This window comes from Pseudomonas sp. NBRC 111131 (assembly GCF_001320525.1).
GTDB lineage: Bacteria > Pseudomonadota > Gammaproteobacteria > Pseudomonadales > Pseudomonadaceae > Aquipseudomonas > Aquipseudomonas ceruminis.
In genome coordinates, this window is sequence record NZ_BCBH01000021.1 from 56,027 (window position 1) to 99,951 (window position 43,925).

Here is a 43,925-nt window from a genome sequence, read left to right on the forward strand (position 1 = left end):
GGCCTTCAGATCGGCGAAGGGCGTGGTGCTGTAGGCCCAGACGTAGGCACGGTGGGTCTTCTTCTCGCCGGGCGCGAGCATCGAAACCGGGGTTTCGTCGGCATGGATCACGCGCTGGGCAAGCACCGCTTCGCGCAGCGCATTGAAATTCGCCTACGGTCTGTCTGACTTTGCCGTGTAAGGTTTACGATATCGGCTCCAATCTGCCGGGAGCCCCGATTTCCATGCGTGGCGCCGATATCACTCAGGAATCCTTGTTCACTGTCGCCAAGCTCGATGACTTCGTGCCAGCGACTCACCCCCTGCGCGCCATCCGCAAGCTGGCAGACACCGCTCTGCAGCGGATGAGCGCCCTGTTCGACACATTGTATGCCGACACCGGCCGCGCCTCGATCGCCCCCGAGAAGCTGATGCGGGCGCAGTTGCTGCAGTTGTTCTACTCGCTGCGCAGCGAGCGGATGCTGATGGAACAGCTGGGCTACAACCTGCGGTTCCGCTGGTTCGTCGGCCTGGCCATTGATGATCCGGTGTGGGATCACTCGGTCTTCTCGAAGAATCGTGACCGCCTCAATGCCCAGGCAGTGGCCGCCGAGTTTCTGAGCGAGGTGGTACGCCTGGCGGAGAAGCAGGGGCTGATCTCGGATGAGCACTTCTCGGTCGACGGCACATTGCTGCAAGCCTGGGCCTCTCAGAAGAGTTTCCGTCCCAAGGACGATACGCCAGACGACCCGGGCCCCGGCCCGCGCAATGCCCAGCCGGACTTCAAGGGGCACAAGCGCAGCAACGACACCCACGCCTCGACCAGCGATCCGGATGCCCGGCTGTACCGCAAGAGCCACAACACCGGCGCGCAGCTGAGTTACATGGGGCATGTGCTGATGGAACACCGCAGTGGCCTGGTGCGCAGTGCTCATGTGACTCTGGCCGGTGGTCGTGGCGAACGCGAAGCCGCGCTGGCGATGCTGAGCAAGCTGGGTGGTCGCCGTCGACGCACCTTGGCTGCGGACAAGGCTTACGACACGGCAGACTTCGTGGCCGCCTGTCGTGCCCTCGGCGTGACACCCCATGTTGCGCAGAACACCAATGGTCGTCGCAGCGCCATCGATGGCCGTACCACGCGCCACGCCGGCTATGGTCTGAGCCTGAAGATTCGCGCCTGGATCGAAACCCACTTCGGCTGGCTCAAGGCGGCGGCAGGCCTGCGCCAGGTGAAGCAACGCGGACTTGAGCGTGTCGACGCGCTGTTCCAGCTGGCCATGGCGGCAAGCAACCTGGTGCGTCTGCCGAAGTTGCTGGCTACAGGCTCAATGGCATGAGCGCGTTGACGGGGAAGGTGCGCCTGGAGCACACCAAATCGGGCTATTTCCATCGATTGGCGCCCTAAACGGGAAGTAAACGAGCGCGACCGCTGCTGCCAGAAGCAGTGGACGTAATCATCGCGGCGAATTTCAACAGGCTGCTAGGGTCTGTTGCCGTTTCGCGCCAACAAATGGTGGTTTCGTCGGGGATGCGCTCCAGGTTCAGCCCGGCAAACTGGCGCAGGATCGTGGTTTCGTACAGCGCTTCCTCCATCGCTGGATCGCTGTAGCCGAACCAGTTCTGCAGCAGATGCACACGCAGCATCGCCATCAACGGGTAGGCCGGACGGCCACCTTCACCCTTCGGATAATGTGGCTCGATCAAAGCAATCAAGCCCTTCCACGGCACCACCCGATCCATCTCGATCAGGAACAACTCCTTGCGGGTTTGCTTGCGCTTGCCAGCGTACTCGGCGTCGGCGAAGGTCATCTGCTTCATCGGGAAACTCGGTGGGTGGGGTCGCGGTATTTTGCCAAATCAGAAAGTCTTTTTCAGAGTTTCCCTAGGCTGACAAGCCAAGCGCTGGATCGCAACCATCCATCACCTTATCCAGCTAGATCTGCCTCCTCCAATAAGTGCCGCACAAATCCCGGCGGGTGCAGATTTCCGGGAGGTTTGCGCCAGATCAGTTGGAGACGCTTTTCAAGCCCCGGGATGGGAAGAGCTACCAGCGCGCCACTGCGAACTTCGTCTTGTACTGCGGAAGCCATCACCAACGACACGCCGAGTCCCGCCCTCACTGCTTGTTTGACTGCCTCGGTGCTGCCTAGCTGCATACCGCTGCGAGGCACGCCCAGTTCGCCAAAGTATTCGGTCAGAAGCCGTCCGGTACCGCTACCCGGTTCACCTCCCAGCATCGGCAGGTCCACCAGACGATCACGTTCTATGCACCCTGCTTCAGCCAGCGCATGGTCGGGGCTGACGATAAGCACCAGCGGCTCGACCCGCCAGAGGCGGTGTTCGAAGTCGGGGTGAGGTAGCCACCATTCCATGATCGCGGCGTCGAGCTGGCCCGCCAGTAGCTGGTCGGCCACATCCGGGTTGGCGGCGATGCGCAGATCCACCTCGCCCCTCTCATTTGCGGTCGTCAGATAGTTGCGCACGAATGGCTGGAGAAGGTAGGTGCCGATGTTGGAGCTGGCCCCGACGCGCTCACGATTGCCATGCAGGGCTTCTAGCGCCCGGGCGTGCATGTCGAGCAAGGCGGTCGCATGCGGCATGAAGGCCAGCGCCCGTGTGGTAGGCTGGCAGCCGCTACGACTGCGCTGCACCAGCGTTACGCCGACCTGCTCTTCAAGCTTCTGCAAGTGCTGCGACACCGTCGGCTGGGCCAGCCCCAACGCCCTCGCCGCGCTCTGAAAACTGCCTGTTTGAACGATCGCTACCAGGCTCTTCAGCCAGACCGGATTCAACATGCGGCAGGCTCGGCCTTGGGCAGACGGTTCGCAGCGTTGATTGGGCGCGCACCTGCCAATACCTGGATGATGTTCTGCGCTGCACAACGTTCAATCTCCAGGCGCACCGCGCGCACTGCCGACCCTATGTGCGGAGTGAACAGCGTATTCGGATGCGCGAGCAGCGCAGGATCGATCAGCCGCGGCCGGTCCGCGCGAGCCCAGTCTTCCATTTCGAATACATCCGCCGCATACCCTCCGAGCTGGCCTCGCTCAAGCGCCGCGAGCACGGCGGCTTCATCCACTACCGAACCACGACAGGGGTTTACAAGCAGAGCGCCCGGCCGTACGAGGGCAAGCAGCTCGGCGTTGACCAGATGCTGGGTATCGGCATTCAAGGGAAGCGCCAGCAGGATGAAGTCCGAGCTGGCGAAGAGTTCGCTGCACGCCACCTGGCGCAGGCCGAGCCGTTGCTCGGTTTGTGTATCCAGAGCCTTCGCCTCGTGGTACTGCAGGGTCGCGCCCCATCCCTGCAAGCGATCAGCCATGGCCAGTCCGATGGCGCCCATGCCAAGGATGCCGACCGTAGCGTTATCCAGCCCCGTGCCGTAGAACTGTGGTTGCCAGCCCTGGAACTCGCCAGAGCGGACGAACGCATCTGCTGCCCGCAGATGCCGCCCCAGCCCCACCGCCAGTCCGATCGCCAGCTCGGCAGTCGGGACCGTCAACAGATCAGGCACGAAGGTCAGCCAGACCCCGCGGGCAGTACAGGCGTCCACATCGAAATTGTCGAAGCCCTTGAGCGCGCAGCCGACTACACGCAGCTCAGGGCAGGCTTGAAGAAAGTCTGCATCGACCCGATCGGGCATGAACGCCATCATCGCCTGAGCATCGCGGCAGCGGCGCAGAATTTCCTCGCGCGTCAGCGTGCTGTCGGTCTGGTTGGTCATCAGCTCGCAATGTGGCGCCAGCAGTTGCAGGATCTCATCGTGTACTCGGTGAGTTATAACGAGTTTCGGCAGCATGGTTTGTCCTATTTGAAACGTTTGCGCAGCACGCCACTGAAGGCGTCTACTAGCGTGACCATGGCCAGGATGACCAGCAGGATTGCTGCAACCTCCTGGTACTGCATGATGCGCAGCGAGCCCATGAGTTCGAAGCCGATACCGCCAGCGCCAACCATGCCCATCACGGTGGAGGCGCGAAAGTTGTATTCCCAGCGGTAGATCGCCACGTCGGCGAACTGCGGCGTCACCTGTGGCAAAACCGCGTGCAGCAGCACTTGCATCGGCGTAGCCCCCGCCGCCCGAGCGGCTTCCACCGGCGCTTCGTCGACGTGCTCGATGGCCTCGGCGAAGAACTTGCCGACCATGCCGACCGAATGCAGACCCAGGGCAAGCACGCCCGGCAAGGCGCCGAACCCTACGGCTGCAACGAAGATGATGCCCATGATCAGCTCCGGCACCGACCGCAGGGCATTGAGCAGCACCCGGGCAACACCGAACACAAGGGGGTGCGGCGCCGTATTGCGCGCTGCAACGAAGGCCACCACCAGCGAGAACACCACTGCGATGGCCGTACCGGCGATGCTCATCGCCAAGGTGTCGATCAAGGGGCGAATCCAGCTTCGATAGCCCGAAAAGTCTGGCGGCATGGCCTCGCCTGCCAGGGTCGCGATGGAGGGCAGCCCGTTCAGCAGCGTGGTGGCATCGAGCAGCCCCACGTACCAGCAGGCCAACAGCACCACTCCGAATACAATCGCCACCTGCCCCAGCTGGCGCCACCAACCGAGGCCGAAGCCTCGAAGGATGTGCTCGCGTTGCTCTGCAGGCAGCGCCTGCACGTCGTAATGAGTAGACATATCGGTGCTCACATCGTGGCGAAGTCGAGGCCGAGCAGCGATCCCATGTTGCGGATCACATCGTAGTCGGCGTCGGTGATTGGCGCGAAGGCCTCGGCCTTGAAGTTGCGCAGCACTTCGGGATCGTCGATACCGACGAATACATCCCGCACCTTGGTTTTCAGCTCGGGGCTCAGGTTCGAGCGCATCGCCCAGGGGTACTGGGGGTATTCGCCGCTGTAACCAAGTACTTTCACCTTGCTCGGATCGATTAGGCCACTTTCGGCTACGTGATTGAAAATTACCTCCGACAGCCCACCCGCATCGGCGTTGCCGTTCGCCACGTTGACGGCAACGGCGTCATGCGTGCCCACAAAATGTTGTTCGTAGTCCTGCCCACCCGTCAAATCGGCCGTCTCAAGAAGCACGGTTTTGGGAATCAAATGGCTGGACGTCGATGCCCGGTCACCATAGGCCATCTTCTTGCCCTTAAGGTCGGCATACTCATTCACGCCTGACGCCACATTGGCGATAATCACCGAGCGATAGGTCGGCTTGCCGTCGATGACCATGGCAGCGAAGGGCTCGATGTCGCTTTTGCTTTTGGCCATGACGTAGGACAGCGGACCGAAATACGCCAGGTCGATACGGCCAAAGCGCATCGCCTCAATCATCGAGGAATAGTCGGTGGTTACGATCAGCTGCACCTTCTTGTCCAGATGCTCTTCCAGATAATCCTTCAGCGGCTGGTTACGCTTGATCAGCTCGGAGGCGTTTTCGTCCGGAAGCAGGGCAACCTTTAGCACATCCGGATCGGCATCGGCCGCTAGGGCGGACAAACTTGAAACAGCGGACAGCAAGCAAGTCAATAAGAGCGCGGATAAGCGTTTCATCGGGACATCTCCAGTGAAGATTCGAGCATGACAGGTGGTTCAGCCGGAGCATTCGCTGGCTGAGTCGTAGAGCGGCCTGCATAGATGCGCTCAAGCTGCGCATCGGTGAGTTCCGAGGGCGCGGCATCGAAAACGATCTGAGAATCGGCCAGCCCGACGACGCGATCGGCGAAGCGGCGGGCATATTCGAGTTGATGCAGCGAAACGATGGCGGTGATGCCGTCTTCCTTGCAGATGTCGCGCAGCAATCCGAGAACACGGACCGAAGTGGCCGGGTCGAGACTGGCTACCGGCTCATCGGCCAGAATGATCGCCGGCTGTTGCGCTAGCGCACGCGCGATGCCTACCCGCTGCTGCTGGCCACCGGACAGTTTGTCCACCCGGCTTAGCGCCTTGTCTGCCAGACCGACCCGAGCGAGGCAACTGAGCGCAATCTCCTGATCGGCACGCGGCAGAGGAAACAGCGAGCGGAGCGTGTTGTGAAAGGCCAGCCGACCGGTAAGCACATTAGCCAGTGCGCTTTGACGTTCGATTAGCTGGTGGTGCTGAAAGATCATGGCGGTACGCCGACGATGCTGACGCAAGGCCGAGCCGCTGCCGAGCTCACCGAGTTCGCTGGTGACACTGCCGCCAGTGGGCGTGACGAGTCGATTGAGACTACGGAGCAAGGTCGACTTGCCTGCGCCCGAGAGACCAAGCAGCACGGTGAACTCACCACGCCGAAATGCAATCGAGGTATCGCGTAGGGCTGTCACGCCGCCTGGATAGACGACGCTCAACCGGTCGACCCGCAGCACGGCGTCCTGTATCGGATGGGGCGTCATTTGATCACCTTTCGCAATATTGCTGGCCGCACAATTGCGGTTCGCGATGCAAAGGGTAGAAATTCCTTGTTAACGCACTGCTTCTAAAGGATGACATTTCGATGAATACTTCGAATCTGCCGTAGCGGGGCGGCAAGCGAAGCCGTGGAAGAACGGGCGCAACGTAGCGTCTTTCTTCACGCGGGATACAGGAGGCTTTGATTGATACTGCTGCGGATTCGCTACAGTAACGTTGGGCCAGAACGTAATGCCATCCAAGCAAGAGAGCGCACACTAGCGGACTATAGGAGACATTCTATTCTTGCCCGTCGATTGACCTAGGCCGTTATGTGGCTGGTCGAAACCTTCAGGTGCCGCCCAACTAGACGTCTGTTGTCGCGCCCAGCTTAATGCTAGGGAAACTCTGAAGAAGACTTCCAGATTTTGGCAAAAGACCCGGATTCCACCCGCTGAGTTTCCCCATGAAGCAGATGACCTTCGCTGACGCCGAGTACGCCGGTAAGCGCAAACAAACCCGCAAAGAGTTGTTCCTGATCGAGATGGATCGGGTGGTGCCGTGGAAGGGTTTGATTGCCTTGATCGAGCCGCATTATCCCAAGGGTGAAGGCGGTCGTCCGGCCTATCCGCTGATGGCGATGCTGCGCGTGCACCTGATGCAAAACTGGTTCGGTTACAGCGATCCAGCGATGGAAGAGGCGCTGTACGAGACCACCATCCTGCGCCAGTTCGCGGGGCTGAGCTTGGAGCGTATCCCCGATGAAACCACCATCCTCAACTTCCGTCGTTTGCTGGAGAAGCACGAACTAGCCGCCGGCATCTTGGCTGTCATCAATGGCTATCTGGGCGACCGAGGGCTGTCGCTGCGCCAAGGCACGATCGTCGATGCCACGCTGATCAATGCCCACGACGGATTGTTACGCTTGCGGCCACCGCGTGGATTGGTGGCACAGACCGAGCAGGGTGTCCTGGATCTATGGAAGCTTGCCCGTTTTCTTGGTGAAGCACCGATCCCGGAGCGGGCCTTCCTGGATGGCCTCACCTTGGAAGGTCCCTTGCGAGCGGTCTTGCTGGTGGAAAACTCTGGCGCTTGGCGTGACCTGCCGATGCTGGACGGATGGCTTTTGGCTCATGTCCCTGGCTGGGACAACGAGTTGTTCTACCTCGGCGACGATCTCTGCTGCGGTGCAGCCCAGGGGGTTAGCTAGCTTGATCAGGGTGGTGATCGTTGGCTGGTTGATGCCCCGTTCCATCAGGCTGACGTAGTTACGCTGCAATTCCGCCTCATGGGCCAATTGCTCCTGGGTTAATCCTGCTTCGACACGCCGTCTGCGCAGGACCTTTCCGAACGCCAATCCGACTTCCACAGATGACTCCCCAAAAGGGAGGACTATCTGGGCGGCGCCATCTCTGGTCTTCACAGTATATTGTGAATTTGGTAAAACGTGACCTCATGGCATGACGTCACCCCAGCGAACTGCAGGGCTGCCTTCCTACATGCCGTCTTCGTAATCGGCTGTAATTCAGTGCAAACAATTAATTTTCGATAAATAAGCAGTTAAATAGAAGGATGTTAAAAGTATATGAGGATTATTGGCATAGCTGCTTATGTGTCATTTGCATTTTTTTTGCAATCAGGAGCCTTCGCTGGCGAAACTGGGGTTCAGCAACTTGTTAAAAGATGCGAGGCTGCTTCCAAGGCTCGCGGGTCCTCACCTGCGCTCTGTTCGTGCACGTTGGAAAGAATGCAGGAGTATGGGTTCACTGATTCGGAGATTGTTAATTTTTCTCGACGAGACTTTAAGCCAAAGGATCTACATGAAACTGAACGCCATATGGACTACAGCATTAAGGTTCGATTAATAGCAGGGCAATGTGGCTGATTAGCTTTCCCACAGTCGTCAGTCTAGGCGTACGTAATTGATTATGTGATTTACCGTAAAGGATTTTATGCGGAACTTTCCTAGGTTTGTTTCATTAGCTCTTGCTGGCTCTATTCTTGCTGGTTGCGGCAGTGAGGATTTCACAGGTGCGTATCGTTATAAGATACCCGGTAGCGAGAGGGTAATGGTTCTCAACGTTCACGGTGATGAGGCCGAGATATTTGGAGAGGATGTGAACGACGGTCGCATCAAGCCGCTGGTTAAAATGAATATTTCAGTAAAAAATAAAAAGTTACTCCTTGATGATGTTAATAGTTCCGAGCGCTTGGCCCTCACGCGAAATGTAGATGAGCAGAGTGTCGATTGTCTCAACTGCAAGGTGCTTGGCATCAATGACGCATCGGTTTGGAAGTATGACCCTCAAGGGCCCTATGACGTAGAGCAGATGCTGAAAGACCAAGCACTCAAGGATGAAGAAGCATTAAATGCCGAACTGCTCAAGATGCAGGAGCAAATTTATGAGCAGGCCAAGCGAGACGAAGAAGCCGCCAAACTAGGTCCCTATGAAGGGGATTGGGTTTATCAGAGGACAACGAAACAAGACCCCTTGATCATCATGACTATCTGGCGCAAAAGTCAGATTAAACGCTGGTCGTTCCGATTTGAATCCATGGATCGCATAGGACAGGAAGTACCAGGGTTCGAGGTCTCAGATGTTGGATTGAAGGTCAAAGTTGGCTCTGAGAGCCGCCTATACAACCTCAGCCCTGATAAGCAGATATTGACCTGCGCTAACTGCAATAGGCCTGAGCGCTGGGTCAAGGCTGACCACAAGAAAGACCTAAGCGATCGCCATTACGCTCGACAGATGGCTGGTAATCCGTAAATCGTAAGAGACCCTGTCCAAATTTGCATTGAACAGGGGCTTATTTCGCTACTGTGCGTATCGGAGTTCTGAAATTTGGGCAATTGCCTCCGATACTTATACCAGTTGAGCCGCTTTCAAGAGGAAGAGAGGAATATCTGAGTGTTTTCCTCCCCAGCCGCCGAAACTTTACACCTGATGCGCTCCATGATTTCTTCTCCAAGCTCGCGTGATGTAAAGTCGAACCTGAGCTGGTAAGACTTTTCGCTGCGCTCGGCTTCCCAATACGAAAGCCCCTGATCAAACTGGATGGTCAGTTGATTACCGGAGCGCAGCTTAAGCTGTAGCCGGCGGTAGTGCGGCAAGGTAGGCAGGCTTAGCACCTCTCCCTCGCGGCCGCAGTACGCCAGAGCCTGGCGGAGGGCCTCATCGCGCTCGCGAGCTGAGTGCCAGTCATGCCGGCACTGCCAAGGCGAGCGATTGTCTTCCCGCTGATATTGTCGGCCTAGGATTCGGATAGAGAAATCTGCATCACTCAGCCGTCCGAGCTCGTGGATCACGCTGACCAGCAGATTCACAACTAGCGGGCTGCATACGTAACGGTCGCTGTAAACCAGTTCTGTAATTGGATCCTTGCCTGTGAGGGCATCATTAATCAGGCCATTGGCCTCAGTACCTAGGTGCTCCCAGAACCGACGAGCAAAGTTGTCGAGCGAGCCATCCAGCTGATTGCCGATCTCGATCTTGATCAAGCCAGGGGGTGGGGCCGGCATGAGATCGGCAGCATTCAAGATGCGCTCTGCCTTGAGGTCGGAGGGGGTGCCTCGGATGATCCGTGCACCGGCCTCCGCTAGATCCCATGTGTGGCCAGGTGCGGCCAGGTTCGTATTGTCGCTAGCCCAGGCAATGCAGCCTTGTGGGCCTTGCAGTGAGACATTGAGTGCCAGCGCCCCGAGATCCGGTATGGAATTGTGTAGGCATATCTGTACTCCGTTGAAGGCTAGCTTTGCCAACCATTCCTTTTGGTCTCTTGGCAGGCTGGAAACGGTACTTTCCAGTAAATGTAATTGCACTAGGTGTCCGACGCTTTCCCAACTATGCAGTTGATGCCTCAGGCGGCGTGCGACAGCAAGATCCCACTCTTCGGCGGGTGCAGTGAAGTAAATGGCTACGGTCTTCGCGTTGTCGTCCCTAGTAATCGCTCTTTCGACCGCTTCCTGTAGAGTGGCGATTTCTGCCTGGCTTTTCGGACCAAAGACAGCGAGCTCGGCGGGCAGCGCCAGGCCGGCAAGCCAAGTCTGATTGATCCACTCCAGCGCGACATGACGATTGAGGCGCTCGGCCTCGAAGCGGGTATCGAAGCTGAGCAGGCAGTTCTGGCAGGCATGCGAGCAGTTGCAGCTGTCCAGACGGGCGATGACCTTTCGCCACAGGCTGGCTTCATTCAGCCGCTCCGCGGCCTGGGTGGTGTAGCCACCGCTGCGCAGGTCGAACACCCGGATGGCGCGGGTTGGCTGGCCATCGACCTTGATCGGGTGGCTGTCGCAGCCCAGCTCCTCGCTCTGTATGCCCAGATCGGCGGCAATCGCTTCGCGCAGCGCCACGGCAATCGAATAGGCGGTGACGTCGTCGTTGAGCAGTTCGCCGCTGGAAGGGTTGCGCAGCACCAGTTCCAGCGCATCGGTCAGGCTGTCATGGCCCAAGTGGACGTTCTGCTTGATCTTCCAGCTGTTGTGGCTGCCGGGGCAGATGTTGTCCCTGTCGTCGCTCCTGCCGCCACGCAGGCGGCGGTGCTGCGCCTTCTGGCGGAAGGCAGCCGGCAGATATTGTTCATTCGCTGGCGCAGAGCCGTCAGGGTGGCTGAGCATCGGCTCGGCCTTGCCGCACTCCAGGCAGATGGCAAAGCCCTTCTGGTTGGCGCCCGATGTGTAGTTGAACAGCTGCGCCTGCTGGCTGGCGCGGAACTGGCCGAGTGCCGGGTTGGCCAGGCAGACCCAGCTGGCCGGTACGTTCAGCCAGGGCGCATTGACCGGCACATACTGCAGGCGGCTGATGTCGTTGTGCGGCTCGTCGAAGAAGTCCACGGCAAAGCCGGAGGGCACCAGATATTCGCGAATATTTTCATCTTTGATCGGCTCACCGCACGCCTGGCAGTTGATCTCCCGTCCGGGGTTGATGGCCGTGTTGCTGGCACCGCACTTATTGCAGTGCCAAGCTTTCTTGAACAGCTGCAGCTCCTTGACGTTTTCGGCAGAGGCGGGAGCGTGCCAGTTCAGGGTGATGCCGGAGGACTTGTAGACCAGCCCATCCATGACCAGTTCGGCGCCCGGCGCATATTCGCGCAGGCCGGTGATACGGTCGCGGGAAGCCAGCGAGCGGTAGCGTGCACGGTTGTCCTCGCGCTTGTCGCCTTCCTCCTGCTTCAGGGTCTGCATGCAGCGGTTGTCGAAGCTGACGATATCGGTCGGGAAGCCGTAGCCAGGCAGGAAGCGCCGGTCGGCCAGCTCGCTCAGCAGGTACTCCTTCTCGATGCGGCTGAGCTGTGCCTCCATGGCTCGGTAGGCAGCGGCCTTCTTGTCGGCAATCTGCTGCAGTTGGGCTTCGCTGGCCGAGTATTCCTGCTGCCATGCCTGCATGATCTCTTTCATGCGGCGGCTGGCGTGCTTGAACAGCTCGGGCTGCGGGGTGGTATCGAGGAAGCTGCGGCGGGTGATGTCCTTGAGGGCCTGTCCCACCAGCGTTTCGGTATCGACCGCCTGGTTGTCGCACCACAGGCAGAATCGCGCGGCCAGCGACATAGGCAGTTCGCCGTCGAGGAAGAAGGCACCGGCGGTCATCGACTTGATTTCCTGGGCGGCGACCACGTGCTTGAGCCAGTGCGACAGCAGCCAGGCATTGACGTGGCGCTGTACCAGATCGGGGCTCTGCAGGGACACCTTGGGCATGCGCATGGGCGTGTTGAACGGCCAGAGCGGGTTGTTGAACACGCTCTGGTCGTGCGGGGTGTTCTTGCAGACGGCCAGGGCCAGCGAGCGTCCCTCGCGGCGGCGCCCGGCACGGCCGGCACGCTGCAGATAGTTGGCCGGGTGCGGGGGCACGTTGTTCATCGCCACCACGCTGATGCCGCCGATGTCCACGCCCATTTCCATGGTGGTCGAGCAGCTCAGCAGGTTCAGCCTGCCGGTCTTGAACAGGCCTTCGTAGCTGTCCAGCTTGCTCTTCGGCTGCTGTGCCGAGTGCTCGGCGGCACGGAAGTAGTGGCCCCCCTCGATGATCCGGTCCATGACGTCCGACCAGAGCGCGTCCTTGCGCAGCTGCTGGATCTGCGGCTCGCTGTTCAGCCAAGCGCGGATCGCCAGCAGGCCCTCATCACCCGGCACATGCAGGAGCGCCTCGGGCGGACGCGGCAGGGTGTAGGGCGTCACCTTGACGACCATCTCGCGGTCGGTACGTGGCGTATAGGGACTGAGCTGCTCGAACGGGGTGTTGATGAAGCGCCGCGATACCGGGCACAGGTAGACCGTTTCGGGCAGCCGGAAGCTCAGGTCCTTGAGGTCGAGCTGATAGCCGTCGCCTGACGAAATCAGCAGCTTTGCCTGCTGGGTCAGTACCCGCCAGGCTTCGCTCAGGATCGAGTCGATCTGGTCCTGATGGGCCGCGGTTGACCAGTTGAATGCCTTGCAGAGCAGCAGGATGGCCCGTGACTGGAGGCTGCTGACGGTATTGACGGATGGCCAGCGGGCAAAGCGACTTTGCAGCTTTTCAGGCTTTTCCCCCAGGACCGGCGCCACGACCCATTTGGGGCTGATGCGTGCGCCGATCAGCGACTGCCAGCGTTTGTCGATGTTCAGGAGGGTGTTTTCGCGGACGAAGAAGTCCAGCAGCACCTTCAGGTAGGTGCGCCAAGTGTCGACATCCAGATGTTTGGGCCAGGCCATGGGCTTGCTGGTGATGCTGTCCAGCTTGGGATAGCAGACCTGTACCAGGCCGAGGGTTTCCAGGCTGTTGGCACGCTTCGGGCGGCGATAGAACTCGCGGGCCAGCAGCATGTTGGCCAGGGCGACACTACCCTGCGGGCCGAAGGTGTTCGGTGCGAGGTTGTTGTAGTAGTCGAGCATACCCATCTGCAGCTCCGGCGTGCCGCCCAGATGGTTGGCCATGTCGGTCCAGCTGATTTCCGCGCCTTTGGCCGCTTCAGCTTGCATGTCCAGCAAGGATTGCAAGTGCTTTTGCTCGATACGACTCAATCGCTCTGCTGTTTGAAGGTCTTGCAGGTCCTGCAAGTCCTCTGCGGACAGTCCATTGACGGGTTGTGCCTGCAGCAGGCGCTGATAGATCAGCCCGCGAATCCGGTTGCGCTCGGAGTCCTGCTGCAGCTTGACGGCAATCCGTGCGGTGCCCTGGCGGCTGTCGGTGAAGGAGATCAGCTTGCGGCCCTGGAACGGCTTGCCGGTCGGCATCGGATCCGGCGGGCAGAACTCCAGCAGGGTGCCGATCACCGTGCTGAGGGTGAAGGGCGTACCGATGCGCGCGGGGCGCAGCAGGCTGCGGCCCTGGATATTGGCGCCACAGCAGGGGCATTCGTTCTTGGCAGTGCGGAAGAGCTGCAGCTCGATGCCACCATCCGCCGGACGATTGGGCGTCAGTCGGTGAGTGGCGCGATCGAGGAAGTCGGCACTGCCTTTCTTGACGGCGCGATTGGTGATCAGGATCTGGATGGATGACACAGTATCCTTATCCTTGGTCTGATCATCGGCCTCCGTGGCTTCATCTTCGAGAGCGAACTCGTCGTCCTGTTGCTGTGTCGGATCGACCAGAGCACTGCTACTGCTTTTGGTGGCCGCCTGCAGGAAGCTCTCGTTGCACTCCTCGCAGGACACCAGTGGCATCAGCGGCGCGCCGCAGCGGCAGTGAGTCCGCTCCTCCAGATAGACCATGCCGAACGGCCAGTCGGCATGTGCCAGCGCGGTGCCGGCCTTGTGGCTGCAGTTGCGGTCCACGCAGGCGCGGATTGCCGGAATCACGTTATGGAACAGGTGTGCGCGCAGCGGCAGGAAGGACAGCCCTTCGGCACTCTTGGTGCCGGACAGCAGATCCAGCCAGGCGAGCACCTGCGCCGAGGGTAGACCGGACTCACGGATCAGCCCTTGCAGGCTTTGTGGTTTCACCTGGCCATTAGGCATGAACAGGGCGCGCAGCCGCCGAGCGGTGGGGCTGGCCTCCAGACGCTGGTAGCGCAGCGCCGACTGTTCCTGGTCCGCCTCGATGGCGCCGATGGCTTCAGGGGTGTCCTGCTCGGCAACCAGGGTGGCGTTCAGCAGCGCCGGGATATCCCGATGTCCCTGCACGACATGCACCTGCTGCGGATCCACTCCGCCGATATCGGCGAGGAAGGTGCGCAGGCTCTCGATGGTCTGGGTATCCGAGCCGAAGGTGGCCGAGGTTGCCACGAAGCGCACATCCTGCGGCTTGACCTGGAAGGCCAGCATCACCCGGCGCAGCAGCAGCGCCATCTCCGCGGCCTGGGAGCCGATGTGGGTGTGCGCCTCGTCCAGACTGATCCAGCGCAGCTTGCCGGCCGACTTCTGCAGGATCGGCTCGTCATCCTTGCGGATGAGCATGTACTCCAGCATGGTCGCGTTGGTCACCAGCAGTTGCGGCGGGCTGGCGCGCAGGCTCTTGCGGTCGATCACCTGGCCATCGTACTGCTGGTCTCTATTCCTGCGTTCGTTCTCCAGGGCACCGGTGTATAGACAATGGCGAATCTGTCCGCCGAATCCGTGGGTCCAGGCATCCAGGCGGTTCTGTTGCGAGTTGATCAGGGCGTTTAAAGGGTAGATGAACAGGGCGCGGACACCCTCCGGGTCTTCGCCAGCGTCGATTTCCTTGGCCAGCTGGCTGAGGACCGGTACCAGGAAACACTCGGTTTTGCCCGAGCCGGTGCCGCTGGTCACCACCAGTGATTGCGGCTCGGGACGGTTGAGAATCTCCCAGGCCGCCAACTGGTGGGTGAAAGGATGGCGATTGCTGGGGAAGGCATATTCCTCTGCAAGATCATGGGGCTCCTTGGGCGGGGCCGCCATGGCTTCGGCAAGGCGTCGGTGTAGTAGGTTACCGCCGGCCAGCGAACTCATGGTTTCAGAGCTTTCCTGCCAGCCGAAGGTCGGCTCGAAGACTGGGTCGGCCAGCCAGGCGCCCGGAGTGCCGGGGGCAGCGGTCAGCTGATCATGCAGGAACTGCCGCAGCTGCGGATTGCCGAGGCTGAGCAGGCCCTGGGCGGCCCGCTCGCTGCGGGTGCTCAGGTTGCCGGTGAGGGCGGAGAAATAGTTCTTCTGATAGAGCATGGGATTCACTTCTGCATCGAGGCGGCTTGCGCCATGGCCAGGCCGAGTTGATAGGCCGAGTCAAACCAGACGCTATCGAACTGGCGAGCATTTCTGAGGCTGAACAGGCGTGCCGGGTCGGCTTGCCATTGCTGCCCGCGGCCAGCGTAGGTATCGAAGGCGGCCATGAAGGGCAGCATGACCGTGGCCAACTTGAAGTCGTTGGCAGGGAGCTTGCTGCAGCGGAGGAGCATTTGCCCGTGGGGCGTTTTCAGGAAGGCTCCTATATCCGTATTGCCGCTGCCGGGGTATTGATGGGTTTCGGCAGGGTTCCGCCGGAACATCTGCTGCATGGCCGAGTGCTCGCCATCAAACAGGTGCGACTGCCAGGAGGCGGTGAGCATCGCCGGGTTTTTCAGGAAGAACCCCACATCCGGGCTTTGCAGATCGAAGGAGTGGTGCAGGCCCTGATCGAAGATAAAGCGCAGCGCGGGCTGCCAGCGAGACAGGAACTGGCTCTTACTCTGGATGTCGGTGCGGATCAGCGACAGTAGCCGGGGATTGTCGACGGCCAGCTGTTGGCGCAATGTCGCAAAGGTGTCGAACCAGTGCTCCGGGGCAATCAGCAGCCACTCGAAGGGCAGCTCGCAGGGCAGGCGCTCGGCCAGGCGGCTGGAGAAATCGTCCAGCCGCAGGGTGGCCATGGCCAGCGCTTGCGGCTCGCGGATCAGTGCCTGGCAGATATCCAGGCTGGCCAGCGGCAGATGGTGCAGCCGGTCCAGCAGCAGCTCCAGCGTCTGCCAGTCCTCGGCTTCCGGATCCGCGGCCATGGCGCGCAGCGCGGCTCGGAGCAGGCGCATGCGCTCTTCACCATCGGCTTCGCAGAGCGCGTCGCGCAGCGGGGTCAGGGGCTTCGACAGTTGTCTCACGGTCGGCGGCACGACGGTCGGACGGCTGTGCAGTTTGGAGTCGTCGGGGGTGTACAGCAGCCAGGGACCAACCGCATCGGTCGGCAGGCTGACCAGCCAGTTGCCGGTGAACACCTGCTCGGAGAAATGCAGCGGCAGGCTGACTGGGTCATGTTCCGGCTCGGCCAGAGGCAGGGCCAGTATCAGGCCCTCGGCCTGGGACTGCTCGGGCAGGAGATCACGAGCGCCATCGCTCAGGGAGGCCATTTCTTTTTGGCTGTGCAGGCGGATGCGCGTCGAGTAGCGGCCCACCTGCAGGCGGGCGTGGGTCTGGTGGGCGTGGATCAGCTCCAGCTGCACGGTATGATCGAGTCCGGGGTGGCAGGACATCATCTGCTGGATTGCCGGAATCAGCTCGAACAGACGGATTTCGCGGATCCCGGTGTAGCGAATTTCCTGCGACAGGGTGGAGCGTGAGTCGGTGCCGCCGGAGGTCAGGCGAATCTGCCAGTTCTCGGCGCCCTGTGTCGACATCAATACCGCACGGCATCCGATCAGCTCTTCGATGGTCAGGGCCTGATTCAGCTTGAGAGGAGTGTCGTTGCGCAGCAGCGTGACGCCATAGCCGGGGAAGGGCAGAGTGAGCTTCTGCTCGCCGTCGGGCCACTGCAGGCACAGCGGAACCGTGGTGGCCGGCCGGCTGCCGGTGCTCTTCAGCCGCAGGGCCAGGCCTGTTCCATCATGGCGGCGCTCCAGCGCGATCTGTTCGCTCTCGCAGCGCACGGGCACATCAGGCCAGTGGTGAAGGCGAATGCTGCCCTCGAGGGTAGTGGCGCCCGGCGCGTAGGTGATGGAGGCTTCGTCCGGGAGAAGCACGGCGCGGGTGTTCAGCAGGCGCTGGCCATCCTTGCGCCAGATCAGCCGGCACAGCCCCGGCGCCCGGGCTTGGGCGAGCGGCAGCTCCTTGCCCTGCGTGCGGACAAACAGCTCATGGGCGGGCGCATAGCTGGAAAAGCCCGTTCCCTGCTCAATGCGTAGGCGCGGCGTGCCACGGAACAGCAGCCCCGGCACGGAGAGCGCCTCCAGACTGTTGCCATGCCAGTAGGCTTCCGGGTGGCGGGTAGCGCTGGCGCTGATGGTGACAACGAAGGGCTGTTGTTTGTACGTGAGCCGGGTGGTACCGGCGGGAAGTTCCATCAGCATTTGCCCGTCGGCCAGGCAGTCATGCAGCTCGCGAGCCTCGCCTTCTTCGGCATACACGATGGTTCTTGCCGGCATGGCCGCCAGTGCCGACTCGCCCTTGACCAGCGCATCGCCCTGGGCGAGCAGGCGGGCAAAGGGGTAGGTATTCTCGAAGATCAGCGGCTCGTCATGGCTCAAGGCTTCGCCGCCCGGTAGGTTGGCAATGTGCAGGGTGGCGCCCCAGCGGCTGACGATCAGCTGCGCGGCATTGTGCAGGCTGTGGATGGCCGGCAGCGGCCTGGCGATCAGCTGGTATTCCTCGTCTCTAAGCAGGGCTTCGCCGACCAGGTATTCCCGCTCGCCGATGCGCAGCAGGAGCTGGAAGTGTGGCGGCAGCGCATCCACGGCCATCCCCAGCGCCTCGGCAACCTGATCGCGCCTGGCCTGAGCCTGCATCACGAAGGACTGCTCGTAGACGGGTATGGAGCCATCGGAACTGAAGCGCAGGCCGCGCTGGATCTGGAAAGGAGGCCGCCGCGACTGGGGCGTGATGCTGACTGTATCCCGGACCAGACCCTTGATCAGGCTGGCGGCGGCCTGGGAATCGAGGGCGATGGGGAAGAGCTCTTCCCAGTGAGGGCACTCTTCCTGCAGCCGGGCGATTGGGTCTTGGGCGCCCTGCAGGGCATAGGCCTTGCGGATGTGCAGCACCGCCTTGACCAAGCTGTCGAGCAGTTCGTAGACCGGCGCCTGCTGGTAGCAGGCGGGCAAAAGCTCGGCCTGGGCCTCGATGGCCTGGCGCAGATGCTCATCCTGCAGGCGGTATTCCAGTGCCTGCTCAGTGACCATGCGTAGCAGGCGGGATAACCCGCCCTGTGCCGACTCGACAAGGCGCATGGGCAGGCCGCCATTCACCGCGACCAGGCCGATGAAACGTTTGCCTTCACTTTTTATAGTGGTTTGCAGACGCCACTGACGACGCCCATCAATTACCAGGCTGCGGGTCTTCTCATGAGCTACCTTTCTCTGGCCGGCTGCCTCGCACAGTGGTCCCCAGCGCCATGCTCCCCCTGGATATTCGCGCTTCCACCATTCGGCCGCAAAAAGTAGCCAGGCCTGAGCATATTCGGGGTGCGCGTGTTGCCCTAGGTTGAGCCCATGCAAGAGCTGGCGCAGTGTCTCGAATTCTTCTGATGAGGTCTTATAGGCGAATAGGGGACGACCATCCGGCTCTTGCAGTCCACGCCTAGATAAAAAATCTGAAATCCATTGGACAAGCGGCACACATAATTCCTTTTTTGTGAACGAGTGAGCTGCCTCAAAGGCTGTCCTTGGATCGTGTCCTTTTTTCAGTCTTAAAACAAGGCGACGGATTCATCCGGCTTGTGGGGGCTGGAGATGAAGTGCATTGATGGATGCACGTGAATCAAGAGATGCTCAGCCTCCGTTCAGCAAGGCAGCCGCCATACCGTCCAGTCGTTTTTTTGTCTTTTCCCATTGCGGCATGACCTGCTGCATAAGGCGGTAGAACCGCTCACTGTGGTTGTGTTCGGCGATGTGGCAAAGCTCATGCAAGATCACATAGTCGATGCACTCGCGGGATGCTTTAACCAAGTGGGGATTGAGCGTGATACGGCCCGCAGGTGAACAACTGCCCCACTGTGTCTGCATGCTTAGGATGCGCAGTGGCGGCTTGGCTGCAACCCAAAGGGCTTGTTGCAAGACAGCGTCTAGACGTCGATCAAACACCTCACGGGCGCGAGCTTTGTACCAGGCGTAAAGGAGTGCGCGGATCTTGTCTGCCGACTTGACCCGAACAGAAACCTCCAGCTTGCCCCGCAACAAACGCACCTGCTGTAGCTCATCAGGCGCCTCAATCACCTTGAGCACATACTGCTTGCCTAAGTAGTAGTGGCTTTCCCCGCTGACGTACTGCCGCGGGCGAACGTGGGTTAGCTGAGCACGGAACTCACGAAGCTGCTCATAGATCCAGCGACCGCGTCGTTTCAGCGCGGCCAATACCTGTTCATCGCTGGCCCCATCCGGCGCACTGACGCGCACGCGGCAGTCCGGATCGACTTTGATCAGAATGCGTGAAACATCGCGAGCCCTTCGCGTCCTTTCAACCTGTATCAACTCATCGGCATAGTGGAAGCTCAGCCAGCTCGACACTGCGGAGGCAGGTGGAGCGCTCATGACGATGGGTACACTCATAAGCCGGACAAGCCTACTCGCGTGATTTGCACCACCCACTCAACCATGGCCTTCGCCTGATCCATGCCAGCGCCCACCGCTTTGCACTCCTTGAAGAGCAGCGGCAGTAGCTTCTTGCGAATATCGCTCTCAATATTTTGTGGGTTGATTGAATGCTCAGCCACTGAGGTCGTGACCATTTCATCCAGGCTGAAAGCTAGTTTTACCCAGTGCTCCTGTGCCTGTTCATCAGCTGAAACCAAGGCCTCAGGAAGGCTCTTCTTGAAAATGCCGAAGTACGCCTGGGCATGCCGGTTACCCGCAAACACATCGGGCAGCTCATCGAGCTTGCGGGCCTGCACCTTCTGCTCAAATTCGTGGAATAGCAGGTATTGCTTAAGCGGGTGGTCAAATAGCTTTGCTGCCTCTTCGATGGCCTGGCGCAGCAGTTTGGAGAACGCTTCTTGGGCGTAGGGGTCATCACGCAACTCCTGCTCAATCATCTTGCTGACGCGGGTCTTGATGATGTCTGTTTCGTTGCGTGTCTTTTCCTCGCTCCACTGTTCAGGCTTTTGCTGCCCCATCTTGCCGACTTCATAAACTCCGCCGGGGTCTTTCACCTCGACGCCTACCACATGCTTATCCAGCAGCTTACGTACCTGCTCGGCATACTGGTCGTAGTTCACCGTTTCACCGGCATCTTGTTTGGCGAGTTGGCGCAGACTGGAGAACTGTTTAAGGGTTTCCTTGTAATGAGCGCGGTCGGCATTGCTGAAGCTGGTGTCCTCGAAGAAGGATGCTGACTGCAAAGCGACCTTTAGGCAGGTAGCGAACTCGGTCAGCGCTTCGTAGAAGTCGTCGCGTACCTTGAGATTCACATCAACCAGCTCCCCATCGCGCTCTTGAATCCTGGGCACCAGCACTTGGCGTAGCTGTTCGATATCACCTTTGTTTTTCACATCGGAGAAGATCGCCCAGAGGTTCTTATGCAGCTGGGGTAGCCGTTTGTACTCGCTGCTCATCTGGTTGTAGAGGCCAGCGATGTCATTGATGTCATAGCCGCCCTGAGTGCGGGAGGCCAGATCCTGATACTTTTGGATCGTGGTATCCAGCTCGGAAAGGATGCCCCTGTAGTCGATCAGCAGGCCGAACTTCTTCAGTGGGTGCAGGCGGTTTACCCGAGCAATCGCCTGGATCAGGTTGTGCTCCTTAAGTGGCTTGTCGATGTAGAGCACGGTATTTTTCGGCTCATCGAATCCCGTCAGCAGCTTGTCCACCACTATCAGGAGCTTGAGAGAGTCATCCTTGTCGAATCGCTCGATCAATTGCTTGGTGTAGATCTGCTCATCCGTACTGCCGACGTTTTTCTTCCACCACTGGGTTACCTCGGGTGAGGCCGATTCATCCACATCGGTGTTGCCCTCACGGCTATCCGGCGGGCTCATCACAACGGCGCTCTCGAACAAGCCTGCCTCATCCAGATACTGCTTGTATTTGATTGCCGAGGCCTTGCTGTCGCAGGCCAATTGACCCTTCAGCCCCTCGTCGATGTTCTTCACGAAGTGGTTAGCAATATCTAGAGCTATCAGGCGAATACGGTCATCCGCGCTATAGATTTGCCCCTTCTTGGCGAACTTGCGCTTGAGGTCGGCTTTCTGCTGCTCGTTTAGCCCTTCAGTGATTCGCTCAAACCAACTGTCGATGGCGCGCGCATTTACATCCAGATCAGGTATGCGCTCTTCATAGAGCAACGGTGTCACAGCCTGATCCTCCACTGCGCGCTGCATGGTGTAGGCATGCACGATGGGGCCAAACTTGTTCGTCGTCTTATCGTCCTTGAGCAGCGGTGTGCCGGTAAACGCGACAAAGGCCGCATTGGGCAGTGCCTGCTTCATGCGGATATGGTTTTCACCACCTTGGCTACGGTGACCCTCATCGATAAGCACGATGATGTTGGCACTGGTGTTCACGCACTGTGGCAGCTTGGTAGCGCTGTTGAACTTCTGGATCAGCGAGAAAATGATGCGCTCGTTGCCCTTACCGATTTGCTCAGCCAAGCGCGTGCCGGAAGTGGCCATGGCAGCCTCGCGATCCTTCTTGCCAGCCAGTTCGCCGCCCGAGGCAAACGTTTTGCTCAGCTGGCTTTCCAGGTCAACCCGGTCGGTGACCATCACAATGCGGCACTGCTTGAGAGAGTCATGCAGGATCAGCGCCTTGCTCAGAAAAACCATGGTGAATGATTTGCCCGAGCCGGTTGTATGCCAGATGACACCACCTTCACGACCGCCGTCTTTGCGTTTCTGATTGATCCGTTCAATCAGCCGTTTGATGCCGAAAACCTGTTGGTAACGCGCGACGATCTTGCCGGCCTTCTTGTCGAACAAGGTGAAGAAACGAGTCATCTCCAGCAGCCTGGCTGGGGACAATAGGCTAATGAGCAACTGATCTTGGCCTGTCAGTGCGAGCTCGCCGCCAGCGATCAGGTTTTCGTACCAGTGCAGATCAGCCGCTGGGCGATGGCTGAAAATTGCCGCCTTCTGCACACCAGTCAGTTGGCGATTCTTTAGCGTGTACAACTCAGAGGTAGAGATATCCTCTTCGCGCCAGGCCGCCCAGAACTTAGCTGGCGTGCCGCAGGTGGCATAGCGCCCATCGCTGCCATTGATCGACAGCAGTAGCTGGCTATAGGCGAACAGTTTGGGAATTTCGTCATGGCGCTGGTTGCGCAGGCTTTGCGAAACGCCTTCGTCGATTGTCGGGCCTTTTTGTGCATTGCCATCCGGGCGCTTGGCCTCGATTACGACCAGAGGAATGCCATTGACGAAGCAAACGATATCCGGCCTGCGCGCTTCCACACCGCCGCTGCGGAGCACGCGAAATTCTTCAGTGAAGATAAAACTGTTGTTGGCTGGATTGTGCCAGTCGATCAGCGCCACGGTTGGGCTGGCCTTTTTACCATCCACGAACTCCGTCACCGAGATGCCATACAGCAGATGGTTATAGAGCCGTTCGTTTGCAGCCATCAATCCTTCATTGAGTGCAGGGCTGCACACTTCACTGATCAGGTTGTCGATAGCTTTTGCGGAAAGCGGGTACTCACCGCCTCCAAACAGGAAGCGCCGCTTACTCAGCTGCTCACGCAGCACATCACGCAGCACCACGTCATCGCTCTTACCGGCCCGCGCAGCCAGAGCGTGCTCGGGTGACATGAATTCCCAGCCGAGGTTGCAGAGCAGCGCCAGAGCAGGAAGCTTTGCGCTGTACTCCTCCTGAAATTTCGGTGTTGGTGTCATGCGCTGTGATTCTCCGGGCGGCCATCCAGTTTTCGCTGAAAACCAATCAGCTCATGAATCTGGCTGCTGTGTGGGTCATAGACCCATTCATGATCAAAAAGGCTGGTTAAACGCTGAGTCATAAAGCAATCGCCTACGACCAGGGAATAGAAGCGGTTGCCATGAGTACGCTGCTGCTCAATTTGCTGGCGTAAATGCTCTGGCAAGCTAGCCATGATGAAGTCTGAAATCATCAACAGGTCTGCTCGTTCATAGGCTTCGCTTTTCATCACACCCAACGCATGATCCAATGCCGGGATCGCATCCGTACCGCCGTGAAAGGACATGCCCAGAAACTTGATCAATGCCTCCATACCAAAGTCGTCGCCAAGATCAAGCGTCTCGATGCCGGTGGAAAAATTAATCAAATAGCATGCTCGCTTTTGCTGCCTGGCCTTGCCTGCAATGAAGAGCGCCACGGCTTTGGCAACCGTCTCAGGCATACCGCTCATAGAGCCGCTGGTGTCGACACAGATCACCATTGGCCCTTGTTTAGCTGCCTCTTCAACGCTACGCAGCTCTTCTTTTTGGTGATGTTGCTGCACGCGCTGAATGCCCTGCATGTCAAAACACATCAGGCGTGACTCGACATACTTGAGGTCGAAAAGAATGGACGTTTCGGGGTCAGCCAGAAGTGCCAACTCGCTGGGCAGCACATGCTCGATGTCACGCCCTAGGCGAATGCCGATGATCTCTTCTCGCGAATTGATATCCGGTAACTCAATGTCTTGCGTATAGCGCACCTGGGCTCGCTCGATACGCTCGGATAACTCCAGCTGGCGTAGCTTGCCCAGCAAATCACATAGCGACCGAACACCCGGATCATTGGCCAAGTAGTTAGCCCACCGCTTAAAGCGCTCGATCTCTTGTGCAGAGAAATTGCCTTTGGACAGGTCAAGGAATATACCCGGGTCCAACCCCAGCATTTCCAACTGCTGTTGAAGCTGTTGCAGTAACTGCAGAAATACCTCGAGCTCCTCCATGAACTGCCGGCGCAGCATGGATATGCGCTCAAGCTCCCACTCGGCCCGCGCTTTATCTAGCGCCTTTTGCCATTCATCTCGCAAAAGGCGGGCACTTACGGTGCTATCGGCCTGACGTTTTTTGGTAACTGTTTGAGAGGCCGTCACCGCTGCTAGCTCACGCTGCCAAAAAGATTGATTGTCCGGCAGTTTGGCTACACGACAGAGCGCAACATACTCCGCAACAGCTGCTGCCAGTTCTGCACTCGAAACAGGGGAAGACTGGTTCCGGGTTTTCCAGTTCGATAGCTGCTGCTCATATAGCGCAAAGGGGAACTCAGCTTTCAGCTCTTCAGCCGAGGCCAGCTGCCACAGCCGAATCCTCTCTGCTACGTGACCTGCAATCGAATCAGAGTCTCTTAATAGCGACGCGAAGATACGCTGAGCATTATCGCTAACATCCTTGGCAGCACTAGCCAGTAGATCTAGCGGCATAATTCTTCCAGCCGTTCGCAGTCTTTGATACGAAGTTGCAAACCTTCGATTTGTAGTGCTATTCCCGAAATTGCTAGAGAAATCTTATCTGCCGGCACAAAAGGCGAGCTCAGCTTAGTCTCGTAGGCTTTAAATTTTTTCTCTACTTTTTTCAGAGTGAAAGAGAGCTTCTCGCGAATTTCACTCACCGAAGAGGAAAGGGAGGTGATTAATCGTATATTAATATCCTCCTTTCTGTCGCCTTTGTGAAAAAGAACTTCAGGCGTGAACTTAATGCTCAGGTAATCCACGTGGCCGTTAGATAAGGTGATCTGACAGGTTCCTTGTCCGTCAAATTTGCACTTAACACTTTTCTGTTCATTACCTTTACTGTCTAGCGGGTGGAACTCGTCTTTTGTCTTGAGTCTATCTTTTGCGATGAATATCTCAAATGCTTTTTCGTAGTTGCTGTAGTAGCTGTTTTTGGGCTTGAAGGTGCCTTTGCATTGAAAGAAATCCTTGTTGGAGAGCTTTACCGTTTTGTAAATATCAGCAGAATGGAAAAGCTCCTTCTTTATCTCCTTGTCTAGTGCGTCTTTCTCTTTATCCAGTGCAGCCAAATCTATACCACTATCAAACCCACAGGCCTTTACCGCCTCCGCAACGATATCCCAGACAGCCTGACGATTTTCTTCATGAGTCCACAGGCAGTGCTGCAGCAGCAAGGCGTCACTATGGTTGGTTTCCTTGCGATCATTAAAAAAGGCTGCTGCCTTCATAAGCATCGCTGCGCGCTGCCAGCGGCGGTCGGAGACATAAACCTTGAGCGTTTCGTATTGCTGCTCCAGCTGTTCGCGGATCAAGTGAATGATGGTTAGCGTCTCAGCAGACAGCTTGACCTGATGCAATTGCGCCATCCACTCAGCCCATTCGCTGGACTTCACCTGTTGAGCCGAGGGGATATCGATTTTGGCTTCGGTCGGTTTGCTATTAAGTAGCTGATCGAAGTGCTGGGCTTCACGAATGGGCCCCACCATCAGCCTCACAATAAAGCGGTCATACAAGGCTTCTAGGCCTTGATTGGCATCTGGCGTTTCGTTGGATGCAGCAATCAGGGCCTTGAGTGGGGCTTTCTCAATGGCTTCACCATTACGGAACACATGCTCGTTAATCAACGTCAGCAGGGTATTCAAAATAGCTGGGCTGGACTTCCAGATTTCATCAAGGAAGGCGAAATCGGCCTTGGGCAGATAACTATCTGTTTTGCGAATGTAGCGATCTTCTTTCAGCGCTTTTATGGACACAGGGCCAAACACCTCTTCAGGTGTGCTGAAGCGGTTCATCAGGTATTCGAAATAGGTTGGCTGCTCAAAGGCGCAGGCTATACGGCGAGAAATCAGACTCTTGGCCGTGCCGGGTGGCCCGTATAAAAATGTATTCTGCCCGCAGAGTGCTCCCAGCAGGGATACCGCGATGATCTCTTCACGCTCAAACATGCCCGCGCTTACGCTGGCGACCAAATCCCCGATACGCTTTTGCAAACCCACATCCAACTCCTTGCAATCACTCGGCAGCCCTCATGGCTACCACATGGTCAAAAGCCGCCAGGTAATCTGACAGACAATGTAACTAAGCCTCAGTGTGCTGACCGACTTGCGCACGTATTCCGTTTTCGAAAGTCATCAGCAGCTTCATTTTCTCAACGATCAGGCCAAGCACTTCCTCTTCATCAAAGTGATCCAGCACCCAGCTAAAACCCAGGATGCTGTTGTTCTTCCCCTCACTCCATACCTTGGTTTCGTTTCCCGTGAAGAGCTTTCGGCCCTGCTCTTGCAGCGTCTCATCAACATCACACAGGTATACCCGTACCGATGGCTTCATCGTGCTGTTGGCACCGCTCAGGTAGAGCACAACGTCAGACCACGTTTTCCAGTTGTCGGAGGCATAACGCAGTGCGGGGCCATTCTTCCAATTGTGCCGCCGGGTATAACGCGCATAGCCGGGCACCTCGGCATCGAGCTTGTCGAGCACCTTAGCGTCGAGGGCATCAATGACCTGGTCCTTGAGGCGCGTCAGCTTGTTGATTTGATGCAGGTGCTCGATAACAAAGTTGACGGCTTTGGCGTCCATGGCCTTCTCCACAGTGATGTTTTCCAGATGCAGCAGGAAGTCGCGGGCAAACACCTGCCACTTATCTACAGGATGAGTCAGCATGCGCTGAGCCAGTTGCTGACGTGCAGCGTCAATAAATTTCGCATAACTCAGGCCATGCCATGCGGCCCGCACGCTTTTGCCTGATGGTGAGAGCACGGCATAAAACAGCGGGCGCTCACCATCGTTGAGTTTGCGCTGAGCGAAGGCTTCATAGTCGGCAAAGGGGTTCACTTGTCCGTGGAAAATCTTGTTTTCCAAGAGCAGATCCCATCCATCACCGGGGAGCACTAGGTCGATTCGGTTGCTGTTGTGGGTGACCACCTCGCGCTGGGGTGCCGCTCGCAAACTAGGCGTCAGCGTTGAGGTATTGGGCAGGCAATTCAGCAGCGCAGTGAGGAAGCACTCCTCCAATCCATGCACCTGCGCTGGGTTGAGGAAGAACGCCAGCAAATCCGTGGTGGGGTTTTCGTAATAGCCGCGCCCACCCAAGGCAAAAATGCTCGGCTCTCGCTCAGGCTGATAAAAGCGCTCGGCCTTCGCCAGCAGTGCGCGCAGTTGTTCCAAATCCATGGTGTAACTCCCTGATCGAGTGAGCGGGCAATTCGGTCACTTGGATTTCTTCTTTGCACTCAGGCGCTTTTCCAGACGTTCAAGCTCTGCCAGCTCTTGAGCATCGGCGGCCAAAGCCTCGGCGCTGCGGCGGTGTTGGTCAAACGTCTCATAACGCTCATGTGCCACCTGCTTCATCTGCTCGTGGCTGATGCTGCCGGCAGTGCGTAGCAGCGGTTGCTCGTTGAAGGCCATAAAGCTGTCGATGTATTGCCGCCAATCGGCGAGCATCAAGTGCTTACGCTGCTCGGCGCGTAGCTCAGCGAAGTCGAGGAACATGCCGACCAGGCGATTGAGCTGGTCTAGTTCCTCGGCATTCAGGTAGTTCTTGGCCACCACAACATCGGCTTTGCGCACCCGGTCGCCCTTGAAACTAAGCAGGTTCATATTGGGTGCGCTGGCATCGGCGCGCTGCACTATCAGCTCGGCGGCGGTGTGGCCGGTAACGGCGAAGAACAGCTTGTTCTGCACTTCGGCAAACAAGCGGGCGGTGTCCTGCTCATTGGCGCGGTAATCCTCGGCCAGAGTGAAGAGATCACGTACCTTTTGGTAGAAGCGCTTCTCCGAGGCCCGTATGTCACGGATGCGCTTGAGCAGCTCATCGAAGTAGTCCCAGCGGGGCTCCTTCAAGCGGGCGTCGTCCATCACGAAGCCCTTCTGCAGGTACTCACCCAAGGTGCGGGTGGCCCACTGACGAAACTGGGTGCCACGAGTTGAGCGCACCCGGTAGCCCACGGCGATGATCATCGGCAGAGCGTAGTACGCTAGGTTGCGCCTGACTTGGCGCGAGCCCTCGGCTTGAACTGTCAAGTTTTCCTTGACGGTTGCCTCCTCTGTCAACTCGCCCTCAGCGAGGACGTTCTGCACATGCAAGCTGATGTTCTGTTTGCTGGTTTGGTACAGCTCGGCCATTTCTAGTTGCGTCAGCCATACTTGGCCATCCAGTACGCGGAGCACTAGTTGAGCTTCGCCGTCGTCACTGGTGTAAAGGATCAGGTCATTAGCATCCATGTTATTGGCCTCTACCTCTTAGCGTTGAGCGCAGCATCTCTGATGCTCCGGGCATGGTCGGTCCATGCTCCTGCGCCAGTAAGCCGGTTTCGCTGCGGCTGAATAGGGCCTGCAAGACAATATCTCTCGATTCCTTGTCGATCTCTGCTTCGTTAGTGAGTGACAAATATAGGTAGGTTAGCTGCTCACGCTCTTCGGCATCGCGCATAAGGTGGAACGAACTAAACGCCAGCCTCGACAATACCCTCAGCAAGAACGCATACACACCCGCAAGGGAACCGAAAAGGATAACCCCTTGTATCGTGTTGAGCTGAACGGGAGTCTCGCGGCCTTGCAGCCACGTGACAAAGATTTCTTGAAAATTTATCGCTGCGACGATAACCAAAGCAACAATAGCTAGCGTCCAAAGCCCGCCTTGTATTCCATACTTACGCGCCGATTTTGCCCAATATTCGGCAGGTTTTTTCAGTTTCAGCTTTTCTTCATAAGTGCTTTCAAGGGTCGTGACTTTCTCAGTCCATTCGGCTAATTGTCGTTCAAATGCATTGGATTGCGACTTTATCTTTCGGCGGCCTAATGCTTTTTGTACTTTAGCAAGTTTGCTGCTAGAAGCCCTATTCTGTGTATCCCAATCTGTAATTTCAGATTTCAGCTCGCCAAACTCAGTGAATAGTTTGTCTTGGGCGTCGGCGAACTGCGTGCGCAGATGCCCAAGAGACAATTTCTCACCATGGCGGCGCTTTACTATTTGAGAGTCCTGATTGGCAAATTCATAAGCATACATGTAGCCTTTGAAATGCTCGATATTGCTAATATTCTGTACGGATTTTCGAATCGAAAAGTCCAAGAATGCATTAGCTGTATTATCGCCATGTTCTTTGAGGCACTGGACGAATGGTTCAACAAAAGGATGACCACGCCAAAGCCAGTCTCGCTGTAATCGCTGAAAATAGCTTTGCTGAAGCTGCTGTAGCTGACGGCTTAGATCATCGTCGCTCCAGACCTCTATGTTGTCCTTCCAACCCTGAATCGTATCTGCCGCTCGGGTGAATACATCGCCTGCATTCAGATGTGTATGGTTAGCGCTATTTCTATCGGTCTGGACTATCTGTTTACGCTCCTTCCAAAAGCTTGCTTCTGCCTCACAGAACGTCAGAAAGGAACGCAAGCTTAGAAAATTCGTTACATGCCCAGCGCAATCGGTCAGCCGAAAATTAATAGTGCGATCCTTCACATAGCCCCCTTGGCATCAACAGTGACTCTACGCTTGCCGGTAAGTAGCTGCTGCATCAGGGCTTTTTTCTCCTGCTTTAGGCAAGCGAGCTTCTGCTCTAGCGCAATAACCTGCTTGCTGGCGACATGCAGGATATCTGCAATCCGCTCTTGTTCCTCCAGAGAAGGCACCGGAACCTTAGTGTTCATGAACTCACTAGGCTTGATGTTGAGCAGGCCATTGTTGCGAACACCAGTATTGACCAGCTGGCCAAGCTGAGGCTTCAGGTAGTCAGCCTCAAATAGATACTTGAAATAGCGGTGACTAAGACCCGGCTTTAGCTTAAAGCAGACATAAACATGAGGCACTAGGCCGGCGTCAAAAGAATCTAGATCAAATATGCAGCCAAATTCATAGGTCTTGGAGTTTCCTTTGTTGTAAGCAAACTCGCCACGCTTGAGCAGGATATAGCTCTCGACGCTCTTGCCAGCCATAAAGCGATTATATTTTTCATCCTGCCGAACAAATCCGCTGAGGGATGATATGGTAAGCACTGGGTGATCGCCGCCATCAGACTTTCTTTGAATGCGCTCTGCAATTTCGGATATACGCTTGAAGTCCTGCTCCCCATCTTCCTCAGCGCTTTCATGACTGCCAAGCAGCTGCTGCATCAAAGCCTTTTTCTGCTGCAGGCTGTTTTCCAGAAGTTGCTCGGCAGTAGCGATGGCCTGATCCCAAGTGGAGAGAATCTTGGCGATTTTTTCTTGCTCGTGATGGGGTGGTACGGCAATTTTTAGTTTTTTGAAATATGGCAGGCCAATGGTTTTTATGGTTGAGCCCACCGCCTGACGCTCAAACTCTGGTTTCATCATTTGTAGCCAGTTATATAGAAACCAGCTATTCATTTTTTGGCTATTGTCACAGCGCCATGCGATAAAATGCTGGCTGACTGCCATAGGGCTAGCCAGAATGGCACTTTTTCCAACACCCGCATCACGGGACAAAATTACGGTTCCTGCTGGGTGCAGAACAGCAGATGAGTTCTGGATGCCTTCTTCTGAGATCTCCTTATCAGTATTAAAAATGAGTCCTTTGTCTAAATTAAAAGAGTCGGCAAGCGAAACCCATTTTATGCCCCCGTTCCAATAATTGGATTTCTCTTTGTTAGGCGTATGGCCACTGCCGCGAACAGTAAAATTATCGAGGAGGTCATACTTCCAGTCAGTAGGTATGTTGCTTTCTTGAGCGCTACGCACCATAGCCTAGCTCCTTTAAGTACACATCCATCTGCACTTCCAGCTCAGCCAGCTTCGCCTTCAGCTTCTCCCGCTCTTTGCGCACAAGCAGCAAGTCGACTGTTTCCTCTTCTTCAAAGGTATCCACATAGCGAGGGATATTTAGATTGTAATCGTTGTCGCGAATTTCCTGCAGGCTGGCACGGTGGCTGTACTTATCCGAGTTAATGCGGTGGCGATAAGTTACTAGGATGTTTTTGATCTGCTCATCCCCCAGCACGTTCTGGTTTTTACCTGACTTGAAGTCTCGGCTCGCGTCGATAAACAGTACGGTTTCATCGGTCTTGGCTTTGCTGAAGACCAAGATTGCAGCGGGGATGCCGGTGCCGTAGAAAAGCTTCTCCGGTAGGCCGATCACGGCATCCAGAAGGTTTTCCTCGATCAACTGCTGGCGAATCTTGCCTTCGCTGGAGCCGCGGAACAGCACACCGTGAGGCACGATCACCGCCATGCGCCCGGTCTTGGCTTTCAGGGTTTCGACCATGTGCAGGATAAAGGCGAAGTCACCTTTGGTTTTCGGCGGAATACCGCGTTTGAAGCGCCCAAACTGATCGTGCTCGGCTTCGTCATGGCCCCACTTGTCCAGCGAGAACGGCGGGTTAGCGGTGACGATATCGAACTTCAGCAATTGCCCATTGGTATCGAGCAGCTTGGGGTTGCGCAGGGTGTCGCCCCACTCAATCTTGTGGTTGTCCTCGCCATGGAGAAACATGTTCATCTTGGCCAGCGACCAGGTGGAGCCGATCGCTTCCTGGCCATAGAGGGCGTATTGCTTGCTGTTGTGGTGCTCGCGCACCTTGCGCCCGCACTTCATCAGCAGCGAGGCCGAGCCGCAGGCCGGGTCGCAGATGCTGTCGCCCGGTTGCGGGTCGAGCAGTTCGGCGATCAGCTCGGAAACTTCCGGTGGGGTGTAGAACTCACCAGCTTTCTGCCCGCCGCTGGCGGCGAAGTTTTTGATCAGGTACTCGTAGGCGTTGCCAATCACGTCCAGGCTGCCGACGCGGGATGGTTTGAGGTCGAGCTCTTCACGGGCGAAGTCTTCGAGCAGGTGGCGCAGGATGGTGTTCTTCTGCTTCTCCTCGCCCAGCTTGTCGGTGTTGAAGGAGATGTCCTGGAACACGCTCTTGCCGGCATCCTTGAGCTTGGTGCCATTAGCTTCCTCGATGGCATGCAGTGCCTGATCGATGCGCTCGCCATTGCCCGGCTCATAACGTCGATCGTAAAGGGCATAGAAGTTGGCATTGCGCGGTAACACGAAACGCTCGTTCTTGAGCATCTCCTCGATCAGTTCCGGCTCATCGCCGTATTCCATCCTGTAGCTGTCGTAGTGGTCCTGCCAGACATCGCTGATGTACTTGAGGAACAGCATGGTGAGGATGAAATCTTTATAGGTGTCCGCACTGATGGTGCCGCGGAAGGTATCGCAGGCAGCCCACAGCGCCTTGTTGATGTCGTCCTGGTTTACTTTGTCGCTCATGGTTCAATCCTTAATAAGGTGCTGGTAAATGCCTTGCAGCATTTGCTCTCTGTTGGTTTGCAGGCGTGCGATCAGCTCATCCTCTTCGTCCCATAGCGCTTGCAGAGCAATCAGCTTCTGCTGAGTGGCGAGTGGCGGAAGGGGAATCCTCATATCCAGCAAGGACGCTTTGCTGATGGCCTGAATCGCACTGCCGCTGCGCTCAAGGCTTCGCTGGCTTTGAGGCAGATTGATGAGCCAGCACAGGTATTCGGGTAAGACATCCTGTTTTTTTGTGCTGACAATAAAGAACTGGCTGGTGGCAACAACCGGTTGCTGCCCCGTGAAGAGAGCAGCCTTGTTGTTGTCGCCACGGGCGATCACCGCGATGTCGCCTGATTGGAGCAGCGGCGGTGAGGTGCGCGCATCCCAGCTGATGGCCGTTAGCGTGTCCGGCTCAATGGCCGAGCTTTGACGCAGATCCTTGATCTGTAGAACACGGATATCACCAGCAGGGTCATGCTCCAACGCGCCGCGGAAGGTGTATCCAGAACGGACATCGGCCACATCGCTCAATTTGAATGACGGGTTTGGCATAAGTAACTCTGGGTAGAAGCGCCATCCTTGGCGCAGGCGTTCATCAGGCTTCGCAACGCTGATACTGATTTTGTAACCACTGAGTTTTTTCGGCGTCCAGCCCAAACCAGGCGGCGTCTCCCTGCAGCCGGGTTACCAGTAAGCCGTCATCAGCATCCATTGCTGCTTTGAGGTTATCCCTTACCTGAGTGGCGCTCTGGCTCGTGGCAACAATCCAAGTGGACTCCAGCGGCCGACACCAGGTGCCATAGGCTTTGATGCGGTCATACAGGGCTTGGTAGTTACGCTGCTTACGCAGGTCATAGGCGATTTGGTACAGTTTCATAGCTTTAGCTCTCCTAACGGGTCAGTTATTGCAATCGCGGCAGGCTGCCACCTGCCGCACCTCATTTTTATCTCCGTACAGCTCGTACTGAGGTGAGGCGAGATCAATATCGCCTAGCTTGCTGCTGCCGTCAATATTTTTATGCAGTAGGATCTCTATGGAGTTCTTGCTTGGGGTCAGCGGTGCGTCCTCTTCTTTCCGCTTTTGCCGTCGCCTCGTCTGACCTAGCCGTTAGCGTGCGGCCCGATCCCCCTCACCCACAGCGAGCTGACTCGGGGCACGCAAAGCAGCGCCATACTCGCAAGCGTGCCGTCCTCATTTCCCAGTCTGGGATCTGACGAAATTTGCAGCATCTGCGTTAGCGCAGCGAAACATCGAGTTAACGTGTGCCTCGTAAGTAATTGGGAGCGCACGCTGATGAGATGGTTTTTCGTGGTGATGCTTTGCGGTGGTGCAGGTCTCTTGCTAAGCGCCCAATATCAAGTACCGCAATGGTTGCTTTGGCTGCTGCTGGCGCTGGGAACCACGATATGGGGCCTGGCCAAGTGGATGGAACGGCAGGAGGCCAAGACGGAGCGCAGCCATGATCGTGCACACTGACCCGGATTGGTCTGCATGGGATCTCCCAAGACTGCAGGCTTTGCAGCTTCCTGCTCGGCAAACACTGGTTGGCATTGCACCCTAACTGCGCGCTAGGTGGCGGGCGCTGGCGAGCCAGCGGCCCGGGACTTTACGTTTATGGCCAGGAGATAGCGAGATTGACCCTTCCTTATGAAAGAACCCGCGCCATTGTCAAAACCGAGGAATTCCTGCGTGAGCTATCCCGTCATACGGGATTACCGCAGGATATCCGCAGCTATGCGAAAAGCCTGCTCAGGCACTATCCCTCTGCGGCCCAGGTTTTCTCGCTGGGACGCCTTGAGGAATGCCTGGTGAATGAAGCGCTTGAAGTCGAATACCGACAACGAGTGATCGCCTTCCACCAGCCATTGCTCTGCTCTTCGCTGGATTCGACACAATAGCGATGCCCCGCTCCCATTCTGAACAGTCGGTATCTCACCTCGTCACGCAGCGTGTTAAGCGTCTGCGCAGGGGGAGGCCTTTCAGCATCAGGTGTCTTGCTGAGCTTGGTTCGAGCTCGGCCATCTCCAAGGCAGTCGCCCAGCTAGTTCGTGGCGGTGAGCTTGTGCGTGTGTACCGTGGCATCTACATGCGGCCGAAAACCAGCCAATACACCGGCCGGGTTCGTCGTCCTGGGCCTTGGGACTTGCTGAGTCTGATTGCCAGGCAGAGTCGCTGGAAGCTGCAGATTCACGGTGCTGATGCAGTGAGGCAATTCGGGCTGAGCACACAGGTGCCCGTCATACCTATCTATTACACCAGCGGCCCCAGTCGATCTCTGTTTATAGAGAAGGCCGAGATCAGGCTCGTGCATGCTGCTCCGATGGTTATGCAGTGCTCCGGAACAAGGGTCGGGATGGCTATCAGTGCTCTTTATTATCTCGGAAAAGATGGCGCTACTCAGGAGTGCATCGATGCGATTAAAGCAGCACTCCACCCCGGAGAGCTGGCCACCTTGTTGTACTGCAATATGCCCAAATGGATGCGCGTGGCGCTAGCTGAATGAGCCCTGCGCATCAGGTGGTGAGGCCGTCCGTACTCGGTTTAAAGTCTAACTTCGTGGTTAGTTGGCAGTCAGCCATCTGATCTGACTGCCCGTGTTATCTGCTTTGAAGCGAGTCTGCGTTTTATTGCTGGCTCGCCTTGATCCGCGCTTTGCGGATGTAATTCACTGATACACCCAGCTGGCGTGCAAGCTCGGCGTCGGAAACGACACCAAACGCAGATGCAATTTCAGGTGTTATTTTTGGTAACGGACGTTTGTATGCCTGTATTCCAAGCTCGTGACGTTTCTTTTTGACTGGAAAGTTGCTGATATCCAGACGATCAGCGACCTCGGTATCCGGCATCTTCCCGAGCATGGCAATGGCTTCATTGGTCCAGATGTCCTCAAGGGGTTTGAAGCGTTCGCGGGCAGTCTTGGGCTCCTGGATTCTCAGCTCACCTCGCTTTCGCTTGATGCGCTTGATGGAAACTCCGAATTCTTGTGCCAGTTGATAGTTCGTTCTTGTAGCGAGTTGCTCAATCAGCTCAGTCGGCAGCTCAATGTCTTCTGGGTGAAACTCAGGAATGCCAATTGAGTGGCGGTAACGCCGGACAGTGCTCGCTCCAAGGCCAAAGCGCCGCGCTACTTCGCGGTCGCTCATCTTTCCGATGCATGCCTTCCAATCACCCATATGCGTGCTCCTAAAACGAGATGTAGCCAGACAGTTTTGCCTGACCTCGTATTCAGAGTGCGGTCGGGCTACCCCTGATTTTCAGGTTGATGCAGTCGGGATTTGATATCGCTCCATTTCTTCGGCGTGTACGGCGCCCTTCTGATTACGGGCTCAGCGAAGCCCATTTGCTAGTTAAACCCGCGCATGCGCGGAAATTTCAGTGCTTTCTTTGATGGCATCGTTGCAGTGTGTTCGGCGATTTTCCGCGCATGCGCGGAATTAGCAAAAGCGGCCGTTGGCAAAGAGGTCAGTCACCACGTCAATTAGCGAACAAAAAATTTCGTCACAGTCCAATTCACTCCCCTTAATCGGGGGCTCGCGCCTCGCATTGTCTAGTAGTCATATCACTAGAGAGAGGCGTCATGTTGACGATCAAATTACGCGACATCCAAGGAGTGCATCCCGAATTTTCTCGTATTGAGCGAGATCTGGATCTAGCTCCTGTAGGGGTTCCAGATCAGGCTCTGATCCCCAGGGCTATGGCCTTGCGCATCAATATGCTCTACCCGTTGGTCATCAGTAGGCCGGATGCGCTCTGTATCGGCCAAACGACGCTGTATCGATGGCTAAAAACATATATGGATCCAGAAACGCCGGTGCTGTGCATTGAATGGACGGGGGGGCGAATCAAGGATTGTGCCTACCAGCTTGTTCTGATTGAGCGCCTAGTTGCGCCTGCCCTAGCTCAAATTACGCCACAACAGGTACGTGATTTATTTACGCATATAGGATATGCCGCAGAGCAGTGGCCTCACGAGTATCGCAGTCACGCCCACCTATCTCGGCTGGTTGGGGTAAAAACGCTCAAGGGGCGGGAGGGCGAAAAATGAGTAAGCACTCGGCTCTGTTGCTCCTCGCCTCGGAGCAGAGGCAGTCACCACGAATTATTGGCGAAATCCTCAATCTGCTAGGCGCTCATCCTGGGCTCATTGACCTGCCACGCGCCATTGATCAGCTTCTACGAGTGCTCCGCGCATGCAATGTTGGCATGCCGATTGGTTTCGAGAATTCTGATGTGGTCGTGTGGCGTGAGGCGTGCGGATGGATCGTTTCCCTGGCCCGTCAACCAAATATCCGAGAGCGTCTAGGTGAGCAATTTTGGCTAGGAGATAAAGGGTCGGCGAACAATCCTGTTTTACATAAAGGCGTAAAAATATTCGGATTTCCATACGCCACGTTCCTGCACATATTCAGAGACCACGGAAATAAACAGAACTATGAGCGACTGCTCGCACAGTTGCTTGTTGCATCTCAGAAAACCGCTACTAATCGCTTGCTAGACCAGCGTTATGATGTTTACAAGGCCATCGGCCATCTATGCAAGCTGCAAACCGTCTCAATCGCTTCCGAACTAAATATTTGGGGGAGTACTGAGGAGTTCGTGGCGAGTTGCAGAGGTTTTTTACATAGTAAGTCAAGATCAGAGAATGCCGATAGTTTTGCTGCTATCGCCAGATTTGTTCGTTACTGCAACGGCGAGTTGCCACGCGTGGGTGGCGGCGGAGGCGGTCATAGAGGTAAGCGTAAAAGGCAGAGTTTGCCTGAGCTGAACCACTATATCAGTGAGGATGTTCGAGGGTTTGTGCTGGGGGATCCCGATGATCCTGATCAGCTGCCAGGTCATTACGACGTCATCGTTGGACATACCGATACTGCTGGGGGTGATCTGGCCCCCGGAGAAATGAGTCCAGCAACCGAAATTTGGGTACTGGACGATGAGGGCTGTGAGCGGCCATATGTTGCTGATCTGCTAGGCCAACAAAATGTCGAGGCGCATATTGTCCGTAGCCGACAGTTCCTGCCATTTTCATATAACCAGCTCACGCTAATGGAGTTGCGGAATTTATTGTTTGGTGCCAGCGACCTATTCCACTCGTATCTGCAAGAGCTTTCCTACACAAAAGACCCAACTCCGATCCAGCTCCGAATGGAGGCGATTGTTGCTCTGCATATCAGTCTGTGGTTGGGGCAGTCGACGACGCAGATTATCCAGTTATCCATCGTTGATGACGAGACAGATGACGCCGATGGTCTGGCATTGATCCTAGGGGATTCGGCGCAGTTCAGTATGGTAGTTAAGCGCCCAGATTTGGCTGGCGACGATCGTTGGCAGGCCTCTTCTGGTGTCCGACTATCGTTGCTGCGAATTCTATTGCCCGATCTAGCCGGTAGTGCCCAGTTGGTAAAGCAACTGATCAGGACATTTCCTCACTCAGCCAACCAGGTGTTCACTTATCAAACTGAGCAGCTGGACGCCGAGATCAGGGCACTGCTGCTGGAATTGGGTGGGGGGGATCGCCGCTATACGCGAACCAAATTGCGCAGTTATTTGTTCCACCAGATAGTCGCTGATACTCAGGATGTAGCAGCAGCATCCATGCTGTCTGGCGTTGAAATCCCCTCGGCGCAAACCCCGCGCTACTACTTGCAGCTCGATGCCTGTCACCTTCGCAAAATTTACACCACCTCACTGGTGAGAGTGCTGACGCAGGTTTATGCCTGTGCTGGTCTCGCATATGAATATGTCGACCTAAATCCGGACCAACAGGGTGGGGTGGGTGCAACTCATTGCCTGCTGCCTGCAACCATTGCGAGCAATATCAGTGCAATGGCCAGGGTCTTGAGGAGGAAAGCGAACGGGCGTCTCAGCGAGATGGTCGCTTGGCACAACTGTTTCACCCTCTGGACAGTGCAGATGTTTATGTTGGTCACGTCCTGTAGGGCGGTCCGCAACCCTCTGATGCTCATCGACGAATTTGATTCTGTGTTGGGCATGGGCGCGCTGTCAGACAAGGATTCTGACGATCGTCATATGAGTCGGCTGATTTGCATGCCGCCGATGTTGAGGCGGCAAATAACAAGCTACTTCGCGCATTGCGCGTCTATCAGCCGACAATTGATTGGTTATCTGCCACAGGATGAGGAGGATCATCAGTGGTCGCGAGGGTTTTTCCTACAGATTAACCAGGCTGGAATACGCCGCGTTGAGATTGCCCCGAGCAATATCTACGACCAGATGGAGCTGGTCTCTGGTTACACCACGCATCGAGTCAATGCCCACCGGAAATTCACCCGCACGGAACTCACGGAGCGGGGCTGTCCTTCAGAAGCGCTGGCTGCGTTCATGGGGCACTGGCTCAGGGGTGAGGAGCCTCAGGACGCCTATTCGACGTTCTGCCCTGCGGTATACGCCAAGGTTCTAGATGAGTGGATTACCCCACTACTCAGGGAGCTTGGCTGGTCGGCTCTGAGCAGCCAGTGGGTGACAGAATGAACCTGCCCCGTCTAAACAATCAACAGGGCAGTGTTATCTGGTCGGCTCGGCCTCATGAGCCGGAATGGATGCCCGAGATGCGAGCGCTTCTGAAGTCGATTGCCGAGAAGTCCGGTACGGCGTTCGGCAAATGGCTGTTGGGTGAATGTGCCATATACGGGATCTCGACGACACACGTCCGCGAACTGGAGGCACAGCTCGGCAAAAATCACACGTTGCGCAACGTACTGCGCAGCATCACTCAGCGAGTTCGGGACCAAATCCCGGGATTTCCGCTGGCACGAATAGCCATTGCCGTCAGGCGTGCAGCAAACCCGATCAATCCTGACGTCTACACGGCTGAGCGAATTCAACGCAGCAGCCAACTGATTCACGCCCTGCAGCAGGGTCTGAAACTGGATATCGATGCGCTCAGCACGGATGAGCGCATTGGTCTGCTACTAATGAGTGCGGCCTACAACGGCGGATTGCTCGATGTGGCTCAGCTGAATGCCATGCTCAGTACGACGCCAGACAGCATCGAGTGGGTAGCGGGAATTCCCGAGATACGTCTGCCGCTATCGATCCGCGGCAATGCCGTCGCTGAATTTCGGCAGTGGTTCCCTGATCCGGCAACGCTGGCTCTGTTGATACGCTGCGTGGATGATGTTCAAAAAAGCACCGGCAAACTAAAGCGTAGAAATTGGCACATGCGCTGTGTCTGTGCATTCCTGAAGAAGGTTGAGGTACCTGAACAGTATCATCCAGAGAATCCCAGCGACCTGTTTGATTTTCTAAGGATGCAAATGCAGTTGCGGCTGCCGCAGGTGCTGGTGAATTTTGCATGCCGCAAGGGTTTTGTCTCGCAGTCACTGCGCCCCTCATCTTGGGGCAATATTCTCGGCCTAGATGATCTCGAGGACCCTGCGGGGACTTATGACGATGAATCTGTTTCGGATGTAACTGAGGATAACCCTGACCCACCCGCATGGCTGGAGGAACTGCGCGATCGGATCCGGGACAACCTGCCCATAGAGAGCCCTTTGCAAGCGGAGTCTCATGGAGAACTTCCCGGCCTAATCCAGAGTTGGCTTGCCTACATGCTGGGTGGCGCCTCCGCATACGGCCACAGTATTGGGCGAAGCACGATAAAGCGATATACCCAAGTACTAGGCGCAGCACTTTCCTCTCGGTTAGATGGCATAAGCATCTTCGAGCTCGAAATTGACGCGCTCGAACTTGTGTATGAATCCGCACTGGATGCTCAGGCCACAGATAGCAAACGGCGCACCCTGGCCAAGGCAGTCCAGGAGTTTCACACGTTTCTGCAGCGTCGTTACAACTACCCGACAATCAGCCCCTACTCAATCCTAGGCATCGGCAAAGGTGTGACCAGGGTAGATGCTCGCATTATCAGCGAGGAGCAGTACCAATTGGTTATGCAGGCGCTCGGCACATGCGGGCTTGAGCTGCGAACGCCACGTCTGGTGACGGCTGCGAGGCTTTTGTTGATCTTGGGGTTCCGGTTGGGATTGCGGCGTAACGAGGCTCTAAAGCTTCGCCTACGTGATTTGCATCTGCCCGAATTTTCAGCAGCGGAGTGCGCGCATATTCAAGCTCGGCAATCGCATATGCGCAGGCTATCTAAAGATGAACAGGCCAGAATAGAGCTGCCCGTTGACCTGCTCATTCGCCCCCATGCACAGCGTGGGTTGAAAACCCAGAATGCGGTTCGGAGTTTGCCGCTGCGTGAGCTGCTTGAGCCCGATGAGCTCACATTGCTGATCGACTGGTATCGAGAGCGGCAGCAGGAAGAAAGCCAAAATTCAACGTCGGAATTCCTGTTCTGCATCCCACAGCTGAGAACTCAGTGGGTCAGCGAGAGCTGCCTGTTCCCAGCTCTACATGACTGCATGCGAGCAGTCACGGGTTCCGAGTTCCTGCATTACCATCACCTGCGCCATTCCTGCGCCACGTGGTTTTTGCTCAAGTTGATGGGTGCGCAGAATGCGCTATCACCAGAGCTGGTTTTCAAAGATCTGCCCCTTACCACTCGCTGGCTCAGAGATGACCTCAGGTTGCGTAAGGCGATGTTGCCTGTAGAGGGCCCCACCCGGCGAATCGTCCATATTGTCAGTGCCATCCTCGGGCATGGCAGCCCAAAAACCACACTGTTGCACTACGTCCATAGCCTGCCTCAGATCATGGCAATGATGTGGCAATGGAATCCCCAGAACTGGATATTCAACGCCGCAAACGTCGCCAAGATAGCCGAGGTAAGCCAACCCACCATGAGCACTGAGCCCCGTGGAGGCATTTCAGCTGAGTGCGGCGTGCTACTCGACATCATCGGTCGCATTAGACCCCTGAAGGAGCGTAAGCGTGCTCGGAAGAAGGCGAGTCGAGGCCAGGCTGAACAGGTGGAGCAGAACTGGGCGATTGGGCGAATTCTGGCTATCGAGTCGATGCTGGCGTATGCCTCATATGCCGAGCAGACAGGTCGAGCGGTCAATCTCGACTGGGTCGAGTTTTCTGCCGAGGCGCGTGAAATGATGCTTGAGCGGGCACGCTGTATCCGCGATATGCAACAGCGACCGGGAGCAAGCAGCTCAAGCCCTAAACACAGGCTGCAACCTGCTCTGTATGCAGAAGGTTCGTCGTATCTGTCGCTGTTGCCCTCGCCTCCAAAGCATGGTGGGCGTGAGGCTGTGGCCGAGTATGCGCAGCGCCTCTACGACCTGCTCGAAGGCCCCGACAGCGAACGCGCCCAGCGCGTGATTGATGATTTTGTTGAGCGCTGTTGGATGACTGAAACCACGCTGCGATTCCAGCGTAACCGTGACGAGGACCATGCACAGGACTATCTGTGGCTGCTGAGTGCTATAGGTATTCCGGCTCGATCTATCGAGCTGATCGTCTACGACGCTAACAAGCCGAAGACGACCAAGTCCTACTGGCGTCAGCAGCTCGGGAGCACTCGCCGGTCGTTCAGTCAGCACGCGCCGGAGAGTAACGATGTAGCGAATCTACATTTGGGTATAAGGGCGAAGCTTGAGCTGAAGGGTGAGGCAAGGCAGAACCATCACTCCGGCGCCGCCCTGCGCTACCTGATGCTGATGGCTTCCATCGACTGGCATTTCCGTGCCTGACCAAGTCCGGAGGGCATTCAGCCCTCCGGATCATCCTGCAGTTCCAGCAACTCACCCACCTCACAGTTCAGGTACTGGCAGATCGTCTCCAGGTCCTTGAGCTCCACCCGTTGCGCGGTCTCGTGATAGAGCCGCGTGAGGGTTCCGCGGTTGATCCCCGTGTCCCTAACCACGTCACTTATCTTCAATTTCCGCTCACCGAGTAGGCGAGATAAATGGCACTTGACCATCTCAATCTCCAAAAAATGATCTTCTAGAGATCATTTTGTACTTGCAAAGCCCAAAATGAGCGTTATATTGATCTTCAGGAGATCATTATGAGCTATCAGGAGCTCATAAGAATCCGCTGTCGTTCAATTTAGCAGAGAGGGCATTGCTATGTCTCACACCTATCTGACCACCGAGGAGCTGGCCACTCGTATGAAGTACGACGTGCGCACCATCCGTAACCGCCTGAAGGACTCGGTACTGCTCGAAGGCATCCATTACTTCCGCCCGTTTGGTGGTCGAAAGATCCTGTTCATTTGGGAGGCCATCGAAAAGGACATGCAGAAGCATTCCCGCACCTCCAGTTTGATACCTATGGCCGGCGGAGGCATTTGCCATGGGTAAGATTCGTGCCCGTGCCGACAACGAGAAGTTGTTCTTCGACTTCACTTATCTGGACAAACGCTGCCGTGAGCAAACCACGTTGCCTGATACGCCGGCCAATCGAAAAAAGCTGGAGAAAATCCTTGAGCGTATTGAGGCAGAAATCACGCTGGGAAGCTTCGACTATGCCACTTACTTTCCGCAAAGCAGCAAGGTTCAGGAGTTCGCAAGACTGCGGGCTGGCTGCGCGATATTGAAGACTCCACCATTTAGGGACTTCGCCGAACGCTGGTTCGACGAAAAGCGTGTGGAGTGGCGCGACACACATACAACGACGGTACGTCAGACCCTTGATAAATACCTGCTACCAACATTCGGCAGACAAGAAGTCAGCGCCATCACCAAGGCAGAAATCCTGTCCTTCCGCTCGGCACTCGGCAAAGTTCCCGGGCTGAAGGGGCAGGCTCTGTCAGCGACGCGAATCAACCACATCATGACGCCATTGCGCATGATCCTTAGTGAGGCGGCTGACCGGTTTGAGTTTACTTCACCGTACCTCAACATCAAATCGCTGAAGGTTCCCAAGACCGATGTGGAGCCGTTCACTCTGGATGAAGTGCTGCAGATTCTCGGTGCCGTGCGCGAGGACTTCCGCAACTACTACACGGTGCGCTTCTTCACCGGGATGCGCACGGGAGAAGTCGACGGCCTGCAGTGGAAATTCGTCGACTTTCAGAGGCGGCAAATCCTTATCCGCGAAACTTGGGTCGGTGGCCGGCTCGACTACACGAAGAATGACGGCTCGCAACGCGAAATCGACATGTCTGGCCCGGTGTACAAGGCCCTGCTCGATCAGCAGAAGAAGACGGGGAGTGGTCAGTTCGTCTTCTGTTCTCGGGAAGGTACGCCTTTTTCGTACCGCAACATCAACAACAGGGTTTGGTTTCCGCTGCTGCGTCATCTGGGGCTGCGCCAGCGACGCCCTTACCAGACCCGCCATACGGCTGCGACCCTTTGGCTGGCTGCAGGCGAAAACCCGGAGTGGATTGCCCGGCAGATGGGCCACACAACTACAGAGATGCTGTTCCGCGTCTACTCGCGCTACGTGCCTAACTTGACCCGACGTGACGGAAGCGCCTTCGACAATCTGATCCAAGCCAATTTGAAGGACTGAGGAGTACTCACATGAAATTGATCAACCGCAGCAACGTCACGTACCTGCATCCGGCGATGGAGGCTCGTGAACACCAGTACTTGAAGCATTTGGCTTCTGCCATGAGCCACTACCTCGAGAGCCCCAACGGCAATGAACTGGTCTGCATCCTTGGCTCCGGCTACGAGAAGAACAACCGCCAGGCGCTCGATACCTGGGTCGCCTATCACCGTAATGAGGTCTTCGAGAAACGGTTGGAGGGGCGCAGCCCGCTGGACTTCCTGATCGAAAAGCTGGAGAGCATGCTCAACAACTAAAGTAACGAAGGGGCCGAAAGGCCCCTTCTGCTTA

At 56.8% G+C, this 43,925-nt stretch carries 32 protein-coding genes and 3 pseudogenes (1 of these 35 cut by a window edge); 12 read left to right on the forward strand and 23 right to left on the reverse strand.

Going from position 1 to position 43,925, the window contains the following annotated elements; translation table 11 throughout:
- A pseudogene (locus tag APH34_RS18720) lies at nucleotides 1-144 on the reverse strand (IS66 family transposase) (its annotated part extends 690 nt beyond the left edge of the window); the annotation flags it as partial.
- 80 nt (nucleotides 145-224) lie between these two features.
- Here APH34_RS18720 and APH34_RS18725 point away from each other — a divergent pair.
- Nucleotides 225-1,316: an IS5-like element ISPa8 family transposase gene (locus APH34_RS18725; RefSeq protein WP_054881258.1), complete on the forward strand. Its 1,092-nt coding sequence runs from the start codon at nucleotides 225-227 to the stop codon at nucleotides 1,314-1,316.
- Between the two features lie 172 nt (nucleotides 1,317-1,488).
- Here APH34_RS18725 and APH34_RS18730 read toward each other — a convergent pair.
- The 6 genes and pseudogenes from APH34_RS18730 to phnC form a co-directional block, all read right to left on the reverse strand.
- Nucleotides 1,489-1,797: pseudogene (locus APH34_RS18730) on the reverse strand (IS5/IS1182 family transposase); the annotation flags it as partial.
- A gap of 107 nt (nucleotides 1,798-1,904) precedes the next feature.
- Nucleotides 1,905-2,774: a LysR family transcriptional regulator gene (locus APH34_RS18735; RefSeq protein ID WP_010466239.1), complete on the reverse strand. Its 870-nt coding sequence runs from the start codon at nucleotides 2,772-2,774 to the stop codon at nucleotides 1,905-1,907.
- On the reverse strand, nucleotides 2,768-3,778 hold the full coding sequence (gene ptxD / locus APH34_RS18740; RefSeq protein WP_003118429.1) for a phosphonate dehydrogenase PtxD: 1,011 nt from the start codon (nucleotides 3,776-3,778) through the stop codon (nucleotides 2,768-2,770). Before ptxD ends, APH34_RS18735 begins: the two co-directional genes overlap by 7 nt.
- An 8-nt stretch (nucleotides 3,779-3,786) precedes the next feature.
- A complete protein-coding gene (gene phnE / locus APH34_RS18745) occupies nucleotides 3,787-4,614 on the reverse strand; it encodes a phosphonate ABC transporter, permease protein PhnE (RefSeq protein ID WP_010466252.1) in 828 nt (275 codons plus the stop codon).
- Between the two features lie 8 nt (nucleotides 4,615-4,622).
- Nucleotides 4,623-5,486 (reverse strand): phosphate/phosphite/phosphonate ABC transporter substrate-binding protein, encoded by an 864-nt coding sequence (gene phnD / locus APH34_RS18750; RefSeq protein ID WP_054881257.1) that lies wholly within the window; start codon nucleotides 5,484-5,486, stop codon nucleotides 4,623-4,625.
- The gene (gene phnC / locus APH34_RS18755) at nucleotides 5,483-6,310 is read right to left on the reverse strand and encodes a phosphonate ABC transporter ATP-binding protein (RefSeq protein WP_054881256.1); all 828 of its coding nucleotides are present in this window, start codon (nucleotides 6,308-6,310) and stop codon (nucleotides 5,483-5,485) included. The genes phnD and phnC overlap by 4 nt, the downstream gene beginning before the upstream one ends.
- 461 nt (nucleotides 6,311-6,771) lie before the next feature.
- On the opposite strand from phnC, the pseudogene APH34_RS18760 reads away from it, so the two are divergent.
- A pseudogene (locus tag APH34_RS18760) lies at nucleotides 6,772-7,212 on the forward strand (IS5-like element ISPre1 family transposase); the annotation flags it as partial.
- A 69-nt stretch (nucleotides 7,213-7,281) separates the two neighbouring features.
- Here APH34_RS18760 and APH34_RS29980 read toward each other — a convergent pair.
- Entirely contained in the window at nucleotides 7,282-7,728 is a 447-nt protein-coding gene (locus tag APH34_RS29980; protein WP_311133399.1) for a helix-turn-helix domain-containing protein, read from the reverse strand.
- 646 nt (nucleotides 7,729-8,374) lie between these two features.
- Here APH34_RS29980 and APH34_RS18765 point away from each other — a divergent pair.
- Nucleotides 8,375-9,076 (forward strand): hypothetical protein, encoded by a 702-nt coding sequence (locus APH34_RS18765; RefSeq protein WP_082422839.1) that lies wholly within the window; start codon nucleotides 8,375-8,377, stop codon nucleotides 9,074-9,076.
- Between the two features lie 116 nt (nucleotides 9,077-9,192).
- Here APH34_RS18765 and APH34_RS18770 read toward each other — a convergent pair whose 3' ends face one another.
- From APH34_RS18770 to APH34_RS18830, 13 genes are all read right to left on the reverse strand, one after another.
- Nucleotides 9,193-15,399: a DEAD/DEAH box helicase gene (locus APH34_RS18770; RefSeq protein ID WP_054902421.1), complete on the reverse strand. Its 6,207-nt coding sequence runs from the start codon at nucleotides 15,397-15,399 to the stop codon at nucleotides 9,193-9,195.
- Nucleotides 15,400-15,404: 5 nt separating this feature from the next.
- Nucleotides 15,405-18,752 carry an STY4851/ECs_5259 family protein gene (locus tag APH34_RS18775; RefSeq protein ID WP_223656451.1) on the reverse strand — a complete coding sequence of 1,116 codons (3,348 nt, stop codon included), beginning with the start codon at nucleotides 18,750-18,752 and terminating at the stop codon, nucleotides 15,405-15,407.
- Between the two features lie 153 nt (nucleotides 18,753-18,905).
- Entirely contained in the window at nucleotides 18,906-19,682 is a 777-nt protein-coding gene (locus APH34_RS18780; RefSeq protein WP_054881253.1) for a M48 family metallopeptidase, read from the reverse strand.
- Nucleotides 19,679-22,954 (reverse strand): type I restriction endonuclease subunit R, encoded by a 3,276-nt coding sequence (locus APH34_RS18785; RefSeq protein ID WP_054902422.1) that lies wholly within the window; start codon nucleotides 22,952-22,954, stop codon nucleotides 19,679-19,681. Before APH34_RS18785 ends, APH34_RS18780 begins: the two co-directional genes overlap by 4 nt.
- Nucleotides 22,951-24,450, reverse strand: a complete 1,500-nt coding sequence (locus APH34_RS18790; protein ID WP_054881251.1) for a VWA domain-containing protein — start codon at nucleotides 24,448-24,450, stop codon at nucleotides 22,951-22,953. Before APH34_RS18790 ends, APH34_RS18785 begins: the two co-directional genes overlap by 4 nt.
- Entirely contained in the window at nucleotides 24,441-25,976 is a 1,536-nt protein-coding gene (locus APH34_RS18795) for an AAA family ATPase (RefSeq protein ID WP_054881250.1), read from the reverse strand. The genes APH34_RS18790 and APH34_RS18795 overlap by 10 nt, the downstream gene beginning before the upstream one ends.
- Before the next feature lie 82 nt (nucleotides 25,977-26,058).
- Nucleotides 26,059-27,153 carry a PD-(D/E)XK nuclease family protein gene (locus tag APH34_RS18800; protein ID WP_054881249.1) on the reverse strand — a complete coding sequence of 365 codons (1,095 nt, stop codon included), beginning with the start codon at nucleotides 27,151-27,153 and terminating at the stop codon, nucleotides 26,059-26,061.
- A gap of 36 nt (nucleotides 27,154-27,189) precedes the next feature.
- Entirely contained in the window at nucleotides 27,190-28,203 is a 1,014-nt protein-coding gene (locus APH34_RS18805; protein WP_003291346.1) for a virulence RhuM family protein, read from the reverse strand.
- Nucleotide 28,204: 1 nt separating this feature from the next.
- A complete protein-coding gene (locus tag APH34_RS18810) occupies nucleotides 28,205-29,437 on the reverse strand; it encodes a DUF6161 domain-containing protein (protein WP_054881248.1) in 1,233 nt (410 codons plus the stop codon).
- Nucleotides 29,434-30,675, reverse strand: a complete 1,242-nt coding sequence (locus APH34_RS18815) for a restriction endonuclease subunit S (protein WP_071534856.1) — start codon at nucleotides 30,673-30,675, stop codon at nucleotides 29,434-29,436. The genes APH34_RS18810 and APH34_RS18815 overlap by 4 nt, the downstream gene beginning before the upstream one ends.
- A complete protein-coding gene (locus APH34_RS18820) occupies nucleotides 30,665-32,188 on the reverse strand; it encodes a type I restriction-modification system subunit M (RefSeq protein WP_033991389.1) in 1,524 nt (507 codons plus the stop codon). The genes APH34_RS18815 and APH34_RS18820 overlap by 11 nt, the downstream gene beginning before the upstream one ends.
- Nucleotides 32,189-32,191: 3 nt before the next feature.
- Nucleotides 32,192-32,869 (reverse strand): restriction endonuclease subunit S, encoded by a 678-nt coding sequence (locus APH34_RS18825; protein WP_223656452.1) that lies wholly within the window; start codon nucleotides 32,867-32,869, stop codon nucleotides 32,192-32,194.
- Nucleotides 32,808-33,089, reverse strand: coding sequence for a hypothetical protein (locus APH34_RS18830; RefSeq protein WP_033991388.1), 282 nt, complete (start codon nucleotides 33,087-33,089; stop codon nucleotides 32,808-32,810). The genes APH34_RS18825 and APH34_RS18830 overlap by 62 nt, the downstream gene beginning before the upstream one ends.
- A gap of 417 nt (nucleotides 33,090-33,506) precedes the next feature.
- On the opposite strand from APH34_RS18830, the gene APH34_RS18835 reads away from it, so the two are divergent.
- The 3 genes from APH34_RS18835 (at nucleotide 33,507) to APH34_RS18840 (ending at nucleotide 34,716) form a co-directional block, all read left to right on the forward strand.
- Nucleotides 33,507-33,689, forward strand: coding sequence for a hypothetical protein (locus tag APH34_RS18835; protein WP_043217148.1), 183 nt, complete (start codon nucleotides 33,507-33,509; stop codon nucleotides 33,687-33,689).
- Nucleotides 33,690-33,847: 158 nt separating this feature from the next.
- Complete coding sequence (locus APH34_RS28790; RefSeq protein WP_021702831.1) at nucleotides 33,848-34,111, forward strand: BPSL0761 family protein; 264 nt, start codon at nucleotides 33,848-33,850, stop codon at nucleotides 34,109-34,111.
- Between the two features lie 2 nt (nucleotides 34,112-34,113).
- Nucleotides 34,114-34,716 (forward strand): DUF6088 family protein, encoded by a 603-nt coding sequence (locus tag APH34_RS18840; protein ID WP_054881700.1) that lies wholly within the window; start codon nucleotides 34,114-34,116, stop codon nucleotides 34,714-34,716.
- Nucleotides 34,717-34,837: 121 nt separating this feature from the next.
- Here APH34_RS18840 and APH34_RS18845 read toward each other — a convergent pair whose 3' ends face one another.
- Nucleotides 34,838-35,386, reverse strand: coding sequence for a hypothetical protein (locus tag APH34_RS18845; RefSeq protein ID WP_054881699.1), 549 nt, complete (start codon nucleotides 35,384-35,386; stop codon nucleotides 34,838-34,840).
- Between the two features lie 404 nt (nucleotides 35,387-35,790).
- Here APH34_RS18845 and APH34_RS18850 point away from each other — a divergent pair, with 404 nt between their 5' ends.
- From APH34_RS18850 to APH34_RS18865, 3 genes are all read left to right on the forward strand, one after another.
- Nucleotides 35,791-36,258, forward strand: coding sequence for a hypothetical protein (locus APH34_RS18850; protein ID WP_054881698.1), 468 nt, complete (start codon nucleotides 35,791-35,793; stop codon nucleotides 36,256-36,258).
- Nucleotides 36,255-38,702 carry a hypothetical protein gene (locus tag APH34_RS29985; RefSeq protein WP_223656453.1) on the forward strand — a complete coding sequence of 816 codons (2,448 nt, stop codon included), beginning with the start codon at nucleotides 36,255-36,257 and terminating at the stop codon, nucleotides 38,700-38,702. The genes APH34_RS18850 and APH34_RS29985 overlap by 4 nt, the downstream gene beginning before the upstream one ends.
- Before the next feature lie 68 nt (nucleotides 38,703-38,770).
- Nucleotides 38,771-41,830, forward strand: a complete 3,060-nt coding sequence (locus APH34_RS18865) for a hypothetical protein (RefSeq protein ID WP_177337037.1) — start codon at nucleotides 38,771-38,773, stop codon at nucleotides 41,828-41,830.
- A gap of 17 nt (nucleotides 41,831-41,847) precedes the next feature.
- On the opposite strand, the gene APH34_RS18870 is transcribed toward APH34_RS18865, so the two are convergent.
- Nucleotides 41,848-42,060, reverse strand: coding sequence for a helix-turn-helix transcriptional regulator (locus APH34_RS18870; protein ID WP_003282467.1), 213 nt, complete (start codon nucleotides 42,058-42,060; stop codon nucleotides 41,848-41,850).
- Between the two features lie 148 nt (nucleotides 42,061-42,208).
- On the opposite strand from APH34_RS18870, the gene APH34_RS18875 reads away from it, so the two are divergent.
- The 3 genes from APH34_RS18875 to APH34_RS18885 are packed head-to-tail and all read left to right on the forward strand — an operon-like array spanning nucleotide 42,209 to nucleotide 43,891.
- Entirely contained in the window at nucleotides 42,209-42,442 is a 234-nt protein-coding gene (locus tag APH34_RS18875; RefSeq protein ID WP_003282466.1) for a hypothetical protein, read from the forward strand.
- Nucleotides 42,435-43,595 carry an Arm DNA-binding domain-containing protein gene (locus APH34_RS18880; protein ID WP_003282465.1) on the forward strand — a complete coding sequence of 387 codons (1,161 nt, stop codon included), beginning with the start codon at nucleotides 42,435-42,437 and terminating at the stop codon, nucleotides 43,593-43,595. Before APH34_RS18875 ends, APH34_RS18880 begins: the two co-directional genes overlap by 8 nt.
- 11 nt (nucleotides 43,596-43,606) lie before the next feature.
- Nucleotides 43,607-43,891: a hypothetical protein gene (locus APH34_RS18885; protein ID WP_003282464.1), complete on the forward strand. Its 285-nt coding sequence runs from the start codon at nucleotides 43,607-43,609 to the stop codon at nucleotides 43,889-43,891.
- The last annotated feature ends 34 nt before the right edge of the window (nucleotides 43,892-43,925 follow it).

Bases quoted from the DNA above. Each gene is read 5' to 3' on its own strand.
- APH34_RS18770 (WP_054902421.1), bottom strand. From the start codon at position 15,399: ATGCTCTATCAGAAGAACTATTTCTCCGCCCTCACCGGCAACCTGAGC.
- APH34_RS18865 (WP_177337037.1), top strand. From the start codon at position 38,771: ATGCCCGAGATGCGAGCGCTTCTGAAGTCGATTGCCGAGAAGTCCGGT.
- APH34_RS18820 (WP_033991389.1), bottom strand. From the start codon at position 32,188: ATGAGCGACAAAGTAAACCAGGACGACATCAACAAGGCGCTGTGGGCT.
- APH34_RS18785 (WP_054902422.1), bottom strand. From the start codon at position 22,954: ATGACACCAACACCGAAATTTCAGGAGGAGTACAGCGCAAAGCTTCCT.
- phnC (WP_054881256.1), bottom strand. From the start codon at position 6,310: ATGACGCCCCATCCGATACAGGACGCCGTGCTGCGGGTCGACCGGTTG.
- APH34_RS29985 (WP_223656453.1), top strand. From the start codon at position 36,255: ATGAGTAAGCACTCGGCTCTGTTGCTCCTCGCCTCGGAGCAGAGGCAG.
- APH34_RS18780 (WP_054881253.1), bottom strand. From the start codon at position 19,682: ATGAGTGTACCCATCGTCATGAGCGCTCCACCTGCCTCCGCAGTGTCG.
- phnE (WP_010466252.1), bottom strand. From the start codon at position 4,614: ATGTCTACTCATTACGACGTGCAGGCGCTGCCTGCAGAGCAACGCGAG.
- APH34_RS18875 (WP_003282466.1), top strand. From the start codon at position 42,209: ATGTCTCACACCTATCTGACCACCGAGGAGCTGGCCACTCGTATGAAG.
- APH34_RS18840 (WP_054881700.1), top strand. From the start codon at position 34,114: ATGCCCCGCTCCCATTCTGAACAGTCGGTATCTCACCTCGTCACGCAG.
- phnD (WP_054881257.1), bottom strand. From the start codon at position 5,486: ATGAAACGCTTATCCGCGCTCTTATTGACTTGCTTGCTGTCCGCTGTT.
- APH34_RS18845 (WP_054881699.1), bottom strand. From the start codon at position 35,386: ATGGGTGATTGGAAGGCATGCATCGGAAAGATGAGCGACCGCGAAGTA.
- APH34_RS18850 (WP_054881698.1), top strand. From the start codon at position 35,791: ATGTTGACGATCAAATTACGCGACATCCAAGGAGTGCATCCCGAATTT.
- APH34_RS18835 (WP_043217148.1), top strand. From the start codon at position 33,507: ATGAGATGGTTTTTCGTGGTGATGCTTTGCGGTGGTGCAGGTCTCTTG.
- APH34_RS18725 (WP_054881258.1), top strand. From the start codon at position 225: ATGCGTGGCGCCGATATCACTCAGGAATCCTTGTTCACTGTCGCCAAG.
- APH34_RS18885 (WP_003282464.1), top strand. From the start codon at position 43,607: ATGAAATTGATCAACCGCAGCAACGTCACGTACCTGCATCCGGCGATG.
- APH34_RS18800 (WP_054881249.1), bottom strand. From the start codon at position 27,153: ATGGATTTGGAACAACTGCGCGCACTGCTGGCGAAGGCCGAGCGCTTT.
- APH34_RS18765 (WP_082422839.1), top strand. From the start codon at position 8,375: ATGGTTCTCAACGTTCACGGTGATGAGGCCGAGATATTTGGAGAGGAT.
- APH34_RS18880 (WP_003282465.1), top strand. From the start codon at position 42,435: ATGGGTAAGATTCGTGCCCGTGCCGACAACGAGAAGTTGTTCTTCGAC.
- APH34_RS18815 (WP_071534856.1), bottom strand. From the start codon at position 30,675: ATGGTGCGTAGCGCTCAAGAAAGCAACATACCTACTGACTGGAAGTAT.
- ptxD (WP_003118429.1), bottom strand. From the start codon at position 3,778: ATGCTGCCGAAACTCGTTATAACTCACCGAGTACACGATGAGATCCTG.
- APH34_RS18805 (WP_003291346.1), bottom strand. From the start codon at position 28,203: ATGGATGCTAATGACCTGATCCTTTACACCAGTGACGACGGCGAAGCT.
- APH34_RS18790 (WP_054881251.1), bottom strand. From the start codon at position 24,450: ATGCCGCTAGATCTACTGGCTAGTGCTGCCAAGGATGTTAGCGATAAT.
- APH34_RS18830 (WP_033991388.1), bottom strand. From the start codon at position 33,089: ATGAAACTGTACCAAATCGCCTATGACCTGCGTAAGCAGCGTAACTAC.
- APH34_RS18735 (WP_010466239.1), bottom strand. From the start codon at position 2,774: ATGTTGAATCCGGTCTGGCTGAAGAGCCTGGTAGCGATCGTTCAAACA.
- APH34_RS18870 (WP_003282467.1), bottom strand. From the start codon at position 42,060: ATGGTCAAGTGCCATTTATCTCGCCTACTCGGTGAGCGGAAATTGAAG.